This is a genomic window from Sulfitobacter dubius (genome assembly GCF_900113435.1).
In the GTDB taxonomy this organism is placed as follows: domain Bacteria; phylum Pseudomonadota; class Alphaproteobacteria; order Rhodobacterales; family Rhodobacteraceae; genus Sulfitobacter; species Sulfitobacter dubius.
The window spans coordinates 732,422-790,092 of record NZ_FOPG01000001.1 but is presented as its reverse complement, the minus strand read 5'-3'; the positions used below and the strand labels follow the sequence as shown (position 1 = coordinate 790,092).

At 59.4% G+C, this 57,671-nt stretch carries 50 protein-coding genes and 1 tRNA gene (2 of these 51 running past the window's edge); 26 read left to right on the top strand and 25 right to left on the bottom strand.

The genetic code is table 11. The annotated features are described in order from the left end of the window. A protein-coding gene (locus BM229_RS03880; protein WP_093926349.1) for a penicillin acylase family protein crosses the window boundary here: on the bottom strand, positions 1-605 show its 5' portion. 1,864 nt of this gene lie to the left of the window's left edge; only the first 605 of its 2,469 coding nucleotides appear in the window; its start codon is at positions 603-605; its stop codon lies off the left edge, out of view. A gap of 96 nt (positions 606-701) precedes the next feature. On the opposite strand from BM229_RS03880, the gene BM229_RS03875 reads away from it, so the two are divergent. Further along, a complete protein-coding gene (locus BM229_RS03875; RefSeq protein ID WP_093926348.1) occupies positions 702-1,574 on the top strand; it encodes an NAD(P)-dependent oxidoreductase in 873 nt (290 codons plus the stop codon). 76 nt (positions 1,575-1,650) lie between these two features. Here BM229_RS03875 and BM229_RS03870 read toward each other — a convergent pair whose 3' ends face one another. After that, a complete protein-coding gene (locus BM229_RS03870) occupies positions 1,651-2,217 on the bottom strand; it encodes a lipid-binding SYLF domain-containing protein (RefSeq protein WP_093927205.1) in 567 nt (188 codons plus the stop codon). A gap of 124 nt (positions 2,218-2,341) precedes the next feature. Further along, positions 2,342-3,346: a porphobilinogen synthase gene (hemB, locus tag BM229_RS03865; protein ID WP_093926347.1), complete on the bottom strand. Its 1,005-nt coding sequence runs from the start codon at positions 3,344-3,346 to the stop codon at positions 2,342-2,344. A gap of 119 nt (positions 3,347-3,465) precedes the next feature. Between hemB and BM229_RS03860 the strand changes: the two genes are divergently transcribed. Both BM229_RS03860 and mfd read left to right on the top strand, forming a co-directional pair. Continuing rightward, positions 3,466-3,993, top strand: coding sequence for a component of SufBCD complex (locus BM229_RS03860; RefSeq protein ID WP_093927204.1), 528 nt, complete (start codon positions 3,466-3,468; stop codon positions 3,991-3,993). A gap of 31 nt (positions 3,994-4,024) precedes the next feature. After that, a complete protein-coding gene (gene mfd, locus BM229_RS03855; RefSeq protein ID WP_093926346.1) occupies positions 4,025-7,495 on the top strand; it encodes a transcription-repair coupling factor in 3,471 nt (1,156 codons plus the stop codon). Positions 7,496-7,512: 17 nt separating this feature from the next. Here mfd and BM229_RS03850 read toward each other — a convergent pair whose 3' ends face one another. Next, the gene (locus BM229_RS03850; protein ID WP_093927203.1) at positions 7,513-8,718 is read right to left on the bottom strand and encodes a multidrug effflux MFS transporter; all 1,206 of its coding nucleotides are present in this window, start codon (positions 8,716-8,718) and stop codon (positions 7,513-7,515) included. A 146-nt stretch (positions 8,719-8,864) separates the two neighbouring features. Further along, a complete protein-coding gene (locus BM229_RS03845; protein ID WP_093926345.1) occupies positions 8,865-9,509 on the bottom strand; it encodes a DsbA family oxidoreductase in 645 nt (214 codons plus the stop codon). Between the two features lie 102 nt (positions 9,510-9,611). Here BM229_RS03845 and BM229_RS03840 point away from each other — a divergent pair, with 102 nt between their 5' ends. Continuing rightward, positions 9,612-10,235, top strand: a complete 624-nt coding sequence (locus BM229_RS03840) for a helix-turn-helix domain-containing protein (protein WP_093927201.1) — start codon at positions 9,612-9,614, stop codon at positions 10,233-10,235. Here the strand turns inward: BM229_RS03840 and BM229_RS03835 are convergent. Then, positions 10,224-11,954: an extracellular solute-binding protein gene (locus BM229_RS03835; RefSeq protein ID WP_093927202.1), complete on the bottom strand. Its 1,731-nt coding sequence runs from the start codon at positions 11,952-11,954 to the stop codon at positions 10,224-10,226. The genes BM229_RS03840 and BM229_RS03835 overlap by 12 nt on opposite strands. Positions 11,955-12,355: 401 nt before the next feature. Here BM229_RS03835 and BM229_RS03830 point away from each other — a divergent pair, with 401 nt between their 5' ends. Further along, positions 12,356-13,141, top strand: a complete 786-nt coding sequence (locus tag BM229_RS03830) for a 3-hydroxybutyrate dehydrogenase (protein WP_093926344.1) — start codon at positions 12,356-12,358, stop codon at positions 13,139-13,141. 5 nt (positions 13,142-13,146) lie between these two features. Beyond that, complete coding sequence (locus BM229_RS03825) at positions 13,147-14,181, top strand: patatin-like phospholipase family protein (RefSeq protein ID WP_093926343.1); 1,035 nt, start codon at positions 13,147-13,149, stop codon at positions 14,179-14,181. Here the strand turns inward: BM229_RS03825 and BM229_RS03820 are convergent. The 4 genes from BM229_RS03820 to BM229_RS03805 form a co-directional block, all read right to left on the bottom strand. Further along, the gene (locus BM229_RS03820) at positions 14,161-14,913 is read right to left on the bottom strand and encodes a DUF502 domain-containing protein (RefSeq protein WP_093926342.1); all 753 of its coding nucleotides are present in this window, start codon (positions 14,911-14,913) and stop codon (positions 14,161-14,163) included. The genes BM229_RS03825 and BM229_RS03820 overlap by 21 nt on opposite strands. Before the next feature lie 84 nt (positions 14,914-14,997). Next, the gene (locus BM229_RS03815) at positions 14,998-15,930 is read right to left on the bottom strand and encodes a pseudouridine-5'-phosphate glycosidase (RefSeq protein ID WP_093926341.1); all 933 of its coding nucleotides are present in this window, start codon (positions 15,928-15,930) and stop codon (positions 14,998-15,000) included. Beyond that, on the bottom strand, positions 15,927-16,811 hold the full coding sequence (locus BM229_RS03810) for a PfkB family carbohydrate kinase (RefSeq protein WP_093926340.1): 885 nt from the start codon (positions 16,809-16,811) through the stop codon (positions 15,927-15,929). The genes BM229_RS03815 and BM229_RS03810 overlap by 4 nt, the downstream gene beginning before the upstream one ends. Positions 16,812-16,853: 42 nt before the next feature. Beyond that, positions 16,854-17,675, bottom strand: a complete 822-nt coding sequence (locus BM229_RS03805) for a DUF4198 domain-containing protein (protein ID WP_093927200.1) — start codon at positions 17,673-17,675, stop codon at positions 16,854-16,856. 4 nt (positions 17,676-17,679) lie between these two features. Between BM229_RS03805 and BM229_RS03800 the strand changes: the two genes are divergently transcribed. Further along, positions 17,680-18,825 carry a HupE/UreJ family protein gene (locus tag BM229_RS03800; RefSeq protein WP_093926339.1) on the top strand — a complete coding sequence of 382 codons (1,146 nt, stop codon included), beginning with the start codon at positions 17,680-17,682 and terminating at the stop codon, positions 18,823-18,825. A 40-nt stretch (positions 18,826-18,865) separates the two neighbouring features. Here the strand turns inward: BM229_RS03800 and BM229_RS03795 are convergent, their stop codons facing one another. Next, entirely contained in the window at positions 18,866-19,489 is a 624-nt protein-coding gene (locus tag BM229_RS03795) for a thiamine phosphate synthase (protein WP_093926338.1), read from the bottom strand. Between the two features lie 122 nt (positions 19,490-19,611). Here BM229_RS03795 and BM229_RS03790 point away from each other — a divergent pair, with 122 nt between their 5' ends. From BM229_RS03790 to BM229_RS18045, 4 genes are all read left to right on the top strand, one after another. Next, the gene (locus BM229_RS03790; protein ID WP_093926337.1) at positions 19,612-20,376 is read left to right on the top strand and encodes an RNA methyltransferase; all 765 of its coding nucleotides are present in this window, start codon (positions 19,612-19,614) and stop codon (positions 20,374-20,376) included. A gap of 122 nt (positions 20,377-20,498) precedes the next feature. Next, positions 20,499-21,644: a heme A synthase gene (ctaA, locus tag BM229_RS03785; RefSeq protein WP_093926336.1), complete on the top strand. Its 1,146-nt coding sequence runs from the start codon at positions 20,499-20,501 to the stop codon at positions 21,642-21,644. A 3-nt stretch (positions 21,645-21,647) separates the two neighbouring features. Next, complete coding sequence (locus tag BM229_RS03780; protein WP_093926335.1) at positions 21,648-23,129, top strand: carboxypeptidase M32; 1,482 nt, start codon at positions 21,648-21,650, stop codon at positions 23,127-23,129. Positions 23,130-23,294: 165 nt separating this feature from the next. Continuing rightward, positions 23,295-23,627 (top strand): hypothetical protein, encoded by a 333-nt coding sequence (locus BM229_RS18045; protein WP_139226259.1) that lies wholly within the window; start codon positions 23,295-23,297, stop codon positions 23,625-23,627. 129 nt (positions 23,628-23,756) lie between these two features. On the opposite strand, the gene gyrA is transcribed toward BM229_RS18045, so the two are convergent. After that, positions 23,757-26,507, bottom strand: a complete 2,751-nt coding sequence (gene gyrA / locus BM229_RS03770; protein WP_093926333.1) for a DNA gyrase subunit A — start codon at positions 26,505-26,507, stop codon at positions 23,757-23,759. Positions 26,508-26,696: 189 nt separating this feature from the next. On the opposite strand from gyrA, the gene BM229_RS03765 reads away from it, so the two are divergent. Next, a complete protein-coding gene (locus BM229_RS03765; protein WP_093926332.1) occupies positions 26,697-26,966 on the top strand; it encodes an usg protein in 270 nt (89 codons plus the stop codon). Positions 26,967-26,984: 18 nt separating this feature from the next. Here BM229_RS03765 and BM229_RS03760 read toward each other — a convergent pair whose 3' ends face one another. Then, on the bottom strand, positions 26,985-27,932 hold the full coding sequence (locus tag BM229_RS03760; RefSeq protein WP_093926331.1) for a radical SAM protein: 948 nt from the start codon (positions 27,930-27,932) through the stop codon (positions 26,985-26,987). A gap of 160 nt (positions 27,933-28,092) precedes the next feature. On the opposite strand from BM229_RS03760, the gene zwf reads away from it, so the two are divergent. From zwf to BM229_RS03740, 4 genes are all read left to right on the top strand, one after another. After that, positions 28,093-29,556, top strand: a complete 1,464-nt coding sequence (gene zwf, locus BM229_RS03755; RefSeq protein ID WP_093926330.1) for a glucose-6-phosphate dehydrogenase — start codon at positions 28,093-28,095, stop codon at positions 29,554-29,556. Continuing rightward, positions 29,553-30,224 (top strand): 6-phosphogluconolactonase, encoded by a 672-nt coding sequence (gene pgl, locus BM229_RS03750; protein WP_093927199.1) that lies wholly within the window; start codon positions 29,553-29,555, stop codon positions 30,222-30,224. The genes zwf and pgl overlap by 4 nt, the downstream gene beginning before the upstream one ends. Next, a complete protein-coding gene (gene pgi / locus BM229_RS03745) occupies positions 30,221-31,813 on the top strand; it encodes a glucose-6-phosphate isomerase (RefSeq protein ID WP_420855239.1) in 1,593 nt (530 codons plus the stop codon). The genes pgl and pgi overlap by 4 nt, the downstream gene beginning before the upstream one ends. A 161-nt stretch (positions 31,814-31,974) precedes the next feature. Continuing rightward, entirely contained in the window at positions 31,975-33,597 is a 1,623-nt protein-coding gene (locus BM229_RS03740; protein ID WP_093926328.1) for a long-chain fatty acid--CoA ligase, read from the top strand. Between the two features lie 61 nt (positions 33,598-33,658). Here the strand turns inward: BM229_RS03740 and BM229_RS03735 are convergent, their stop codons facing one another. The 4 genes from BM229_RS03735 to BM229_RS03720 form a co-directional block, all read right to left on the bottom strand. Beyond that, entirely contained in the window at positions 33,659-35,710 is a 2,052-nt protein-coding gene (locus BM229_RS03735; RefSeq protein WP_093926327.1) for an ATP-binding protein, read from the bottom strand. 198 nt (positions 35,711-35,908) lie between these two features. Next, positions 35,909-35,982 (bottom strand) — tRNA-Gly (locus tag BM229_RS03730). A 41-nt stretch (positions 35,983-36,023) separates the two neighbouring features. Further along, a complete protein-coding gene (locus tag BM229_RS03725) occupies positions 36,024-36,869 on the bottom strand; it encodes a class I SAM-dependent methyltransferase (RefSeq protein ID WP_093926326.1) in 846 nt (281 codons plus the stop codon). Beyond that, positions 36,869-38,929 carry an ASKHA domain-containing protein gene (locus BM229_RS03720; protein WP_093926325.1) on the bottom strand — a complete coding sequence of 687 codons (2,061 nt, stop codon included), beginning with the start codon at positions 38,927-38,929 and terminating at the stop codon, positions 36,869-36,871. Before BM229_RS03720 ends, BM229_RS03725 begins: the two co-directional genes overlap by 1 nt. Before the next feature lie 190 nt (positions 38,930-39,119). Here BM229_RS03720 and guaB point away from each other — a divergent pair, with 190 nt between their 5' ends. The 3 genes from guaB (at position 39,120) to BM229_RS03700 (ending at position 44,186) form a co-directional block, all read left to right on the top strand. Continuing rightward, the gene (gene guaB, locus BM229_RS03715; protein WP_093926324.1) at positions 39,120-40,568 is read left to right on the top strand and encodes an IMP dehydrogenase; all 1,449 of its coding nucleotides are present in this window, start codon (positions 39,120-39,122) and stop codon (positions 40,566-40,568) included. A gap of 47 nt (positions 40,569-40,615) precedes the next feature. Next, positions 40,616-41,776 carry an RsmB/NOP family class I SAM-dependent RNA methyltransferase gene (locus BM229_RS03710; protein ID WP_093926323.1) on the top strand — a complete coding sequence of 387 codons (1,161 nt, stop codon included), beginning with the start codon at positions 40,616-40,618 and terminating at the stop codon, positions 41,774-41,776. Positions 41,777-42,437: 661 nt separating this feature from the next. Continuing rightward, positions 42,438-44,186: an ATP-binding protein gene (locus BM229_RS03700; protein ID WP_420855247.1), complete on the top strand. Its 1,749-nt coding sequence runs from the start codon at positions 42,438-42,440 to the stop codon at positions 44,184-44,186. A 33-nt stretch (positions 44,187-44,219) separates the two neighbouring features. Here the strand turns inward: BM229_RS03700 and BM229_RS03695 are convergent, their stop codons facing one another. Beyond that, positions 44,220-44,813: a gamma-glutamyl kinase gene (locus BM229_RS03695; RefSeq protein ID WP_093926321.1), complete on the bottom strand. Its 594-nt coding sequence runs from the start codon at positions 44,811-44,813 to the stop codon at positions 44,220-44,222. 210 nt (positions 44,814-45,023) lie between these two features. Here BM229_RS03695 and recA point away from each other — a divergent pair, with 210 nt between their 5' ends. From recA to BM229_RS03675, 4 genes are all read left to right on the top strand, one after another. Beyond that, positions 45,024-46,088 carry a recombinase RecA gene (gene recA, locus BM229_RS03690; protein WP_208604017.1) on the top strand — a complete coding sequence of 355 codons (1,065 nt, stop codon included), beginning with the start codon at positions 45,024-45,026 and terminating at the stop codon, positions 46,086-46,088. A 139-nt stretch (positions 46,089-46,227) separates the two neighbouring features. Further along, on the top strand, positions 46,228-48,885 hold the full coding sequence (gene alaS / locus BM229_RS03685; protein ID WP_093926319.1) for an alanine--tRNA ligase: 2,658 nt from the start codon (positions 46,228-46,230) through the stop codon (positions 48,883-48,885). A 5-nt stretch (positions 48,886-48,890) separates the two neighbouring features. Beyond that, positions 48,891-49,178 carry a DUF1330 domain-containing protein gene (locus BM229_RS03680; protein WP_093926318.1) on the top strand — a complete coding sequence of 96 codons (288 nt, stop codon included), beginning with the start codon at positions 48,891-48,893 and terminating at the stop codon, positions 49,176-49,178. A gap of 83 nt (positions 49,179-49,261) precedes the next feature. Continuing rightward, positions 49,262-49,987, top strand: coding sequence for a phosphatase PAP2 family protein (locus tag BM229_RS03675; RefSeq protein ID WP_093926317.1), 726 nt, complete (start codon positions 49,262-49,264; stop codon positions 49,985-49,987). Positions 49,988-50,071: 84 nt separating this feature from the next. Here BM229_RS03675 and typA read toward each other — a convergent pair whose 3' ends face one another. From typA to BM229_RS03660, 3 genes are all read right to left on the bottom strand, one after another. Beyond that, positions 50,072-51,889 (bottom strand): translational GTPase TypA, encoded by a 1,818-nt coding sequence (gene typA, locus BM229_RS03670; RefSeq protein ID WP_093926316.1) that lies wholly within the window; start codon positions 51,887-51,889, stop codon positions 50,072-50,074. Between the two features lie 146 nt (positions 51,890-52,035). Next, positions 52,036-52,365 carry a DMT family transporter gene (locus tag BM229_RS03665; protein WP_093926315.1) on the bottom strand — a complete coding sequence of 110 codons (330 nt, stop codon included), beginning with the start codon at positions 52,363-52,365 and terminating at the stop codon, positions 52,036-52,038. A gap of 15 nt (positions 52,366-52,380) precedes the next feature. Next, positions 52,381-52,839, bottom strand: a complete 459-nt coding sequence (locus BM229_RS03660; RefSeq protein ID WP_093926314.1) for an Lrp/AsnC family transcriptional regulator — start codon at positions 52,837-52,839, stop codon at positions 52,381-52,383. Positions 52,840-52,954: 115 nt separating this feature from the next. Between BM229_RS03660 and BM229_RS03655 the strand changes: the two genes are divergently transcribed. Continuing rightward, positions 52,955-53,161: a DUF6356 family protein gene (locus BM229_RS03655; protein ID WP_093926313.1), complete on the top strand. Its 207-nt coding sequence runs from the start codon at positions 52,955-52,957 to the stop codon at positions 53,159-53,161. Positions 53,162-53,286: 125 nt separating this feature from the next. Here the strand turns inward: BM229_RS03655 and BM229_RS03650 are convergent, their stop codons facing one another. From BM229_RS03650 to BM229_RS03635, 4 genes are all read right to left on the bottom strand, one after another. After that, positions 53,287-54,501, bottom strand: a complete 1,215-nt coding sequence (locus BM229_RS03650) for an NADP-dependent isocitrate dehydrogenase (protein WP_093926312.1) — start codon at positions 54,499-54,501, stop codon at positions 53,287-53,289. 96 nt (positions 54,502-54,597) lie between these two features. Further along, positions 54,598-55,182 carry an HD domain-containing protein gene (locus tag BM229_RS03645; RefSeq protein ID WP_093926311.1) on the bottom strand — a complete coding sequence of 195 codons (585 nt, stop codon included), beginning with the start codon at positions 55,180-55,182 and terminating at the stop codon, positions 54,598-54,600. Next, positions 55,179-55,415, bottom strand: coding sequence for a hypothetical protein (locus BM229_RS03640; protein WP_093926310.1), 237 nt, complete (start codon positions 55,413-55,415; stop codon positions 55,179-55,181). Before BM229_RS03640 ends, BM229_RS03645 begins: the two co-directional genes overlap by 4 nt. Further along, entirely contained in the window at positions 55,415-56,068 is a 654-nt protein-coding gene (locus BM229_RS03635) for an alpha/beta hydrolase (RefSeq protein WP_093926309.1), read from the bottom strand. Before BM229_RS03635 ends, BM229_RS03640 begins: the two co-directional genes overlap by 1 nt. Before the next feature lie 173 nt (positions 56,069-56,241). Here BM229_RS03635 and iscR point away from each other — a divergent pair, with 173 nt between their 5' ends. Together iscR and BM229_RS03625 are read left to right on the top strand one after the other, a co-directional pair. Further along, on the top strand, positions 56,242-56,703 hold the full coding sequence (gene iscR / locus BM229_RS03630) for a Fe-S cluster assembly transcriptional regulator IscR (RefSeq protein WP_093926308.1): 462 nt from the start codon (positions 56,242-56,244) through the stop codon (positions 56,701-56,703). Continuing rightward, positions 56,700-57,671, top strand: partial view of a cysteine desulfurase family protein gene (locus BM229_RS03625; RefSeq protein WP_093926307.1) — the 5' portion only. The gene runs 123 nt beyond the window's last position; only the first 972 of its 1,095 coding nucleotides appear in the window; its start codon is at positions 56,700-56,702; its stop codon lies off the right edge, out of view. Before iscR ends, BM229_RS03625 begins: the two co-directional genes overlap by 4 nt.

Here is a 57,671-nt window from a genome sequence, read left to right as displayed (position 1 = left end):
GACACCCGTGCGCGCAGCACTTCGGCCTCCAGATGGCCCGACATTTGCAGGCCCATCAATTTGGTGATCGCCAGTGAATCCGCAGGCCGCCACGGGGCCATGGGCGCATTGAACAGCCACATCTCGGGCGCGCCACGGCCCAAGGCTTCGGTGTTGATCTGATCTAGGCGGGCGTTGATCCCGGCTGAATAGGCTTCAAGCGCTGATTTAGTTTCGGGGTCAAGCTTATCCGCAGAGGCCACGGCGAGCCGATAGATATCATAGCGGCGCATCAGTTTGTCGGTGGTCACGGTGGCGGTGCCGAAAACCTCAGACAGCCGCCCCTGCGCGGTGCGACGCAGGGTGATCAACTGCCAGAGGCGGTCTTGGGCGTGGGCAAAACCGAGGCCGAAAAACACATCCGCGTCCGTCTCACCAAAAATATGCGGCACATTGGCATTGTCGCGCACGACCTCCACAGGGGCAGTGACGCCGCGCACCTCAACCGTATCGTCATAGTCGGGTAGGGACCGCGCGGCGAACCAATAGACCAGCAGCAAAACTACGACGCTCAACGTGACCAGAAACACCGCCAATCGGATAAGCCAGCGAAACATCAATGCCATCGGGAGATCCTCAGCTGGCGCGCAGATTGACCGGAGCGCGCAGGGTGGTAGGTGTTGTGACAGGGAATAACGCAACTGAATGATAAGGAAAAGCACATGGCAAAGCTCGCGTTTTTGGGACTGGGGGTCATGGGGGCTCCGATGGCGGGGCATCTGCAAAAAGCCGGCCACGAAGTGACCGTCTATAACCGCACCGAAGCCAAGGCCGAAGACTGGGTGAAAACCTATGGCGGCGCCATGGCCAAGACCCCGCACGCGGCGGCAAAGGATGCGGATTTCGTGATTGCCTGCGTTGGCAATGACGATGACCTGCGCTCGGTCTGTCTGGGAGAGGACGGGGCCTTTGGCGGCATGACGGCGGGGGCGATCTTTGTCGATCACACGACCGTTTCAGCGGCGGTCACGCGCGAACTTTATGCCGCTGCCGATGACGCGCAGGTGAGCTTTGTCGACGCGCCGATTTCGGGCGGTCAGGCAGGAGCGGAAAACGGCCAATTGTCGATCATGTGTGGCGGAGATGAGGGCGCCTTTGACCGGGCGCTGCCGATCATGGAGGTCTATTCCAAGATTTGCCGCCGCATTGGTGACAGCGGCGCGGGACAGATGACCAAGATGTGCAACCAGATCGCCATCGCCGGGCTGGTGCAGGGCCTCTCTGAGGCACTGCATTTCGCCGAGAAAGCGGGCCTCGATGGCCGCGCGGTGGTTGAGGTCATCAGCCAAGGTGCCGCTGGGTCATGGCAGATGGCGAACCGCTATGAGACCATGCTGGACGATGAGTTCAATCACGGTTTCGCGGTGGATTGGATGCGCAAGGATCTGGGTATCTGTCTGGACACGGCGGATGAGACGGGGGCGAGCCTTCCGGTCACGGCACTCGTCGATCAGTTCTATAAAGACGTGCAAAAGCAAGGCGGGGGGCGTTGGGATACGTCAAGCCTGATCAAACGCCTGCGCGCTATGGGCTAAGCCAAACGGCAAAAGAGAAAGGGCAGCGCCGGGTAAAACTGGCGCTGCCCTTCAAAGACCATCGGTCGACCCTGCGTTAGGGAATGATCCGCGTGTATTTCGTACCTTCCAGCGTGGCGCCAAGGCGCAGGCCCGCGCGGCCAAAGACCGCCGCCAGCACTGGGGCCATGACGGTTGTGGTATCGGCGCTTACGCTGTCGCCCTTATCGGAAATCACATATTCCAAACCGGCGCCAGCGGCCCAACCCGGCGAGCTGCGGAATTCGCGCAAAGCAGGCTCGGTCATAAAGAACAGCACATGCGCATATTGCTGGGCGCCGATCTGCAAACCGCCCGAAGCTTTGGTCACCGAATAGTAGTCCACTGTCACGTCGTTGACGCGCAGCGCGCCGCGCCCGTAGGCACCGCCAAAGCCTAGGCCCGCTTCGGTGACCAGCGGCATGACCAGCATGCCATTGGCCTTTTCGGCCAGCTGTCGTGTGTTGGGATAGCCGCGGTACATTTCGGCCAGTGTTGCGTCGACGCGCGCGTCGATCATGGCGCTGCCACGCCCGCCCACGCCATTGCCGCATGCCGCCGTCACGCCAAGCGCCGAAAGGGCGCCCAAGGTCACAATGCGCCGATTGTATGTTCGATTGCTCATGTTATCTGCCTGTATATTAAGATCGTTTGCCTGCTGCCGGTTTTCCCGACTTGAGCGGAGATTACGCATAATCACGCGCTTTGTCATGTTGATTGGTCCCTTTGCGCAGATTTACGCCCTTAGGTCACGCGCTTTTGGCCAATAGCCGGGCAACATCGGGGGCAAAGTAGGTCAGCACCCCATCACAGCCCGCGCGTTTGAAGGCCAGAAGGCTCTCCATCATTGCGCGTTCGCCGTCGATCCACCCTTGGTCAGCCGCGCCCCGGATCATGCTGTATTCGCCCGAGACCTGATAGGCGAAGGTCGGTGCGCCAAAGGCGTCTTTCACACGGCGGCATATGTCCAGATAAGGCATGCCGGGTTTGACCATGACCATATCCGCGCCTTCCGAGAGGTCGCGTGCCACTAGGCGGAGCGCTTCGTCGCTGTTGGCGGGATCCATCTGATAGGTTTTCTTATCGCCTGTGAGTGCCGAGGAGGCACCCACGGCATCGCGGAACGGGCCGTAAAAGGCGCTGGCGTATTTGGCAGCATAGCTCAGGATCATCACATCGTGATGCCCGGCGGCCTCAAGAGCGTCGCGGATCGCGCCGATGCGACCATCCATCATATCCGACGGTCCGATGATATCCGCCCCCGCTTCGGCTTGCGCCAAGGCCATCTTGACCAGCGCCTCAACCGTGCGGTCATTCACGATGATGCCGTCTTCGACAAAACCGTCGTGGCCGTTGATGTTATAGGTGTCCAGCGCCACATCGGTCATCACCACCATCTGCGGCACCGCCTCTTTGATCGCCGTGATGGCGCGGTTGGTGGCGTTTTGCGGATCCCATGCGCGGGCGCAGTCTTCGGTCCTGTCTTCGGGGCCGGTATAGGGAAAGACGCAGACCGTGCCGATGCCCAGTTCCGCCGCCTCGCGCACCGCCGCGACCAGCTTGTCGACCGAGCGGCGCATGACCCCGGGCATGGAGGGGATCGGCTCTTCCACGCCGTCGCCTTCGCGCACGAAAACCGGCCAGATCAGATCGCCCAGTTGCAGGTCATTCTCGCGCACCAACGCGCGGATACCGGCGTTGGCGCGGGTGCGGCGCAGGCGCGTGGCGGGGAAGGGGGCGTGGACGGGTTGCATCAAAATTACCTCAGAATGGCTTGGCAGGGGCTTGCCATGTATTTTTGAACGTCTCAACCCTATGAATCGCCGCGCCGGACAGCTAAGAGATGCGAACTTTAATTTCGGACGAGCACGCCTTGGACTGGTATCAGACCCTTTTCGAAATGATCGACATGCGCTCTTTCTCGAACCTTTGGTTCTGGATCGCTCTGGCGGTGATGTGGTCGACCGCAAGTCATTGGGTGCTGGGCGTGCCCTTTGACATGGTGCTGCGCGCCCGACGTTATGGGGGCGAGGCGCAGGCCGACCTTGAAGACATGGTGCGGATCAATGTGAACCGTTTGCTCTATATCTCCCAAGTTTCAGGGCTTTGGATGCTGGGGCTGGGGTTCTTTGTGCTGACCACCTTGGTCCTTTTGGGCTTTGTCTATGACATCGAATTTGCGCAGGCCTTGCTTCTGCTGGGTTTTCCCATGTCTTTGGTTGGGCTGCTGAGCTTGTCGACCGCGCGGCTGATACGCATGGAAGGGTCCAGCGGCGACGTGTTGCAGCGACGTCTGATGCGTCACCGCCTCTATACCCAGATCATCGGCATGGTCGCGATCTTTGTGACCGCGCTTTGGGGAATGTATCAAAATCTAAACCTTGGCCCGCTCGCGGGTTGACAGGCCACGCCGCAGGCCCAATTGAGACCCGATGAACGATCCGCGCAATATCACCCTCTCCGGCGTTCCCGAAGGCTTTGATGCCCGCGCCATCCTTGATGAAATCGCTAAGGGCGGCCAGCCGGTGGCCCATGTGGCGCGCGATGACAAGCGTATGGCCGCGATGCAGGCCGCGCTGCGCTTTTATGCGCCTGATATGCCGGTGTTCACCTTCCCAAGCTGGGATTGCCTGCCCTATGACCGTGTGTCGCCCAATGCGGATATCTCTGCGCAGCGCATGGCGACCTTGGCGGCGCTGGTGCATGGGATGCCGGATCAGTTTGTTTTGCTGACCACGCTGAACGCAGCCAGCCAACGCATCCCCGCGCGGGACACCCTGCGCGATGCCGCCTTCGCGGCACGTGTCGGCAGCCGGATTGACGAAAAAGCGTTGCGCGAATTTTTGGTGCGTATGGGATTCGTGCAAAGCCCGACGGTGATGGAGCCGGGCGATTACGCGGTGCGGGGCGGGATCATCGACATCTACCCGCCAGGCGATCTTGGCCCGGTGCGGCTCGATCTCTTTGGGGATGTGCTGGACGGCGCGCGGCGGTTTGACCCGGCGACGCAGCGCACCACGGAAAAGCTTGATCTGGTGGAGCTGGCCCCGGTCAGCGAGGTCATTCTCGACGAGGCGGCGATTACCCGTTTCCGGCAGAACTACCGCATTGAGTTCGGCGCGGCGGGCACCGATGATCCACTTTATGAGGCGATCAGTGCGGGCCGCAAACATCAAGGCGCGGAACATTGGTTGTCGTTTTTCCACGACAATCTCGAAACGCTCTTTGCATATCTGCCGAAGGCCACGATAACGCTGGACGATCAACTGACGCCCATGCGCCTCGCGCGGTGGGATACGATTGCCGACCAATATGAGACGCGTCAACTGGCGATGAAAACGCGCTCCAAAATGGACAGCGTTTATAAACCCGCGCCGCCCGAAGGACTATATCTAACCGACGACGCTTGGAACGAGGCGTTGATTGGGAAACGGGTAATCCAGTTCAACCCGTTGCCGCAGCCCACTGGGCCGGGCGTGTTGGACGCAGGTGCGCGGATCGGGCGCAACTTTTCGCCCGAACGTCAGCAGGAATCGGTCAGCCTTTTCGGTGCTTTGGCTGCGCATATTAAAGCAAATCTTGAAGTGGGGCCGGTGCTGGTCGCCAGCTATTCCGAAGGCGCACGCGAACGCCTGACGGGGCTGATAGAAGACGAAGGGTTGGCCGAAGCGATCCCGGTCACTGATGCCACGCGGATCGGTAAACGCGGGCTGCATCTGGCCGTTTGGGCGTTGGAGCACGGCTTTGAAGCGCCGGGGATGACGGTGATTTCCGAGCAGGACGTGCTGGGCGACCGATTGATCCGTGCGCCGAAACGCAAGCGCCGGGCCGAGAATTTCCTGACCGAGGCGCAAAGCCTCAGCCCCGGCGATCTGGTGGTTCATGTGGACCACGGCATCGGGCGCTATCACGGGATGGAGGTGGTGACCGCCGCCGGTGCTGCGCATGAATGCCTCGTTCTGGAATATGCCGAGCAATCAAAGCTTTATCTGCCCGTTGAGAATATCGAACTGCTGTCGCGTTATGGCCACGACGAAGGTCTGCTGGATAAGCTCGGCGGTGGCGCGTGGCAGTCTAAGAAAGCCAAGCTCAAAGAGCGCATCCGCGAGATGGCAGATAAGCTGATCCGTATCGCTGCCGAACGCGCGCTGCGCAAAGCGCCGGTGCTCGATCCGCCGCCCGGCATGTGGGACGCATTCTCGGCCCGGTTCCCTTATACAGAGACCGACGATCAGCTGCGCGCCATTGGCGACGTGGTGGATGATCTGACCTCTGGAAATCCGATGGACCGTCTGGTTTGCGGCGATGTCGGCTTTGGTAAGACCGAAGTCGCCATGCGGGCGGCTTTTGTTGCGGCGATGTCGGGTGTTCAGGTCGCGGTGATCGCGCCGACAACGCTGTTGGCGCGGCAGCACTACAAAAGCTTTGCGGAACGTTTTCGCGGTTTCCCGATAGAAGTGCGCCAACTGAGCCGCTTCGTCTCGGCCAAAGAGGCCGCGGCGACGCGCGATGGGATGGCCAAGGGCACGGTCGATATTGTCATCGGTACGCATGCTCTACTGGCCAAGGGCATCCGGTTCAAAGACCTCGGCCTGCTGGTGATCGACGAAGAGCAACATTTCGGCGTGACCCACAAGGAACGGCTGAAATCACTGCGGACCGATATCCATGTGCTGACACTGACGGCCACGCCGATCCCGCGCACGCTGCAATTGTCCCTGACCGGGGTGCGTGATCTGTCGGTAATCGGCACACCGCCCGTCGACCGCCTTTCGATCCGCACCTACGTCAGCGAGTTTGACGCGGTGACGATCCGCGAGGCGCTGCTGCGCGAGCATTACCGGGGCGGGCAGAGTTTCTATGTGGTGCCCCGCCTGAGCGATCTGCGCGAGATAGAGGATTTCTTGCAGGCCCAACTGCCCGAACTTTCCTATGTGGTCGCCCATGGGCAGATGGCACCGGGCGAGTTGGATGATCGGATGAACGCCTTTTACGATGGCAAGTTCGACATTCTTCTAGCAACGACGATTGTTGAATCCGGCCTCGATATTCCCACTGCCAACACGATGATCGTGCACCGGGCCGACATGTTTGGCCTCGCACAGCTATACCAGATCAGGGGCCGCGTGGGCCGCTCGAAGACCCGCGCCTATGCGTATCTCACCACCAAGCCGCGCGCAAAACTGACGGATACCGCGCAGAAACGCCTGCGGGTCCTGGGCAGTCTTGATACGCTTGGCGCGGGCTTCACATTGGCCAGCCAAGACCTTGATATTCGTGGGGCAGGCAACCTGCTGGGCGAAGAGCAATCCGGCCAGATGCGCGATGTGGGGTTCGAGCTTTACCAATCGATGCTGGAAGAGGCGATTGCCAAGATCAAAGCGGGCGAGATGGAGGGCCTCAGTGAGGCCGACGAGCAATGGGCGCCGCAGATCAACCTTGGCGTGCCGGTGCTGATCCCCGAAGATTATGTGCCTGATCTGGATGTGCGTTTGGGCCTCTACCGCCGCCTTAGCGAATTGTCGACCAAGGTGGAACTTGAAGGTTTTGCCGCCGAGTTGATCGACCGTTTCGGCAAGCTGCCGAAAGAGGTCAACACGCTGATGCTCGTCGTGCGGATCAAGGCGATGTGCAAACGCGCCGGGATTGCAAAGCTTGACGGCGGGCCCAAAGGGGCGACGATCCAGTTCCACAATGACAAATTCGCTTCACCCGAAGGGCTGGTGCAATTTATTCAGGACCAGCGTGGGCTTGCCAAGGTCAAGGACAACAAGATCGTCGTGCGCCGCGATTGGAAATCGGATGCCGATAAGATCAAAGGTGCCTTTGCCATCGCGCGTGACCTTGCCGAACATGTGATCGCCAAGGAAAAGCTTGCGAAGAAGGCAAAAGCCAAGGGCTAAACCCGATGGGGCGGCGGTTATTCCGCCGCTGCCGGCTGCCGATTTTCCACCCGCCCCATGTAGAGCATCAGCGCATAAGCGACGATTGCCATAAACAGCATCGCCAACGCCAGCGGCTTGGTCGTCCCGTCAAACATCAGCCCCACGGGGGAGGCAATGAGGGCGGCCAGCACCGTGGAAATTGCCCCCACGATGGAGGCCGCCATACCCGCGATATGGCCCATCGGCTCCATCGCGATGGCGTTCAGGTTGCCCAGCGTCAGGCCCGCCTGGAAAAACAAGCAGGTTTGGAAAAAGACAAAGGCGGCAAAGCCGTAAGGGTCGGGCAGGGCCCCGAGATTTGCAAAATACATGACCCCCGACAGGATGATCTGCGCGCCCAGTGCGATGGTCACAAGCCGCCGCATGCCATAGCGCACGACCAGCAGCGCGTTGATCAGGCTGGCGCTGGCGGCCACGACGGCGATGCCACCGAACCACAGCGGAAAGCTATCGCCGCGCCCATAGACGCTGTCATAGATTGGTTGCACCAGCATCAGCATCGAAAACAGCATCGCCAAGGCCAGCGATTGCACGAGGATCGACAAACGCACCGTAGGGTGGGTCAACAATTCGCGCACGGCGCTCATCATCAGCCTCACCCGCAGCGGACGGCGGTTTTCCCGCGGCAGGGTTTCGGGCAGGCGCAGCCCCATCCAGATCACAGAAATGATTGAGAATGCCATGAAGGCGATAAAGATCGCGCGCCAACCTGCGGCAAAGATGATCCCCGCGCCCAGCATCGGTGCAAGGGCAGGCACGAGCGCAAATACCATCATTACAACCGACATGATCCGGGCCATCTCACGTCCCTCGTAAAGGTCGCGGATGATCGCCACAGCTACCACGCGGGGGCCAGATGCACCGAGCCCTTGGAACACCCGCGCCACCAGCATGACTTCGAGCGAGTTGCTCATCCATGCTACAAAGGCCGACAGCGAATAGAGTGCCGCACCGCCAAAGACCACGTTGCGGCGGCCAAAGGCGTCGGACAATGGCCCGCTAAAGAAAGTGCCAAGCCCCATGCCCAGTACAAAGGCCGTCAAGATCAGCGGTGCGCGATGAGCGAGCTCTGGAGAGAGTTCTGCGGCGATCTCTGGCAGGGCGGGCAGCATCGCGTCGATGGAAAAAGCGATCGTGGCGAACATCATCGCGATAAGGCCGATGAATTCGATCCGGCCCATGGCGAATTTTGGGTTTTCAGTGGTCACGCGGCGCTCCGGCGGTTGACCCTCGCGGACAGGTCAACGCGGGGGAGCTTCAGGGAATAACTTTTGGTTGCGTTCTCGATAGTCGAGAACGCTTAACTTCGCAATGATTGCGCGCTTGTTTAGCCCTGTTGCTTTGTAAGGTCGGCAATGACCTGCGCCCATAGCTCGGGCGGCTGAGCACCGGGTACGGCATGGGCATTGGCGATGATGAAAGTGGGGACCGAGTTCACCCCCATCTTGCGGCTATGGGCATCGCGGTCGCGGATGTCTTGGGTGTCGACATCGGACTTTAGCAGCCGGGTGACCACGGCGGCGTCCATTTCGATGCTGTCGGCGATGTCGGCCAGCACTTCGGCATCGCCGATGTCGCGGGCGTCAACGAAATAGGCTTTGAACAACGCGGCGACAGCGGCGGTTTGGCGACCTTCGATCCCGGCCCAATGGATCAGGCGGTGGGCATCCAACGTGTTCGGCGTGCGTTGCATGGCTTCGAAGTTGATGTTCAGCCCGGCTTTTTCAGCGTGTTCCACGACCGGCGCATAGGCTTTCACCGCGCCTTCTTTGCCGCCGAATTTGCCTTCGAGATACGCACGGCGGTCCATCCCTTCGCGCGGCATCTCGGGGTTCAGCTGGAACGGATGCCATTCGATGGCGAAAGGATGATTGGGATGGTCCTGCAACGCGCGGTCCAGATGCGCCTTACCGATATAGCACCACGGGCAGATCGGGTCTGACATGATATCGAGTTTGATCGCTTCGGCCATGGTGCGCCCCATCTATTGCTGCGCAATGGACATAGCGGGGTGCGGCCGGTATCGCAAGCGGGCAGCGTTGCAAGCGCCTTTGGGCGCGGCTATAGCAGGTCCATGACAGAGACGCCGCACCGTTCCATGATCCAGATCGCCCGCGAAAGCGGCGCGAGCGAGACTGCGCCGCCGGTTGATCTTGGCGCACGGGTGCGTGAGCTGCGCAAGGCACGCAATTGGACGTTGGAGCAGGCGGCGCGGCAGGCCGGGCTGGCGCGCTCCACGCTTAGCAAGATCGAGAACGGGCTGATGTCGCCCACCTATGACGCGCTGAAAAAGCTCGCCGTGGGGTTGGAGATCACGGTGCCGCAGTTGTTCACCCCGCCTGCGGGGGAAAAGATCACTGGCCGCATGGCCGTGACCCGCGCCGAAGAGGGCGCGGCCAAGGCGACTGGCACCTATGAACATGTTCTTTTAGCCGATGCCCTGCGTAAGAAACAAATGCTGCCCTACCGCGCCCGCATCCGCGCGCGGCGGATGGAGGAATTCGACGGCTGGGTGCGCCACGACGGGGAGGAATTCCTCTATGTGCTGACCGGCATGGTGCGGCTCTTTACCGAGTTCTACGAGCCTGTCGACATGCGCCGCGGTGACAGCGCCTATTACGACGCCACCATGGGGCACAATGTCGTCTCGCTCAGCGATGAGGATGCGACGATCCTTTGGGTAACCTCACTGGTCTGAACCCTCTGCCGGTTGCCACCACCAAACCTCGGGCATGAAGTTCGGCCCGTCGCCGTAAAGCGGGATCGTGTCAGGGTATGCCATGCGCGCGTCATGGGCGATCAGCCCCTCGTCGAACTGCCAGAAGGGAATGACATAGCGCCCAGCGGTGAGGATACGGTCCAGCGCACGGGTGGCGGCGACGAAATCCGCCGTTTCGCGGGCCTGCAACATTCGGTCAATCATCGCATCCACCGCCGGAGAGCGCACGCCCATGAGGTTGCGCGTGCCGGGCAGATCAGCGGCCTCTGACCCCCAATAGAAACGCTGCTCCGTGCCGGGGCTGAGCGATAGGGCGCGGCGGAAGAAGGTCATGTCGAAGTCATATTCGTTCTGCCGCGCCACGAACTGCGCATCATCAACTGTTTCAATCTGCGCCGTGATTCCAAGCCGCTTTAGCGCCTGCGTGTAAAGCTCTGCAATCGCTAGATTTTCACGGCTGCCTTTGGACAGAAGAATGGTGAATGTCAGCGGCGTGCCATCCGCGCGGCGCATGACGCCGCCCTCAGCTTCATAACCCGCAGCGCTGAGTTGCTGCATCGCCGCGCGAATGCCTGATCGGTTGCGGGCAGAGCCGTCGGCCACGGGCAGCGTATAGCCGTCCACCGTGCCCGGCGGCAGGGTGTCGGCGTAGTCAGCCAGCAAATCGAAGACGCGGCCTGTCGCCGGTCCATCGCGCATGGCAAGGTCGGAGTTGGAGAAATATGAGGTGATCCGGGGCAGGGCGCCGCCGGTCAGCGTTTCGTTAATATACTCGAAGTTGAAGGCGGAGATCAGCGCGTCGCGCACCCGCCAATCGTCAAACGGCGCGCGGCGTGAATTCATGACAAAGCCAGTCATGCCCGAGGGTTTGCTATGCGGAAAACTGGATTTCACGACCTCGCCCCGGCTGATCGCCGGGAAGTCATATTGCGTGGCCCAAGTCTCGGCATTGAATTCACGCACGGCGGAGATTTGGCCCGCCTTGAACGCCTCGAACAACACATTGGCATCGCCGTAGAAGTCGATTCTGACCTCATCGTAATTATGCGTGCCGCGGCGGAAGGGCACCTCGGCCCCCCAGTAGTCAGGATTGCGCGTCAGCGTCACGTGGCGGCCCGCTTGATAGTCGGTTATGACGTAAGGGCCAGTTCCTAAAGGGATTTCGTTCAAAGAGGCATTGGCGAAGTCCTGACCTTCCCATTGCGCTTTGCTGAGAATGGGGCGCATCCCAGCCAGCAAGGCAAGCTCACGGTTGTCGCTGTCAAAGGTCATCCGCAGGCTGCGCGGGCCGGTTTGTTCGATGCTTTCGATCTGTTGGCGCAGCCCGTGGTAGCGCGGGTGGCCCTCGCTGCCCAGAAGGTCGAACGAGAAGATCACATCTTCGACGGTGACCGGGCTGCCATCGGAAAACCGTGCCTCCTCACGCAGGGTGAACTCTACCCATGAACGGTCGTCTGGCACCTCAATGCTTTCAGCCAGCAAGCCATAAAGAGCGAAAGGTTCGTCCCATGAGCGGCCCATCAAGGTCTCATGGGTGAAATGCGGCAACTGCCAAGGCGCGGTGCCCTTGCGCACGAAGGGGTTAAGGCTGTCGAATCCCCCGGTATTGCCCAAAACGATCTCGCCCCCCTTCGGTGCCTCGGGATTTACATAAGGCAGGGCGGCAAAATCGGCAGGCAGTTCAGGCTCACCGTACATGGCGATTCCATGTTGAGGGGCCGCCCCAGCCGCGCCAGAGAGCAGAATCAGTGAAGAAAGCGCCGCAACGCCCCGTCCTGTCGAGAAAAAATCCCAGCTCATTTTTGAAACAATCACGATCTGCCCTTATTTTATTGGAGTTAATCCATACCCGCGGATTCCCGCCTTATCAAACTTTTAGCTTGGATTGTGACCGTAGTAGGCGTATACAGAGGTCACTGCTCGATAGGTTTCTTGCCTGTATGAAACCTGCCTCAATAACTTACGCCCGCCTCGTGCGGGCGTTTTTTTTGGCCTATCGCTCGCCAGTTTCCTCCCTTGGCGGTTTCGCGCGCAAACCCTTTCCCTTTGCCGCCGTCGCAGTACATGATGCAGTCGCAGCATGAACAAGGAGACGCGCCATGGCTTTCACCATCGACCTGTCCGGCAAGACAGCCGTCATCACCGGATCGAATTCTGGAATCGGACTGGGCATCGCCTGGGAACTGGCGCGGGCCGGGGCCGATATCGTGTTGAACTCTTTTACCGATGACGAGGCGGATCATGCGTTGGCGCAGAAGATGGCCGAGGAATGCAACGTAACCGCCCGGTACATCAAGGCCGATATGTCCAAGGGGGCGGAGTGTCGGCGTTTGATCGCCGAAGCCGGATCTTGCGACATTCTGGTGAATAACGCAGGCATCCAACATGTCGCCCCGATCCCTGATTTTCCGACTGAGAAATGGGATGCGATTATCGCAATCAACCTTTCGTCGGCCTTTCACACCACCGCCGAAGCGCTGCCGATGATGCGCAAAGCGGGCTGGGGCCGGGTAATCAACATCGCTTCGGCACATGGCCTGACGGCTTCGCCCTATAAATCCGCCTATATCGCCGCGAAACATGGGATTGTTGGCCTCAGCAAGACGACCGCGCTGGAAACGGCGAAGGAGCCAATCACCTGCAACGCGATTTGCCCGGGCTATGTGCTGACCCCAATCGTCGAAAAGCAGATCCCCGACACGATGAAAGAATACGACATGAGCCGCGAAGAGGTGATCGAACAGGTCATGCTCACGCGCCAGCCTTCGCGGGAGTTCGCCACCGTCGAGCAGATGGGGGGCACGGCAACGTTTCTGTGCTCTGACGCGGCGGCCCAGATCACCGGCACGACCATCAGCGTCGATGGCGGCTGGACAGCGTTGTAAGCGCCGTGGCGGTCAAAAAACGCATTAACCTCGCCCTCCAAGGGGGCGGCGCGCATGGCGCTTTCACTTGGGGGGTGTTGGATCGGCTGTTGCAACAGGACGATCTGGAAATCTGCGGCATCTCCGGCACCTCTGCCGGGGCGCTGAATGGCGCGGCGCAGAAATCAGGCATGATCTCGGGCGGGCGCGAGGGCGCGCGAGAGAACCTTGATTGGCTCTGGACGCAGGTGTCGGGCATTTCCGACCTGCGGCTGTCGCATTGGCTGGCGCCTTTTGGGTTGGATAAGCTCAGTCAGGCGATGGAATATTCCCTGCCCATGGCGATCTCAGACTCGCTGACGCGGGTCGTGTCGCCCTATGCCTATGGGCCGTTCTATCGCAATCCACTCGAAGATGTCGTGGCGCGGTTCGACTATGGCAAAGTGGGGGCGCAGAAACCGCTGTTCTTCTTTGTCTGCGCCACGCGGGTGCGCAACGGCAAGATCAGGGTGTTTGAGGGGGACGAGATCGGCCCCGATGCGTTGCTGGCCTCGGCCTGTCTGCCGACGATTTTTAAGGCGGTTGAGATTGACGACGCTCAAACCGGCCAGCGCGAAGCCTTTTGGGACGGTGGCTATACCGGCAATCCGGCGCTGTTTCCGCTGTTTCGCGACGACTTGCCGGAGGACATCGTGGTGGTGAACATCAACCCGCTAGAGCGTGAAGATCTGCCGACGACGCCCCAGCAGATCCAGAACCGGATCAATGAGATCAGCTTTAACTCCAGCCTCTTGCGGGAGATGCGCGCGATTGATTTCGTGCAGCGCCTGATTGCGGATGGCACCCTGCCAGAGGGGCGGATGAAGCGGGTCCACATGCATATGATCGCCAATGACGCGCTCATGGCGCAGCTGTCTGTGGCAACCAAGATGTTGCCCAATCCGGCGGTGATACGAGCGCTGCATGAAGCGGGTGTCGCGGCGGCGGATCAATTCCTAGCGGATCACTTTGACGACCTGAACCAGCGCAGCAGCGTCGATCTACCCGCGATGTTCGGCTGAGTCTTCGGGGTCCGACAGGGCTAGCGCCTCGGGCAGATCAGCGCCGGGGCGTGGCGGATAGACCAGCCCGGCAGAGATCACCAGTTTCGCCGCGTCCTCGACGCTCATGTCGAGTTCGATGACATCGGCACGGGGGACGAACAGCAAGAACCCCGAGGTGGGGTTGGGTGTGGTCGGCAGAAAGACAGAAAGCATTTCGCCATTGGCACCGGTGCGTTTGAGCACTTCGCCTTTCGCCTCGGTGGAGATAAACCCAAGCGCCCAGATCCCGCGCCGGGGATATTCGATCAGGCAGGCGGTCTCGAAACTCCGCTCGGACTGGGCAAAGATCGTCTCGGAAATCTGCTTGATGCCGGAATAGATCGTGCGCACCACGGGGGTACGCTCCACCAGACTTTCGGCAAAGCGGATCATCGAGCGGCCAATAAGACCCTTCGCGGCCCAACCAACCATGATCGTAAAGATCAAAAAGATCACCACGCCAAGGCCGCGCACGTTAAACTGCAACGATGGGTCAAGGCCGAGGAAATCTTGGAGCAGGCGGTCAGGGTGGTAGGCTTTGGGCACCAGCGGCAGTACAAAACCGTCGATCCAGCCGATCACACTCCAGATCAGCCAAATGGTTAGTCCAACAGGCGCAATCACAACCAACCCGGTCAGGAAGGACGCCCGCAGTCTTGCAACAAGGCTGCGCCGGACCTGCGTCGGGTCGGGATCGAAAGGTGTGTTCATCTGCGCCGTTTTCCGAAGAGTTAATCGCAACATAGCTAAGGCGTCTGCCCCGGCCCGGCAATGGCTCGACGGTGTTTTTCGCCTTTAACGCGGCAGGTTGACGAGGTTTGCGGCGATCTTGGCCCCTAGCCGGGCATTGTTGCGCACCAATGCGATATTGGCGGTGAGCGAACGGCCCTCGGTCAGTTCAAAGATGCGCTGGAGCAGGAACGGGGTCACGCCCTTGCCGTGCACGCCTTGGGCGTCAGCGTCAGATTGTGCTTGGGCGATGATCGGAGCCAGTTCGGCGGCGGGGATTTCTTCATCCGCCGGGATCGGATTGGCCACGAGTTGACCGCCGGGGAGACCCATGGCAGCGCGGGTGCGGTGGGCTTTGGCAATCGCGCCCGCGTCATCGAGACGCAGCGGCGACTGCAATTCGGATCCCGCGCTCCAGAAGGCGGGAAAGCTGTCTTGGCCCACGGTGATGACCGGCACGCCTTGGGTTTCCAACACTTCCAGCGTTTTCGGCACGTCGAGGATCGCCTTGGCGCCAGCGGCAATGACGGTGACGGGGGTCTGTGCCAGTTCCATCAGGTCGGCGGAGATGTCAAAGCTCTCCTCCGCGCCTTTGTGCACGCCGCCGATGCCGCCGGTGGCGAAGACTTCGATGCCTGCAAGATTAGCGGCGATCATGGTGGCGGCGACGGTGGTGGCCCCTGTGCCGCCCGACGCGATGCAGACGGCCATATCGGCGCGCGAAAGTTTCGCCACATCTTTGGCCTGCGCCAGATCGCTAAGCTGGTCGTCGTCCAAACCGATGTGCAACGCGCCACGGATCACGGCGATGGTGGCGGGCACGGCCCCGGCATCGCGGATGTCCTGCTCAACCTGCCGCGCCACTTCGAGGTTTTGCGGATAGGGCATGCCATGGGTGATGATGGTGCTTTCCAGCGCCACGATCGCGGCACCGCTTTCGCGGGCCTTGGCCACTTCGGCGCTGAAGGTGAGGGGCAGGGCGGAAGGGGCGGTTGTCATATCTTGGTCTCTCCGGAAACGTAAAGGGCAGCAGCGTCGAGTGCGGCCTTGAGGGCGGGTTGCGCGACGGCCCCGCCAAGTTCGGCAGCCACATGGGCGGCCATGAATGTGTCGCCTGCGCCCGTGACACGGGCCACATGGACCGAGGGCGGGGTGAGGGTGATGATATCATCCCCTTGCCCCACGGTGGCGGGGTTGCCGCCATCTGTCACTACAGCACGGCGCGCGCCACGGGCCAGCAGGGCGCGGGCGGCGGTGGGGGAATCGTCAAAGCTGGCCTGACAGAGCAGCCCGGCCTCTTCGAGGTTCACATAAAGCGTGCCGCGACCGGCCTTCAGGAAGGGCGTCAGCCGCAGCGCTTTGCCGGGCGAGGCGGGGGCGACGCGCAGGTCGGCCTCAGCCAGTAGCGGGCTTTGCGCCATGCGGGCGAGTAATTCGACCGTGAGGTTGCCATCCAGCGCCACGGCGCCTTTATAGGGCGCAGGCAGGCTGCCATCTTCGAGCGGGCGCAGAATTTTATCCCCCGCAGCCTCTAGCGAATGGGCATCGGCAATCGCGGCAATCAACCCGTTCGAGCCTTCGACGGCCATATAGCGGTCCGTCGGCAGATCGTCGGAGCGGTAAACGTGATCGGTGATCAGACCGCGCAACGTACAGGCGGCGATTAATTCATCCCCCTCCGCGTCGCGACCAACGGCGGACAACAGCGCGGGCGTCAGCCCAAAGCGCGCCAATGCCATGCCGATGTTCAGCGCCACGCCGCCCGGCAAACGCGTGATGCGCCCCGGCATGTCAGAGCCTTGGCGCATGGCGTTTTCAGAGCGGCCGATCACGTCCCAAAGGACGGAGCCAATGCACAGGATATCAGGTGTTCTGGTCATGCGGCGCTTCTAGCCGCCAAGCGTTACCGCGCGCAAGCGGCCTTATTGTGGCACCGCAAATGTCAGCGCGGCCCAGAGTGTTTCCCAAGCGGGTTGGTCGAGGTCATAGCCTTCGCCTGTTTTGGCATTCTCTGCCGGGCGTAGAACCACTGCATCAAAGAGATACTCATGGTCCGGCGTTACCGGAATCACTGCTTTGCCGTTTTCATCGGTGCGGTGCATTGAAATGGTGACACTGTCATCCGGGGCGCGGTCAAAAACTTCGATCTGGGCATTGGCGCGCGGCGCATCTCGATAGAGCAGCGCGACTTTCATCTGATTGTCAAAATCAACCTCATAGGGATTCGTCAGGGCAACAAATTCGGTGGCCATGCCGGTAGCGGCGTCTTGTCCGTTGCCCGACCCTGTGGCGATCAGGGTTTTGACGTGGCGCGTGTAACTCTCGATGATTTTGTCCTGCGACCAGCCGTTGGCGATGTGATCTGCTTCGGCTTGGGGGAAATCCTTATGCTCGGCAAAGGAGAGGAACTTCTCCCATTCGGTGTAGGTCACTCTGGAGGGGGTGGTTTCGGCCACCGCGACCACCAGCGCATCGCGATCCGGCGCGGGAAGCTGCAAGGCCGGATTGTCACCTGCACGGGGGGAGAGGTCATAGGGCTGCCCCTCTACCAAAAGCTCAAAGCGTGTGAGGCGGTTGGGCAGATAAGGAAAGGTTGAGCCAACAAACTCTTCGCCATTGCGAAAATGCGCCGCGATGTTTTCGCCGCTTTCCACTTGATAGTTCAGCGGCGACAGCCAGTATTCATGTGCAAAGATCGGCTTTGCCGATAAGATACTGAAAATAATGACAGACGACAGGGACATTTTCATGCAAAGAACTTTCTTTTGGCTAAGATCCAAGCTGGCGTTGCTATGGGTTTTGTCAAGCGCGATCCTTTTCTCGGCGGGTGCTGCGGTGCAGGCCCATGAGGTCAAACCCACGATTGCAGATTTGACGGTCGCCGAGGGCCGCGCCGTGCTGGAGTTTCAGATTAACCTAGAGGCACTGCTGGCAGAGATCGATCTGGACAGTGTCGAGGACACAGATAATGCTGAAAACGCCGGGGATTATGACGCCCTGCGCAGCCAGCCTGTGGCGGATATCGCGGCCCTTGCGCCAGATCTTTTGCCAACTTGGAACAGCCTGCCGCTGCTCAGCGTGGACGGTGAGGCGATCGCGCTTGAGAGCGTGGCGGTCGACGTGCCTGATGGGGTTGATCCTGAACTGCCGCGCGACAGCCTGTGGCGATTAGAGGCGCCGGTGCCTGGCGGAGCAGAGCGTATCCAAGTCACTTGGCCCGAAGGCGCAGGCGCGTTGGTACTGCGGCAACAGGACGTCGAGGTGCCTTACACCGGCTATCTGTCTGGTGGTGAGGTTAGCCCCGAGATCGACCTTGCGGGCGGTGATGCGCAAAGTGGGTTGCAGGCGTTTGTCAGCTATATCCCGGTTGGGTTCGACCACATTCTGCCCAAGGGGTTGGATCATATCCTCTTTGTTTTGGGGCTTTTCTTCCTATCGACCCGGCTGCGGCCGTTGATCTGGCAAGTTTCGGCCTTTACCTTGGCGCATACGGTGACATTGGCGCTTGGTGCGATGGGCTGGGTTAACGTGTCCGGTGCGATTGTCGAGCCGCTGATCGCTGCGTCAATTACCTATGTCGCGGTCGAGAATATCTTCCACTCTGGTTTGAACCGCTGGCGACCGTTGGTGATCTTTGGCTTTGGCCTCTTGCACGGGCTTGGGTTTGCCTCGGTGCTGGGCGACTTTGGGCTGCCTGCAGGGCAGTTTGTGCCCGCGCTGATCGGCTTTAACATCGGTGTGGAATTGGGCCAGCTTGCGGTGATCGCGATTGCATTTGTGCTGGTTGGCTGGGCGATGAAGCGAGATTGGTATCGCCGCGCCATCGCGGTGCCCGCCTCCTGCGTGATCGCGGCGGTTGGGGCCTATTGGTTCATTGAGCGGGTGTTTCTGTAAGCGAGTGGGCAGCCCTTAACCGGGCTGCCCAAAGGGCCGATCAGCCCTGCATGGCGGCGATCAGGGTGGCAAGTTCGGCCACCGGATCGTCCTTGTCCCAAATCTCGGCTCCGATGCCGAAGAAATCTGTGCGTGGGGCCAGTTTGCGGATCATGTCGATGTCGAGCGCACCTTCGGCGACGACGGGCACTTCGATCACCTCGGACCACCACTGGAACAGATCGGCTTCGGCAAAGCTGCCATCGCCAAGCGCGCTGGCCTGCGTGGGGCCAAAGCTGACATAATCCGCCCCCGCTTCGCCTGCTGCCATGCCTTCGTGCCGCGAGGTGCCGCAATAGCTGCCGACAATCGCGTCCTCACCCAATTCCTTGCGGGCATGGCGCACGGTGCGGGCCGCGTCGCTCAGATGTACGCCGTCTAGGCCAAGGCGTTCGACCATCAATAGGTGATCCGAGATCACCAAGGCCACATCGCGCGCATGGGTCACCTCGCGCAGCGCGTCACCGGCGCGCGACAGGCGGTCTTCGTCGCGGGTTGACAGGGCCATCCGCACACAGGCGACCGGATGCGCGTCCAGTACGGCGGCCAGTTGCGCGGGGAATTGGCTCAGCTCAACTTCGGGCGGGGTGATAAGGTAAATCTGCGGCTGTTCTGGCGCGTCCATGGTCACTGTCCTTGCTCGGGTCTGGGGGTCTGAGTAGCGCAAGGCGTTGCAAAAGAAAACGGATATGCGTGTGCTGCGCGGGCTTTCTTGCGGTGCGAACGCGCAGGAGCTATGAGGCGCCTATGACCCAGACATCATCTTCCCCCGTCCTTCCCGCGCCAATCCCGGCGATTGTGCTTGTGCGTCCGCAAATGGGCGAGAACATTGGCGCGGCGGCGCGTGCGATGTGGAACTTTGGCCTTGATCATATGCGGGTCGTCGCGCCGCGTGACGGCTGGCCGAGCCAATCTGCCGTGGCCATGGCCTCGGGCGCGGGGCGGTTGTTGGATGAGGCACAGCATTGTGCGGACCTGCCAAGCGCCTTGGGCGATTGCGATTTCACCTTTGCCACCACGGCGCGGGGCCGCGACCTGACCAAACCGGTCTATAGCCCCGAAGCTGCGATGAAGCTGGCGGCAGAGAAAATCTCGGCAGGACAACGGGTTGCGGTGCTTTTCGGACCAGAGCGGGCAGGGCTGGAGAATGAGGATATCGCGCAGGCCAATGCGATTGTCTCGGTTCCGGTGAACCCCAAGTTCGCCTCGCTCAACCTCGCGCAATGCGTGCTCTTGATGTCCTACGAATGGATGCGGGCGCAGGGTGATGTGACGCATGAGGTGACCGAGATGGCCGGCACCGATTGGGCAAAGGGGGCCGAGGTCGACCATCTGGCGCGGCATTACGAGGAACGGTTGGAAGAGGCGGGGTTCTTCTATCCCGAACATAAAACGACCTCTATGAAGCTGAACCTGCGCAACATGTGGTCGCGGATGCCGATGACACGGGCGGATGTGCAGATGCTGCATGGGATCCTGCGGCAAATGGTCCGTTGGAAAGAGAAGGGCTGAGGGAAGCCACCGCCCGGAATCAAGCCGTTGGCCCTCGGCACATGCGGCAACATAACTCACCCCGCTAGACCTTTCCCCGCCCATGGCATACCACTCTATCCAAACGGAAAATGAGGCGCGCCATGGCGGAAAAACGCAAACTTTTCGAAGAGGTCGGGACCGACCAACCCAGCCGTGCCCCGGTGCAAACCGGGGGCATCGACAAGGGCCGTGGCGGCGCGCGTGGCGCGATCCGTATTTGGCTGATGATCCTCTTTGCGCTGGTCTTTGTTATGATCGCCGTCGGCGGACTGACACGTCTGACTGACAGCGGGCTTAGCATCACGGAATGGCGTCCCGTTACCGGGGCCTTGCCGCCAATGAGTGAGGCCGATTGGCAGGCGGAATTCGACAAATACAAGCAGATCGACGAGTTTCAGGTCCAGAACGCTTGGATGGAACTTTCTGATTTTAAAAGCATCTACTGGTGGGAATGGGGCCACCGGCAACTTGGCCGAGTGATTGGCCTCGTCTGGGCTTTGGGCTTTCTTTACTTTCTCGTTCGACGTCAAATTCCAGTGGGCTGGAACAAACGTCTGCTCTTTATCGGCGCACTTGGCGGCGCGCAGGGCGCGATTGGCTGGTGGATGGTCGCCTCAGGCGTGACCAGCGGGCAGGGGGTGACGGATGTGGCCTCTTACCGTTTGGCGACCCATCTCGGCCTCGCCTTTGTCATCCTCGGTTTTATCACATGGTATGTGCTCTTGCTGGGCCGCAGCGAACGCGACCTGATTCAGGCCCGCCGCGCCAAGGAGGCCAAGCAGTTCGGCATGGCCACCGGCTTGTTGCATTTCGCAGCGTTGCAGATCCTGCTGGGCGCGCTGGTCGCTGGGATTGACGCAGGCCGCTACTTCGTCGACTGGCCGCTGATGCAGGGGCAGTTCTTCCCACCCGACGCGTTTAGCATCACGCCCACATGGCGCAACTTCTTTGAAAATCCCGGGCTGGTGCAATTCATGCACCGGGTGGCGGGCTATCTGCTGTTTGCTTTCGGCGTAGTCGTCTGGCTGCGCGGCCGCCGCTCGGCCCATGCGCGGACGCGCTTTGCGTTTAATGCGGTGATGGCGGCGCTGGCCTTTCAGGTGGTTCTGGGCATCACCACGGTGCTCTATGCCGCCCCGGTGCATCTGGCGCTGGCGCACCAGGCGTTGGCCGTTCTGCTCTGGGTGTTGATCCTGCGGGCGCGTTTTCTTGCGGCCTATCCCGTCGCCACATCGCTGAGAGGCTGAGACATGACTGCATACGACGATTTGATGGCCTTTCAGCGCGAGACCGAAGCGCTGGCACAGGTCGCGGGGCGGCTCGGCTGGGACCAAGAAACGGTCATGCCCCGCGGCGCCGCGCCCCAGCGGGGCGAGGAGATGGCGGCGATGGAAAGCGTGCTGCACTCCCGCCGCATCGATCCGCGTATTGCCGATTGGCTGGGCCGTATCGAAACGGCGGGTCTGGACGCGGTGGGGCAGGCCAACCTGCGCCACATCAAACGCGATTTTGACCGTGCCACCCGTGTTCCCGCCGATCTGGCGGCACGGATCGCCCGTGTCACCTCCGCCGCGCAGGGTACGTGGGCCGAGGCCCGCGCCGCCGATGATTTCGCCGCCTTTGCCCCGACCTTGAAAGAGGTGATTGCTCTCAAACGTGAAGAGGGGGCTGCCTTGGCCGAGGGGCGCGATATTGATATCTACGATGCGATGCTGGAGGATTATGAGCCCGGCACTACAGCGGCAGACCTAGAGGCAATGTTCGGGGCGCTGCGCCCTAAGCTAACAGAACTACGCGCTGCCGTGCGCGCTGCCGAAGCACCGCCAGTTTTGGAAGGCGTGTTCGATGAAGCCTCTCAGATGGAACTGACAGCTAAACTTGCCCGGCATTTTGGGTATGACCTCTCCACCGGACGGATCGATAAGGCAGTGCATCCTTTCTCATCCGGCTCGGGCTTGGATGTTAGAATTACCACGCGCACCAACGCGCTTGACCCTTTCAATTGTTTTTATTCCACGGTGCATGAAGTCGGCCACGCTGCCTATGAGCAAGGGATCAACAACGCTTATCTGCTCACCCCGTTGGGGCGCGGCGTGTCGATGGGGGTGCATGAAAGCCAGAGCCGTATCTATGAAAATCAGATTGGCCGCAGCCGCCCCTTCACCGGCTGGTTGTTCGGTGAAATGACGGCTGCTTATGGTGACTTCGGTGTGCCGGATGCCGAGACATTCTACAAAATCGTCAATCGTGTGTCGGACGGCTTCATCCGTACCGAGGCTGACGAACTGCAATATAACCTCCACGTCCTGCTGCGGTTTGATTTGGAACGTGCACTGATGGCAGGGGACTTGCAGGTTAATGAGCTAGAGACCGCATGGAATGATCGGTTTGTGGCTGATTTCGGGTATCCGGTTGACCGCCCCTCGAACGGTGTCTTGCAGGACGTACACTGGTCGGTTGGTCTGCTGGGGTATTTTCCGACCTACAGCCTTGGGAACGTCTATGCTGGCTGCCTCAATGATGCGATGCGCGCGGCGGTGCCTGATTTGGACGAATCTCTTGGGCGGGGCGATACAAGTGCTGCAACAGGTTGGCTGCGTGAAAACGTCCAACAACACGGTGGGCTTTTTGAACCACGAGAGGTCATAACACGCGCTTGCGGAAAGCCGCCGACCGAGGAGCCATTGCTGAACTACCTAGAAAACAAGTTTAAAGATCTATATGGGATTTAAATAGAAAAAACTGGGAACAATAGGCCATCTGGCGGTGTTGCTCAAACAACAGGCACCACGTGAATTCTTAACTGAGCTTTAACAATTCGTCTTTGCGCTGAGCATGATAATATGCGATGGTCCGGTGAGTTTTGATTTTTGACGAGATATAGGAGTACCGAGACAATGAAAATTCTTGCAACGGTTGCGGCGACAATCGCCCTTACGGGTGCTGCATTTGCCCAAACAACAACACAGGCGGCGGTTCTTGGGGCGTCTGACGACTCCGTTTATTCGCTTCAGGTTCAAGGCGCGAATGGCGTGATCTACAACTGCAAGCCAGACCCGGTTACAGTTGATGGCGACACAGCCCGCGTTTGCGTACGCGCTGATGATGCTGGCCTCTTCGCAGCTGGTGCTGGCCTTGGTGGCGGCGCAGCAGCGGCAGGCGCGGCTCTGGTTCTTGTGGCGATTGCAGCGGGCTCTTCGTCCTCTACTACCACAACTACTACTCAATAACTTCTTTACAGAAGCTTAAGATTAGAAAATCCCCCGTGCCGATGGCGCGGGGGATTTTTTGTTGTTTGATATTTGGCTGATAAAGCAACCGCCCCGAAGCTTTCACTACGGGGCGGGGTACAGTGTAAGTTATTCTGTGGTGCTGTCATCTTCGACAGCTTCATCCTCGTCGTTGCCCTGATCGGCGATCCAAGCCACGCTGACGACCTCTTCGTTCTTGCCCGTGCTAAAGACCTTTACACCACCCGCACTGCGCGACCGGAAAGAAATCCCTTCTACGGGAACGCGGATCGATTGCCCTTTGGATGTCGCCAACATGACTTGGTCCGACATCTCGACCGGGAAGCAGGCAACGATGGGACCATGTGCCATTGCCTTGGTCCAAGCCGTCACACCCATGCCACCACGGCCACGCACCGGATAGTCATGTGCCGAAGACACTTTGCCCGCGCCCTTGGCCGTGATCGTCAAAATCAAATCCTCTGCCGCAGACATCTCTGCATAGCGCTCGGTGCTGAGTTGCCCGGCTTGCACTTGCTCTTCTTCGTCATCGTTGCTGTCATCATCGGTCAGCCCGGCCATGAGGCGGCGTTGCTTGAGATAGGCGACACGCTCTTCCGAGGCAGCCTCAAAGTGGCGGATCACGGACATCGATACGACGGTGTCTTTTTCGCCCAAACGAATGCCCCGCACACCGACAGAGTTGCGCGAATTGAACACCCGCACATCGGTCGCCGGGAAGCGGATCGCGCGGCCAGCGTCGGTCACCAGCATCACGTCATCATCATGCGACGCGATGCGTGCGTTGATTAGTGTGGTGCTTTCGTGTTCGCCTTCGAACTTCATGGCGATCTTGCCGTTGGCTTTTACATTGGTGAAATCCGACAGCTTGTTTCGCCGCACGGTGCCGGCAGAAGTAGCAAAGACCACCTGTAGATCATCCCAGTCCTTTTCATCCCGATCGACCGGCATAATCGCTGCAATGGAAACGCCGGTGGGAATAGGTAGGATGTTGACGATGGCCTTGCCTTTGGCAGTGCGCGCACCCTGTGGCAGGCGCCAAGTCTTAAGTTTGTAGACCATCCCATCAGTGGTGAAGAACAAAAGCTGCGTATGGGTATTGGCGACGAAGAGGTTGGTCACGACATCCTCTTCTTTCGTCTGCATGCCCGAGACGCCCTTGCCGCCCCGGCGCTGCGCACGGAAATCGGCGAGGGGGGTACGTTTGATGTAACCGCCAGATGTCACGGTCACGACCATGTCTTCGCGGGCGATCAGGTCTTCGTCGTCCATGTCGCCGGACCAGTCGACAATCTCGGTGCGGCGCGGCACGGCAAAGAGTTCACGCACTTCGCGCAGCTCGTCCGAGATGATGCCAAGGATGCGTTCGCGTGAACCGAGAATTTCAAGGTATTCTTTGATCTTGCCAGCCAGTTCCTCCAGCTCATCGGTGACTTCTTTGACGCCGATCTGGGTCAGACGCTGCAGACGCAGTTCCAAAATTGCGCGGGCCTGAGCCTCTGACAGGTTGTAAGTGCCATCTTCATTCGCGGTATGGGTCGGATCGTCGATCAGCGCAATATAGGGCAGGATGTCTTCTGCGGGCCAGCGGCGCGTCATCAGCTTTTCGCGTGCCTGAGAGGCATCGGCGGAGGAGCGGATGGTGGCGACGACTTCGTCGATGTTGGTGACGGCAACCGCCAGACCACAGAGGATATGGCTCCGCTCACGCGCCTTGCGCAGCAGATAGGCGGTGCGGCGGGCGACAACATCTTCGCGAAAATCGATGAAGTAACTGAGGAACTTGCGCAAAGTCAGCTGTTCAGGCCGGCCGCCGTTCAGCGCCAGCATGTTGCAGCCGAAATAGGTTTGCATGGGCGTGAAGCGGTACAGTTGGTTCATCACGACTTCGGCGGTCGCATCGCGTTTGAGTTCGACCACCACGCGCACGCCGTTACGGTCGCTTTCGTCCTGAACGTGGGAAATGCCTTCGATCTTTTTATCGCGGACTTGTTCGGCGATCTTTTCGATCATCGAGGCTTTGTTAACCTGATAGGGGATTTCATCAATGACAATGGCCCAGCGATCTTTGCGGATCTCTTCGACCCGCGTCTTGGCACGGATCACGACACTGCCGCGCCCCTCAAGGTACGCTTTGCGCGCGCCGGAACGGCCAAGCATGATCCCGCCCGTTGGAAAATCGGGGCCGGGGACATAATCGATCAGTTGCTCAGAAGTCAGGTCAGGGTCGTCGATCAGCGCGAGGCATGCGTCGACAACCTCGCCAAGGTTATGTGGCGGAATGTTGGTGGCCATGCCGACGGCAATGCCGCCTGCGCCGTTGACCAGCATATTGGGGAAGCGCGCAGGCAGAACCGTAGGTTCTTTCTGTTTGCCGTCATAGTTGTCTTGATAATCGACTGTGTCTTTGTCGATGTCTGCCAGCAGATAGGCCGCTGGCTTGTCCATCCGCACCTCGGTATAGCGCATCGCCGCAGGGTTATCGCCGTCCATTGAGCCGAAGTTGCCCTGACCATCAAGCAGCGGCAGCGACATCGAAAAATCCTGCGCCATACGCACCAAAGCGTCATAGATCGCAGAGTCACCATGCGGGTGATACTGGCCCATCACGTCACCCACGGGGCGGGCGGATTTGCGGTAGGATTTGTCGTGGGTGTTTCCGGTCTCATGCATGGCAAAAAGGATGCGGCGGTGCACCGGTTTGAGCCCATCGCGCAGGTCGGGGATCGCCCGGCTGACGATCACCGACATCGCGTAGTCCAGATAGGACGTGCGCATCTCGTGTTCGATTGTCACCGACGGCCCGTGGAAAATAGGCTTTTTGTCTGCGTTCTCAGGGGTTTCCGGCGTATCGGTCACGTATCTTGCCCACCATTTTATGGTTCTATATCTTGGGGTTTTCTATAGCAGACGGGGCATATCAGGTGCAATGGCTGTGGCCGAAACGCACTGGCAGCACTCTGGCTCAAGTGCCAACATGCTGTTTTCATTGAAAAGTAATTCTCACCGCGCAAACTTGTCATACAGAGGCAGCAAAGGAGGCGCAACATGCCCCGCAGTGAAACCGAAATGATGCTGAAAGGTTACGGGCTGACCACGGCAGAGTTCTTTTATCATATGCCCGACTATAGCCATGTGCTGAACAGCTATATCTGGCAGGATTACGACATCGCGCCAGACCATCCGCGCCTGTTCGAATTCGTCGAATTTTGGCGTGCTGAACTGGATGGGCCGCTGCATTCGGTCCGTTTCACGCATCGGAAACTAATCGGTCCCAGTGAGTGGCAGAACCAAGTGGGCGAGTTCACGCTGCATTGAAGCAAAAGGGCAGGGGCGTCAGGCCGAGCAACTCGCCCCGCCCAGCACGCAGAACTTAGCGCAATGCGGATGGTTCAACGACACGTCACGCTCTGCCTCGGCCAAGGTTGTGCCAAGTTCGAACTCGGGGTCGTAGGGCAATAGGGTACAGGCCAGCACGGCGGGTTTCTCGGCACCCTTGCGTTTGACCACCATGCGAGAGGAGGAGCACATTACCGCGTCAGGCGATACATCCAGAATGCTCCAGCAGGCGGTGGTGATCTCAGGCACTTCGACCGCTTCGTCCATCTCGGGGAAAAGCACCGTCATACCGGGATCGTTTGCGTCGATGTCAAACCCGTGTTCGGCATAGAACGCAGCATAGCCCGCGCGGCTGTCGGCATCACTGTCGGCAAAGATCGACCGTCCCGCGACCGCCATGCGAAAATCATTATCCCGCAGCCATTCCATACCGATAAGGGTCTTATCAAAGGCACCTGCACCCCGCTCTGCGTCATGTAGATCGCGACGGTAGTGGTCGACCGAGATGCGGAAAGTCATCTTGCCCGGATAGGCGTCGCGCAGCCGCAGCAGCCCGGTTTGCACAGATTTGCGCATCATCGGACGCATGGCATTTGTCAGGATCAATACTTCATAGCCACGCTCCAGCGAGGCTTCGGTGATCTCGACCATCTGCGGGTTCATAAAGGGCTCGCCGCCGGTAAAGGCGATCTCGCGTACGGGCCAGTCACGCTCGACGATTTGATCAAGGTAATCGCGCACTTCATCGGCGGTGATATAGACCAACGCGTCATTCTTGGGGCTTGAGGCAATATAGCAGTTCACGCATTCGATATTGCACAGGGTGCCAGTGTTGAACCACAGCGTCTCCGCGCCGCGCAGGGCTACGGTGGCGCGTGGTTCCCCCTTGGCGGTCACCGCCGGGTTTTGGAACTTGCCCTCGTTTGCTTGCGCGATATCTTTCATGATTGGTCCTTGCGTGATCCCATTTGTTCCTGTCCTGTTGTGGTAAGCTATTGCGGCCCTGCCTAAAAGTCCAAGGTGCGGGGTGCACAGTCTTGTGAAGTAGGTAAAAATAGGTATGTTTGCGCTAACTCTGCCAATCTACCCGGACAAGGAATAATTAATGGTTTCGCGCGTTATCCCTGTCGACCCTTTCGATTTGGTTATTTTTGGCGGCACCGGCGATCTGGCTCGGCGCAAGATACTGCCCGGCCTTTACCGGCGGTATTGCGCAGGCCAGATGCCCGAAGAGGCGCGGATTATCGGCGCCGCGCGGACCGAGATGGACAGCGCGGGCTACCGCGAAATGGTGTCAGAGGCGATCAGTGAGTTCGGCGGCAAGGATGCATGCGATAACCTTGACGCATTTCTTGCCAAGCTTGATTACGTAGCGATCGACGCGCGGGGCGAAACCGGCTGGGCCGAATTGCAGCAGATGATGGCAGGCAAGGATCGGATCGAGGTTTACTACTTCTCTGTCGCGCCGGGGTTGTTCGGTGATTTGGCAGAACGTTTGCAACAATGGGGCATGGCGGGCGAAGACAGCCGTATCGTCGTAGAGAAGCCGTTTGGCCGTGATCTGGCAAGCGCGCGGGCGTTGAACGCCACGCTGGCGACCTATTTCAAAGAACAGCAGATCTACCGGATCGACCACTACCTTGGCAAAGAGACGGTGCAAAACCTCATGGCCGTGCGCTTTGGCAATATGCTGTTCGAGCCGCTGTGGAACCGGCAGTATGTCGATCACATCCAGATTACCGTGGCCGAAACGGTGGGTGTCGGCGGGCGTGGGGAATACTACGACAAATCCGGTGCCATGCGGGACATGGTGCAAAACCACCTGATGCAGCTCTTGTGCCTGATCGCGATGGAGCCGCCCGCGCGTTTCGACCCCGATGCGGTGCGCGATGAAAAACTCAAGGTGATCCGTGCGCTTGACCCGGTGTTGCCACATCACCTGGTACGTGGCCAGTATGAGGCCGAAGAGGGCAATGAGGAAGAGGCGCCCAGCTATCGTGATGCCGTCGACAATCCACGCTCGCGGACCGAGAGTTTCGTGGCGTTGAAGGCCCATATCAGTAATTGGCGCTGGCATGGCACACCGTTCTACCTGCGCACCGGCAAACGCATGGTGGCCCGGTCGAGCGAAATCACCGTGGTGTTCAAAGACACGCCGCATTCGATCTTTGCCGAGGACGCGGGCCGGCACCGCAATGTGCTGTCAATCCGTCTGCAACCCAATGAAGGCATCACCCTTGGCGTGACGATCAAGGAACCGGGGCCGGGGGGCATGCGTCTTGTCGATGTGCCGCTTGATATGACATTCGCCGAGGCGCTCGGCCCCGATGGGGGCGATCAGGTTGATGCATATGAACGGCTGATTATGGACGTGATCCGGGGCAACCAGACATTGTTCATGCGCGACGATGAGGTCGAGGCCGCTTGGGCTTGGACCGATCCGATCATCCAAGGCTGGGAGGCGCGCAATGATGTGCCAAAGCCCTATGACAGCGGCTCTGCGGGGCCCACGGATGCAGGTGAAATGATGCGGCGCGATGGCCGTGAATGGCGAAAGGTATCCCCATGAACATCATCGAATATGCAGACCGCGAAATGCTGGTCATGAATGTCGCCAACAAACTGGCGGGCAAACTGAAATCGGCGCTTTCGGGTAATGACCGCGTATCATTTGCCGTACCAGGTGGGTCTACCCCCGGTCCGATTTTCGAAATGCTCAGCGCGACCGATCTGGATTGGGACCGCGTAGATGTCATGCTGACCGATGAGCGATGGGTGGATGAAAACGATCCCCTGTCCAACGCACGGCTGGTACGAGAGCACCTTCTGAACGACCGCGCTGCCAATGCGCAGTTCATCCCATTTTTCCGCGCAGGATTGTCGCCGGGCGAGGGGGCAGAGACTGTAGCACCCAGTTTGGCGCGCCATATGCCGATTTCGGTGCTGCTGTTGGGCATGGGCGACGACATGCATACCGCCTCGCTCTTTCCCGGAGACCCAAGCTTGAACAATGCGCTTGTGTCTGACGCGCCGCTGTTGTGTCCGGTTTACCCCGAGGGCCAGCCAACGGCGCGGGTGACACTTCCGGCGCATGTGCTGGATGGGGCGCTAAACAAACATTTGGTGATTTTCGGCGACGAAAAACGCGCAGCACTTGAACGCGCGGAGAAACTCTCACCCGAAGAGGCGCCCATCGCGGCGGTACTCGATGAAATAGAAGTCTACTGGGCAGCATGATGGACATTTGGCAAGACTTGCAAGAACAGCAACGTGCAACGGCAGATCGCAAGATCACATCGCTGTTTGAAGATCCCAAACGGGCCGAAGAATTTTCTTTGCGGACGCAGCACATGCTGTTCGATTACGCCAAGACGAATATTGACGCAGAGGCGCGTGCAGCCCTGCTGCGGTTGATCGACGCCGCTAAGGTGACCCACCGCCGTGATGCGATGTTTGCAGGCGAGCCGATTAATGAAACCGAAGGCCGTGCGGTGCTCCATACCGCCCTGCGCAATCTTGATGGCGGGCCGGTTGAGGTCGAGGGCGCGGATGTCATGCCGCAGATCCGCGACACGCTGGCGCGGATGCGTGAATTTGCCGACCAAATGCGGTCGGGTGCGATTACCGATGTGGTTAATATCGGAATCGGCGGCTCTGACCTTGGCCCAGCGATGGCAGTCCGTGCGCTGACGACCTATCACGATGGGCCGCGGTGTCATTTCGTCTCTAACGTCGATGGCGCGCATATTGCCGATACGCTGCGCGGGCTGGATGCCAAGACGACCTTGGTGATCGTTGCCTCGAAAACCTTTACCACCATCGAGACCATGACCAACGCGCGCACCGCGCGGGCGTGGATGCAGGACCATGGCGGTGACCCGGCTGCGCAATTCGCGGCCCTCAGCACCGCTGATGACAAGACCGCCGAGTTTGGAATCGACCCCGCGCGGGTCTTCGGGTTCGAGGATTGGGTCGGCGGGCGTTATTCCGTCTGGGGGCCCATTGGCCTCTCGCTGATGATTGCCATTGGCCCCAAGGCTTTTGACAGCTTCCTGCGCGGCGCGCAGGAGATGGACCGCCATTTCTGCGCCGCCGATCCGGTGGAGAATATGCCGATCCTTCTGGCGCTGGTGGGCATCTGGCACAACCAAATCTGCGGACATGCCACCCGCGCGGTGCTGCCCTATGACCAACGGCTTGAGATGCTGCCCGACTACCTGCAGCAGCTTGAGATGGAATCGAATGGCAAGGGCGTGCAGATGGACGGCTCTGACAGCCCGCGCCACACCGGTCCGGTGGTCTGGGGGGCGGCGGGCACCAATGGTCAGCACGCTTTCTATCAGTTGATCCACCAAGGTACCCGTGTGATCCCGTGCGAGTTTCTGGTCGCGGCCAAAGGGCATGAGTCGGAATTGCAGCATCACCATGGCTTGCTGATCGCCAATTGCCTCGCCCAATCTGAAGCGCTGATGCGCGGGCGGTCTTTGGACGAAGCGCGGGCGATCATGCGCGATGCCGGGCTGTCGGGCGATGAGCTTGAGCGCCAAGCGCGTCACCGCGTTTTCCCCGGCAACCGGCCCTCAACCACGCTGGCTTATGAAACACTTGATCCTTTCACGCTCGGCCAGATCATCGCGCTTTATGAACACCGCGTCTTTGTCGAAGGGGTGATCCTCGGCATCAACTCGTTCGATCAATGGGGCGTGGAACTTGGCAAGGAAATGGCCAAATCACTCCAGCCGCTGGTCGAAGGAGAGGTTTCTCCCGAGGGCAAGGATGGCTCTACCGCCGGGTTAATCGGCTATATCCACCAGCATCGCGGCTAGGGACTACATCCAAAATTGATTGAAAAACCGCGCAGGCGAACCCCGCCTGCGCGGGCCATTCTGCTGCCTATCGTTGCCGATTTCGACTTGCCGGAGGGGAAGGCTTGCAACTGCCCTGACCTTTGGACAGTCTCGACGCAAATGATTGGAGGATCCCCATTATGCTTGGCCAGATGATGACGCAGCCGCTACTGATCTCAAGCCTGATCGCTCATGCCGAACGCTATCACCCCGAAGGCGAGATCATCTCGGTTTCAACCACAGGCGGGGTCGAGGAAACCAACTGGGGCAAGGTGGCCGAGAACGCGCGGCGCTTGGGCGCGGCCTTGACCTATCTGGGGCTCTCGCCGCAGGCCCGCTGCGGGACCATCGCATGGAACAACCGTCGGCATTTGGAGATTTACTTCGGCACCTCCGGCGCGGGCTTTGTTTGCCATACGATCAACCCCCGGCTCTTTGCCGATCAACTGGTCTATATCCTTAATCACGCGGCAGATGAGGTGCTGTTCATCGACAAGACCTTCGTGCCGCTGGTCGCCGCGATCCGCGACAAGCTGGAGCATCTCAAGCATCTCGTACTGATGTCCGGCCCTGATGCCGAAGCCGCCGAGGCACTGCCGGGGCTGGTCTTCTACGACGAATTGGTCGCCTCAGGTGACGCCGGTTTCGACTGGCCCGATCTGGATGAGAATACGGCGTCGAGCCTGTGCTACACCTCCGGCACGACGGGCAACCCCAAGGGCGTGCTCTATTCTCACCGCTCGACCGTGCTGCATTCTTTCGGCATCAACATGGCCGACAGCATTGCGATCTCTGCGCGGGATATCGTTATGGCCGTGGTGCCGATGTTCCATGTCAACGCTTGGGGCTGCCCCTATGCCAGCGCCATGACCGGCGCGCGGATGGTGCTGCCGGGGCCGAACCTCGATGGGGCGTCGCTGGTTGGGCTGATCGACAGGTACAACGTGTCACTTGCACTTGGCGTGCCGACGATCTGGCAGGGGCTCTTGGCGGCGGCCAAGAAGTCGGGCAGTGAGCTCACCAGCCTTGAGCGCACCGTGGTTGGCGGCTCGGCCTGTCCGCCGTCTATGATTGCGACGTTCCGCGAAGACTATGGGGTGGAGACCATCCACGCTTGGGGCATGACCGAGATGTCGCCCGTGGGCAGCGTCAATAAACCCTTGGCGAAGCACGGCGAATTGCCCGAGGCCCAGCAGCATAAACTGCGCGAGAACCAAGGCCGCCCGGTCTTTGGCGTCGAGCTTGAGATCTGGGACGACGCAGGCAAGCCGCTGCCGCATGACGGAGAGACCCAAGGCGCGCTGGTCACGCGCGGGCACTGGATCTTGGACGCTTATTACCGGTCCGACCGCGACAGCACTCTGCGAGACGGTTGGTTCGACACTGGCGATATCGCGACGATGGACAAAGACGGCTACATCACTATCCGTGACCGTGCCAAAGACATCATCAAATCGGGCGGGGAATGGATCAGTTCGGTCGAGTTGGAGAATATCGCCATCGCCCATCCCGATCTGGCCGACGCCGCCGTGATTGGCGCGACGCACCCAAAATGGGATGAACGCCCGGTTCTGATCGCGGTAAAGGCCGAAGGGGCCGATCCGTCAGAGGCGGATATTCTTAAGGTCTTTGAAGATCAAGTTGCGAAATGGCAGGTGCCCGACCGCGTGGTCTTTGCCGAGGAACTGCCGCGTAATGCGACAGGTAAAGTTCTAAAACGTGATCTGCGTGAGCGTTTTGGCGACGTACTGATGCAAGGCTAGAGCTAAGAAAAAAGCGCCCCGGTCCAGCTAGGGCCGGGGCCTTCGCACCCTAAACTGCCGTTCAGGCCGAGCGGCGCTGGTCACTGTCGGTCAGCGGACGCGGCAGGGTAAGCCTGAAGGTGCTTCCCACATCGATGGTGCTTTCCAGAGCAAGCCCACCGCCGTGCAGCGTGGCGAGCTGTTCGGCAATCGCAAGCCCCAGTCCCAAGCCGCCGTTCTCCCGCGACATGGACCCATCAACCTGTTGGAAACGCAGAAAAACCCGTTCAAGGTTTTCTTCGGAGATGCCACAGCCGGTATCTGTCACTGAGAAGCTGATATCTCCGGCAGTTTGATGCACTTGGAGGTGAATATTCCCGCTGCGCGTAAATTTGACAGCATTTGAAATCAGATTGTAGAGGATCTGCCGCAAGCGCACCGGATCGGCGTTGGCTGTGGCAGTGCCGTTGTCTTCATAGGTAAGGGTGAGCCCCTTGGCCTCGGCGTCCGGACGCAGGTCATCGGCGACCGAGCGGGCGATATCGCTGGTCTCAATCTCTTGCAGGTCAAGTTCCATCTTGCCACGGGCGACCTTGGTCCAATCCAACAGGTCTTCGACAAGGCGCAGCATATGTTTGGACGATCCTGCAATGCCGCCCGCTTGGTTAGAGACAAAATTCTGGAACTCATCCACGCTGTTGCGGATTTCGGGCGTGGCGTTGGGGCTATTGGTCAATGCGGTGTGCAAACGGCGTGCCTGTGGCAGTTTCTCGGCGTGCTGCAAAAAGGTCGCCCGGCCAGAGATTACGGTGAGTGGGGTACGCAACTCATGGCTGACGTTGTTGAGGAACTCGGTCTTTTCCCGGTCTGCAGCCTTGGCCGCGTCTAGCGCGCGCTTTTCGGTGGTCACGTCGGTCCAGATTCCCACGGTGTATCCGTGCGGCGTGCGCGATTCCGTGACCTTGAGCCAGAAATTGTCCGAGACTTCGAGGTTAAAGGCGCCGCTTGGGTTGCGAAAACGGGCGAGGCGCTTCGCGATCCATGCCTCGCGCTCTTCGACATTCTCGGGATGCTGATTGCGGGCCACCCAATGGCGTAGTAATTCTTCGATAGTCTTGCCGGGGACCAGAAGATCGACAATCTCAGGGTGATACTCGAGAAATTTGCTGTTTACGGTGACCAACCGTTCCTTTTCATCAAAAGCGATAAAGCCTTCTTGGATCGAGCCGATGCCCTCTGCCAAAAGGGCGTGGGCCTCTTGCTTTTTCAACGTAACTCGGCGGAACGCCCAGAGCCCGGCCATCAGTGCGATGGTCGCAAACAGCGCGAAGGCCACAAGGTAGGGGCTTTGCGGGGCATAGGGCGGCAGACCGTTAACCGGGCGTGCCGTGGCTTCCCATGTCTTGCCCAATAGCTCAAACCGGGTGCGCACCGGATCACCATCGTCCAGCGCCGAAGGCTCTATTTCTGGCGGGATCGCGCCTGTTGGGAAAGCGCGTAGGCTATAGGTATAGTCGGCGGCTTGATGGGGATTCTGATGCGGTTCAAACAGACGGTCAGGCTGGAAAACGATCGATATCACGCCCCAAAAGCGCGGTGCACCAAGGCCGGTGGGCCGTTCAAAGACCGGATAATGCATGATGTAGCCCCTACCGCCCTGTACAAGCGTCAGCGGACCTTCGATGGTTGGGCTTTGGCGGCGATAGGCGTTTGCAACGCCTGATAGCTGTGCGGGAATGTTTTTGTACGCCATGCCGATGGTCGGCCCATTCGGCTGTTTGGGATAGCTTTGGGTGATGGTCAGATCAGGGGCGAGGGCAAAGGCCCTTATGCCGGGGTTCCGCTCCCTCAATTCCTTAACCAACAATTCAATCTTTTTGTCTTTAAACGACTCACCCGAGAGCAGAATATTCTCGATGTTTTTGGTGACTAAGATCGTTTCCTGAAACTGGTGCTGCACCTGATTGCTGAGTTCGTGCAGCGCTTGGCGCGCGTCCTGACGCATGCTGGCGATATGCTGCTCATAATCCAGTTTGACGATCGAATAGCTGATGCCAGCCACGCAGCACAGCACGATGAAATTGACGATGATATACGCCTTGGATGTCGCGTAGTCCCGAAACGTGTTGCCCACGTTTTATCCTTTGCCTCCGGGCGCATTTGACATCGTTGGGCCATCTGCGCGTAGTTTACATCCTGCTGGCCGCTACCATTGATAGAAATCATGGCAAAATTCGGGCATCTTCAAGCTATTCAAGTGATTGATCTGCGAGAAACCAGCGGGTTTCAAAAGGGCAGATGCCGCGCCTCACTAGGGCAGCGGTAATCAGCGTGGAGCGGGTAACGAGAATCGAACTCGTAACTAAAGCTTGGGAAGCTGCCGTGATACCTTTTCACCATACCCGCGCGCTGAGGGTGGGATAATCGGCGTGCAGGAGAAGGTCAAGTCAGGGTTTGATGGCGGTGACGAAATTGATCTCGGCGGGCAGGCGCAGAGGGCCGTTTTGCGCGTAGGGCCGCAGGGCATCGGCGATTGTTTGGCGCAATTCGGCCACCTGTGCTGGGGATGCCTTAAAGTGAGTAATCGTACCGTTTGCAGGACCGATATCACACATCTGTTGGGCCAAATCTTCCACCGAGCCTGCGGGCGTTAGATCAAGCTTCATCACCTCACATTTGATGTCGGCAAAGCCTGCCTGCGTGAGGGTCGCGTCCACCCGTTGGGGATCGCGAAAGGCGAAGGGGCCGGGGGCGTCGGGGTCGGTTTTGGGCATGGCACCGATGATCGCGCGGGCAGCACGGGCCGGTAGGGTGAAAAAGGGGTTTTCAGGGATTTGACCCCAAGCGGCAAAACTGATCCGCGCGCCGGAGCGAAGCTGCGCGGCCATGCGGGTAAAACTGAGAACTGGGTCGGAAAAGAACATCACCCCAAAGCGTGAGATCAGGCGATCATAGGGCGGATCGAGGCGCAGTGCGGTGGCGTCGCCGTGGTGAAAGGTGATTTGGGGCAGGGCGGCCGCTCGCTGCCGCGCCAGATCAAGCAGCGGCTCCGAAACGTCAACGCCCAGCACCGCGCCCCTGTCACCCAACGCTTGCGCGGCAGCGAGGCAGCCCGCGCCCGCGCCGCAACCGATGTCCAGCACGCGTAAGCCCAGGCGCAGGTCCGCCCGTTTCAGCACACCGTCGAGCACCGGCTGCATGAGGGTATCTAACTCTGCCTGTCGCGCGACCCATTTATGGCCAGCAGCACTGCTCCAGAAGTCGATCTGATCGCTGTTGCCTTGATCGCTCATTACGATGTCTTCCGTCTTCTGCGCCGTCCGCCACGCGCGCCCTCTGCGCCGCCAGCACCACCGCCGCCCGTGTTGAAAGTAACATCCGGCAGGGCCACGAGGCTGTTGAGGATCGGGAAGGGCTCGACCGCGTTGGGAATGGCAGAAGCATTGACGAAATGCTCTTGAAAGCGTGGTTCGACGGCGGTCTCGATCTTGTGGATGGCGCGCACCGTGGCCTCGATCTCGGCCCGGGCGTCGGTGTTGAGCAGGGCAATCCGCGCCCCCGTGCCTGCCGCATTACCCGCGCTGGTCACTTTGTCGAGCGGCGCGTCGGGGATCATGCCCAGCACCATCGCATGACGCGGGCTGATATGTGCGCCGAAGGCACCAGCGAGCACCACACGGTCCACTTTATCTACGCCGAATTTGTCCATCAGCAGACGCGCGCCGGAATAGAGCGCGGCCTTGGCCATTTGGATTTCACGGATGTCGCGGTTGGTCACCGTGATCTTTGGTCCGCCTTTTTCGGTGCCGTCGTACACCAGATAGCTGTTGGTGCGCCCATCGGCGAAAACCGACGCCGAGCCGGTCTGCTCTGCGCTGCCGATCAGCCCCGGCGCATCGACGATGCCATGAATGCGCATCTCTGCGACCATCTCGATGATGCCCGAGCCGCAGATGCCGGTGATCCCGGTGCTGGCCACGGCCTCCTCAAAGCCTTCCTCATCGGACCAGAGGTCACAGCCGATCACTTTGAACCGCGCCACTTTGGTTTCGGGGTCAATCTCGACCCGCTCAATTGCGCCGGGGGCCGCGCGCTGTCCCGAGCTGATCTGCGCACCTTCAAACGCAGGGCCGGTGGGAGAAGAACATGCCAGCACCTTTTCCTTGTTGCCCAGCAGGATCTCCGCATTGGTGCCCACATCCACCACCAGCATCAGATCATCCGATTTCTCCGGTGCCTCTGATAGGGCAACGGCGGCGGCGTCGGCCCCCACATGACCCGCAATACAAGGCAGCAGATAGACCCGCGCAGAGGGGTGGATATTGAGGTCCAGATCCTCGGCCCGTAAACGCAGCGCACCCGAGGTTGCGAGCGCGAACGGCGCTTGGCCCAGCTCAAACGGGTCAATGCCCAGCAGCAGATGGTGCATCACCGGGTTGCAGACAAAGACCGCATCAACGATCAGGTTTGGCTCTATAGCGCCTTCTTCGGCGATCTGGGCGAAGAGCGCGTTCATCCCGTCGCGCACCGCACGGGTCATCTCTTGGGCGCCCTCGGGGTTCATCATCGAATAGCTAACACGGCTCATCAGGTCTTCGCCAAAGCGGATCTGCGGGTTCATCACGCCAGAGGAGGCCACGACCTCGCCAGTTTGCAGGTCGCACAGATGCGCCGCGATGGTGGTAGAGCCAAGATCGACCGCCAGCCCGTAGACCGTTCCTTCGTAGTATCCCGGCCAGATGTTCATGATCCGGGCCGCGTTCTCTTGATCGCCCAGATGCACAGCGACGGTCACCTTCCACGCGCCCTTGCGCAGGACCGGCTGCATCATCTGGAGGATGTGCAGATCGGCGGTGACCTTCTCCAGCTCCCATTGCTCGGCCAGCGCGGTGCGCAGCCGCTCCAGATCCCCAGAGGGTTCATGCATGTCGGGCTCTGTCACCTCGACGTAGAACAGTTTGACCGACGGGTTCAGCACGATCTCCCGCGCCTCGGCGCGTTTGCGCACGACCTGTTTATGCATTTGGCTCTCTGGTGGCACGTCAATCACCACGTCGCCCTGCACCGTGGCCTGGCAGCCCAGACGGCGGCCTTCTTTCAGGCCGCGTTTCTCGTCATAGCGCTCCTCAACCGCGTTCCAGTCGCTTAGCGCATCAGGGGCGACGGTTACGCCATGTTTGGAAAACTGCCCATAGCCCGGCGAGACCTGACATTTCGAACAGATGCCGCGCCCGCCACAGACCGAGTCCAGATCAACGCCCAACTGCCGTGCGGCGGTGAGCACCGGTGTGCCTTTGGGAAAGCGCCCTCTCTTGCCGGAGGGCGTGAAAATCACGAGGGGATCACTGCTCATCGGGGCCGTCCTTTGCTTCTTTGCGCCACCATAGCGTTCCGCGCGGCAGGGGAAAGGCACTGCGCGTCAATTCGTGTGGCGCGCACGTCATTCCAGCCTTGGGACTTACGCTGGGGAATAGGTCTTTCCAATCCGGGCCATCCGTGAAATAGGAAACCGCCAAATGAACCCATCCAGACCGAGGTGTTAAATGGAGATTCGTGAGGCCCTGACCTTTGATGACGTACTGCTGGTTCCCGCGGCGTCCTCTGTGTTGCCGTCTACCGCAGATACAAGAACCCGCGTCACGCAGAGCATCGCGCTCAATATCCCGCTGCTAAGCTCGGCCATGGATACGGTGACCGAAAGCCGCATGGCGATTGCGCTGGCGCAGGCCGGTGGGATGGGTGTTGTGCACCGCAACCTGACGGTGGAAGAGCAGGCCCGCGAAGTGCGCCGGGTCAAGCGGTTTGAATCCGGCATAGTTTACAACCCGATTACCCTGCGGCCTGAGCAGACATTGGCAGATGCCAAAGCTTTGCAAGAACGCTACCGCGTGACGGGTTTCCCGGTGGTGGATGAAAGCGGTCGTGTGCTGGGCATCGTGACAAACCGTGACATGCGCTTTGCCTCTGACGATCGTACACCGGTTTCGGTGATGATGACCTCTGACCGGCTGGCGATCCTGCAAGAACCTGCCGACCGCGACGAGGCAATCAGCCTGATGAAATCCCGCCGGATCGAAAAACTGCTGGTCACCGATGCCAAGGGCAAGCTGACCGGGCTTCTGACTCTGCGCGACACCGAACAGGCCGTGCTGAACCCAACCGCCTGCAAGGATGATCTGGGCCGTCTGCGCGTCGCTGCTGCCACCACGGTAGGGGATGCGGGCTTTGAACGCTCCGAAGCATTGGTCGACGCGGGCGTCGATATGATCGTGATAGACACAGCGCATGGCCATTCTGAAGGCGTGGCTCTTGCGGTGACACGGGCCAAAAAGCAATTCGGCGACGTTCAAGTTGTCGCGGGCAATGTCGCCACCGGCGCTGCCACCCGCGCGCTGATCGACGCAGGCGCCGATGCGGTCAAGGTTGGCATCGGTCCCGGCTCCATCTGCACTACGCGGATGGTCGCGGGCGTCGGCGTGCCGCAGTTGACCGCGATCATGGATTGCGTGGCCGCCGCCGGTGACGTGCCGATCATCGCTGACGGTGGCATCAAGTTTTCGGGCGATTTCGCCAAGGCGATCGCGGCAGGGGCCTCCTGCGCAATGGTCGGCAGCATGATCGCGGGCACCGATGAAAGCCCCGGTGAAGTGGTTCTTTATCAAGGCCGTAGCTTCAAAAGCTACCGTGGCATGGGCAGCATGGGCGCCATGGCGCGCGGCTCGGCGGATCGCTATTTCCAGAAAGACGCCGCCTCAGACAAGCTGGTGCCTGAAGGGATCGAAGGTCAGGTGCCCTATAAAGGCAGTGCGAACAACGTCTTGCACCAACTGGTAGGCGGGCTACGCGCCGCGATGGGCTATACCGGTTGCGCGACCGTCGACGAGATGCGCAGCAACTGTAGTTTTGTGAAGATCACGGGTGCGGGACTGAAAGAAAGCCACGTGCATGACGTGCAAATCACCCGTGAGAGCCCGAACTACCGTATCGGGTAAAAGCAAAGAGAACGGCCTGCGGGCCCTTCGTGAAAAAGGAAGATGCCATGACCCCGGGCGCGCGCGTATCAGCTGCGATAGAAGTTTTGGACGCGATCGCCGGGGGGCTGGCCGCCGAACAGGCGCTAACCCGTTGGGCGCGGCAAAGCCGTTTTGCCGGTTCCAAGGATCGGGCTGCTGTGCGGGATCATGTATTTGATGTGCTACGCCAAAAACGAACTGCGGCCCATTATGGGGGCAGTGAGGCGGGCCGGGCGTTAATGATTGGTATGCTGCACGGGCAGAAGGCTGATCTTGACGCGTTGTTCACAGGCGAAGGGCACGCGCCTATGCCGTTGAGTGAGGAGGAGCGCCGGTTCCCGCAAACACCCGAAGACCGCGCGACGAACCTTAACTTGCCCGACTGGTTGCTACCCCTGTTTGATACCGCACTTGGTGAGAAAGCAGATGCCGCCGCCTTAGCGCTGCAGGAACGTGGGCCGATTTGCCTGCGCGTCAACACAGCGCGGATCGAAGTGGCCGCCGCGCAAGAGCTACTGGCCGAAGATGGCGTTCAAACCCGAGCCAACCCTTTGACCGCTGCTGCACTGACAGTCACCGAAGGCCCGCGCCGGATACGAAATTCACGGGCATTTATTGATGGTTATGTCGAATTGCAGGATGCAGCCAGCCAAGCGGTTGTCGCTGGTTTGCCTTTGGGTGGACGGGTGCTCGATTATTGCGCCGGGGGCGGAGGCAAGGCGTTGGCTTTGGCGATGGACCCGTCACGGCAAATCACCGCCCATGACATCGACCCGCGGCGGATGAGCGATCTGCCGGTCCGCGCTGAACGCGCTGGCGTGGAGATTTCGATTGCAGACCGCGAACAGGTCGTGGCTGACGGCCCCTATGATCTTGTCCTGTGCGATGCGCCTTGTTCGGGCTCTGGCGCATGGCGGCGCGCGGCGGAAGGAAAATGGACCCTTACCCCCGATCGCCTGACCGAATTGACCGGCATTCAGGATCAAATTCTTGATGCTGCAGCGACACTTACAACGGCACAGGGCGTATTGGCCTATGCGACATGCTCTTTGTTCCGAGAAGAAAACGAAGCACGGGTAGACGCTTTTCTGACCCGCCATCCGGAGTGGAAAGCGACGCGAATGGACCGCTTTGACATCACTTCCGAGGGCGACGGCTTCTTCGTAGCACAGTTGACGCGCGATTAAATACCTCCATAATCAACCAATGCGTGCAAAGCGGTCAGAGTTAAAGCCTGCTTAACCTCTGTCGCACGTAATAGTCATATGATTCGGTTGTTGGGGGAATTGCGTGCGGCAGGACGTTCGTCATTCAGCGGTTGGGGGCCACGCAGGTCAGGGGCGGCTATGGTTGCTTGGGCTACTGTCTACGGCCGCAGCCGGTCTTGCGCTGCGCAGCACAGAGGTTGCGATAGCAATCGGCTTTACAGTATCCGCTATTACGTTTGGTTTGATATTGTTAGGCTATTTAGGTCTGGACCTACGCACCAAAGCCCGGGATCAGGCGCGCTCTGCGGGGGTGACAGATTTCATCGCTGACGACGCCACGCCCAGCTTCATTGTAGCGACGGACAGGCAGATTCTGTATCGCAATCAGGCGTCTGAAGTGCAGTTTGGCGGTCAGCAGGAAGAAACCCTTGCGGGGGTCCTGCAGACCCATTTTTCCAATCCTGTTGGTCTTCTCTATCGCCTTCAATCGCGGGCGGCCGTTAGTGGCACTGCGCGAGAGGAAGTGATTACCCGCAAGGGCCCGGTTCGGATATCTGCCCACCAGCTTTCTGTTGAGCGTTTCTTGTGGCGGATTGATCCCGTTCCCGCCCGCGACGGCGTGCGCAGCGCTCAGGAAAGCATGGCACTACCGATGGTGATGGTCGGTCGTAGTGGGGCTATCCTTTTTATGAATGACGCAGCACGCACCGTTGTCGGGGACCGGGTGAAATCCTTGGACCGGTTGTTTATCTCGCTCCCCATAACGCCCGGGACCGTTACTGAAATCACAACTGCCGCAGGCAATCGGCAAGTTCTGGTAGGCGAGATTGAGGCAGGTGCCAATCGCCGCGCAATCTATCTCTTGCCGCCGCCCGAAGGGGCTAACCCCGCGCCTGACTTGGGCTGGGAATCTTTCCAAGACCTCCCCGTACCCCTGATTAAGCTTGGCCCTGATGGAACTGTCCTGGCCTTCAACCGTATGGCGGCTAAGCTGCTTGGCGTATCGTTGCGACGGAAAGCACATCTTTCGCAGTTAATGGAAGGCTTGGGCCGCTCTATCTCGGATTGGTTGGATGACAGTCTGGCGGGGCGATTGGTGCAGAAATCCGAATTTCTTAGGCTAACCCGTACGGATCAAGAGATCTTTGTGCAGGTCTCGCTCAACCGGATATCGGACGGAGAAGAACCGGCTTTGATCGCAGTACTGCAAGACGCGACTGAATTGAAATCCCTTGAGGCGCAATTTGTGCAGAGCCAGAAAATGCAGGCCATCGGCCAGTTGGCGGGGGGCGTGGCGCATGACTTTAACAATCTTCTCACCGCTATTTCGGGCCATTGCGATCTGCTCTTGTTGCGCCATGATCAAGGCGATCCCGATTTCAGCGATTTGGTTCAGATCAACCAGAACGCCAATCGGGTCGCTGCCCTCGTCGGTCAGTTGCTAGCCTTCTCTCGCAAGCAAACTTTGCGCCCTGAAACGCTTAACATGCGCGATACGCTGGCCGATCTAACCCATCTGCTCAACCGTTTGGTCGGGGAAAAGGTAACACTTACGCTAAGCCATGATCCGGTGTTGGCCCCCATTCGCGCAGACAAGCGTCAATTGGAGCAGGTGTTGATGAACCTCGTTGTAAATGCGCGGGACGCAATGCCGGCCGGAGGGGAGATCCGTATCGTGACGGAGGTGAGCACTCTCGAGCAGCCGCTTGAGCGGGACCGGGTCAGCGTGCCCGCCGGACGCTATGTAACTGTCCAAGTGAATGATGATGGTACCGGGATCCCGCGGGATAGACTGCAAAAGGTATTTGAGCCGTTTTTCACCACCAAACGGACGGGTGAAGGCACGGGCCTAGGTCTCTCAACCGCCTATGGCATCGTCAAACAAACGGGCGGGTTTATCTTTGTCGACAGCGAGGTGGGGCGGGGTACATCTTTCATCTTGTATTTCCCCGTGCTCGAAGGGCAGCCCACGACGGTTTCTCGGGCCTCTGTGTCTCAACCGGAAGAGGGACTGCCGCAGCGTTCGGATGGTGTGATCTTGTTGGTAGAAGATGAAGCGCCAGTACGGGCCTTTGCCAGCCGCGCTTTGCGCCTGCGCGGGTATACTGTCCTAGAGGCGGAATCCGCGGAAGCTGCATTGAAAACTCTCGAAGACAAAGAACTTGTTATCGACGTTTTTGTGACAGACGTCGTGATGCCCGGAATGGACGGCCCAAGCTGGGTGCGTCAGGCACTTAAACAGCGACCCGATGTACGTGTCGTCTTCGTTTCGGGCTATGCGGAGGATAACTTTGGCGAGGAGCAGTCAAAAATTCCAAACTCGGTCTTTCTGCCTAAGCCTTTTTCACTGACTGATCTGACCAATACGGTACATAACCAATTGCACTAAACACTATGCCCCAAACATTTAAATAAGTTCCAGTTAGGGAATCGACTCGTAAAGCTCAAATTCTGCCGCGAATTTTCGACGAAAGCGCTTCTCGACGGTTGGCGAAAGTTCGATCGCCATCTTAGGCGAGACATTCTCTCGGCCAAGTGACAGGCTCATTTCTAGTCGTTCCTCCAAGAAGCTGCGTAGCCGCTGCTGATCTTCATAGCGAAAGTGGTGGGTGATGCCGGTGCCGTTTGGCTGGGTCTCCATGAACTTTGACTGACTTCCCACATCTGCGAAACCCGGCTTGTTTCCCTTCATATAGGCGAGCACAAATTCATCGAATGTGATCCCGAATGTGTTGTTGGGTTTGCCCTCCATGAAGGGACGCTGGCGATAGCGATACCAACTGCCCAACCATGATATGGGCTCACGCATCACCGCCATAAGCTCAAGCTCTGCATCACAGACATTAAGGAACATCGGCCGGATGAAGCGGTTGTAGCGGTAAACCGGAGCGTGCTTCAGCATGGGCGGCTCAGAAATCAACATGTCCGCACGCGGCGCGAGGGCTTTCTCATAGGCAGTGGTTCCGGTTTTCGGCACGGACAGAAAAGCCAACCGTTCTTTAAAGAAAACAATCACGCCTGCCTTAACTCCTTGCTGCGAATGACCCCATATTTGCGGGGTAAACCATTTCTTTACCATTCCAGATAAAACTTAAAGCGCAAACAAAATGATTGAAATGTTCTCCGTTTGCCCTCATATGGAACATTAGAAGAACATGTGCAGCGCAGCGCGCGGGCGATTGCCGCCGGGGCGCCACTGTGACACTAAGGGAAGAACCTAATGGCAATGGCAGATCTTTTGACAATGGACAGCAAGAAAACCGCGGAAAAGCAAAAGGCGCTCGACAGCGCGCTGGCCCAGATCGAACGTCAGTTCGGCAAAGGCTCGATCATGAAATTGGGCGCCGAAGGGGCGATCCAAGACATCAAGGCCAGCTCAACAGGCTCGCTTGGCCTCGATATCGCGCTTGGCATTGGCGGTTTGCCGATGGGGCGTATCATCGAGATTTACGGCCCGGAATCTTCGGGTAAAACCACGCTGACCCTGCACTGCGTGGCGGAACAGCAAAAAGCTGGCGGCGTTTGCGCCTTCGTCGATGCGGAGCACGCGCTTGACCCACAATATGCGAAAAAGCTTGGCGTGGATATTGATGAACTGCTGATTTCGCAGCCTGACACAGGCGAACAGGCGTTGGAGATTACTGATACGCTCGTGCGCTCGGGTGCGGTGAATATGGTTATCGTCGACTCGGTGGCGGCTTTGACACCAAAATCCGAACTCGAAGGCGAAATGGGTGACAGCAGCGTCGGCGTGCAGGCACGACTGATGAGCCAAGCCATGCGGAAGCTCACCGGTTCGATTAGCCGCTCCAATTGTATGGTGATCTTCATCAACCAGATCAGGATGAAGATCGGCGTCATGTTCGGCTCGCCCGAGACGACGACCGGCGGTAATGCGTTGAAATTCTATTCGTCTGTCCGGCTCGACATTCGCCGCATCGGCGCATTGAAGGACCGCGATGAAGTTGTCGGCAATGCGACGAAGGTTAAGGTCGTCAAGAACAAGGTTGCGCCGCCCTTCAAACAGGTCGAGTTCGACATCATGTATGGCGAAGGTATTTCGAAAATGGGCGAATTGCTTGATCTTGGGGTCAAGGCTGGCGTGGTCGATAAGTCAGGATCATGGTTCAGCTACGGTGATGAGCGGATCGGGCAGGGGCGTGAGAACGCTAAGAACTTCCTGAAAGAAAATACCGCCATGGCCTCCGAGATCGAAGACAAGATCCGCGCGGCACATGGGTTGGATTTTGATGGATCCGGTGGTGACGACGCGGATATCCTTGAAGCGTAAAGCCTTCGGGTCGGACCTGATATTTCGAAGGGGGCGTGGCCATGGGCTGCGCCCCCTTTTTCATGGGCAGGAACGGTAGACAGCGCCGGGGCTGAGGGGTATTTGGGACCGACCCAATCTGCCCCGGAAGGCCTCGCCCATGAAGACGCTGAATGAAATTCGCTCAACTTTTCTGAATTATTTCGATGCGCAGGGGCATCAGATCGTGCCCTCCAGCCCATTGGTGCCGCGCAATGACCCGACGTTGATGTTCACGGCTGCCGGTATGGTGCAGTTCAAGAATCTCTTTACCGGGGTCGAAACCCGCGATTATAGCCGCGCCACGTCGGCCCAGAAATGTGTGCGCGCGGGCGGGAAACATAACGATCTCGACAATGTGGGTTATACTGCACGGCACCACACGTTCTTCGAGATGTTGGGCAACTTCAGTTTCGGGGATTACTTTAAATCCGAAGCGATCCCCTTTGCCTGGGACCTGCTGACCAAGGAATTCGGCATTGACCCGAACCGCCTGCTGGTCACGGTTTACCATACGGATGAAGAAGCGGTGAAAATCTGGAAAGCCCACACCGGCCTGCCGGATGACCGCATTATCCGCATCGCCACAGACGATAATTTCTGGTCGGCTGGCCCAACCGGCCCCTGTGGGCCCTGTACTGAAATCTTCTACGACCACGGCGACCATATTTGGGGTGGCCCCCCCGGATCACCGGAGGAAGATGGTGACCGTTTTGTCGAGATCTGGAACCTTGTTTTCATGCAATACGAGCAGTTCGAGGACGGCACGCGCCAGCCGTTGCCGAACCAGTCGATTGACACCGGCATGGGGATCGAGCGGGTCGCGGCGTTGCTGCAGGGCACGAATGACAACTACGCCACCGATCTGATGCGCAGCCTGATTGAGGCCAGTGCGCATGCGTCTTCGACCGATCCCGACGGGCCGGGCAAGACCCACCACCGGGTGATTGCGGACCACCTGCGTTCGACCTCCTTCCTTATTGCCGACGGGGTTATGCCCTCGAACGAGGGCCGCGGCTATGTATTGCGCCGGATCATGCGTCGCGCCATGCGGCACGCACACTTGCTGGGCGTTAAGGACCCGTTAATGCATCAACTGGTACCGTCGCTGGTGCAGCAGATGGGTGCGGCTTACCCTGAATTGGGGCAGGCCCAATCGCTCATTCGTGAGACGTTGTTGCTGGAGGAAACCCGTTTCCGCCAAACGCTCGACCGGGGTTTGAAGCTGTTGGACGATGAGTTGAGCTCTCTCCCAGAGGGGGCGACCCTGCCGGGGGAGGCCGCGTTTAAGCTTTATGATACCTACGGGTTCCCACTTGACCTTACGCAGGACGCGTTGCGGGAAAAGGGACGTGCGGTTGACACCGATGGGTTCGACACTGCGATGCAGGCACAAAAGGCCAAAGCCCGCGCCGCTTGGGCCGGGTCGGGCGAAGCGGCGGATGCGACTGTCTGGTTTGACGTAGCTGACAAGAGCGGCACCACTGAATTCTTGGGCTATGACACTGAAAGCGCGGAAGGTCAGATCGTTGCCTTGGTACAGGGCAGTGACAAAGTCGATTCTGCAGCCGTTGGCAGCGACGTGCAAGTCGCGCTGAACCAGACACCTTTCTACGCTGAAAGCGGCGGGCAGGTTGGCGATACTGGCGTGATCCGCACCCAAAGCGGCATCGTCAATGTTACGGACACGCGTAAATCTGCGGGCGTTTTCGTGCATTTCGGCCATGTCGTCGAAGGCGAAGTGAAACCCGGCCAGACGGCGGTTCTTAATGTCGACCCGGCGCGGCGTACCGCGATCCGTGCCAATCACTCGGCCACGCACCTGTTGCATGAGGCGTTGCGCAACGCACTTGGAGACCATGTTTCGCAGCGTGGATCGTTGAATGCGCACGACCGGCTGCGGTTCGATTTTTCGCATGCCAAGGGCTTAACGCAGGAAGAGCTGAGCCAGGTCGAGCGCGAGGTGAATGATTATATCCGCCAAAACACGCCGGTTGAGACGCGGATCATGACCCCGGATGATGCCCGTCGCATGGGCGCACAGGCGCTTTTCGGTGAGAAATACGGCGATGAAGTGCGGGTTGTCTCAATGGGACAGCTTGAAGGCTCGGGTAAGGGCAGCGATAAATCAACCTATTCGCTTGAGCTTTGCGGCGGCACCCATGTGCGGCAGACAGGCGATATCGGCGCTTTTGTTCTACTGGGCGATAGTGCCAGCAGTGCGGGCGTCCGCCGGATTGAAGCGCTGACTGGTACAGAAGCATTGGCTTGGTTGCGTGAGCAAGAGGCCGCCTTGAGCCGCGTCGCAGCGGAGTTGAAAACCTCGACAAGCGATGTGCCTGATCGTGTCCGCGCGCTTCTTGACGAACGCCGCAGCCTCTCCAACGAAGTGGCCCAGTTGCGCCGCGAATTGGCGATGTCTGGTGGCGGCGCGGCAGCACCCGAAGCACGCGAAGTGAATGGTGTGAGGTTCGTCGGCCAAGTGTTGAGCGGCGTGACGGGCAAAGACTTGCCGGGTCTGGTGGACGAACATAAGGCCAAACTGGGTTCAGGCGCGGTGCTGTTGATTGCCGATACGGGCGGCAAAGCAGCGGTTGCAGGCGGCGTTACCAAAGATTTGACAGATCGCCTTTCGGCGGTCGATATGGTGAAGGCCGCGGTGGCTGAACTGGGCGGTAAAGGCGGCGGTGGCCGTCCTGATATGGCACAGGGCGGCGGTGCTTCGGCAGAGAATGCAGAGGCCGCGATCGCTGCCGCTGAAAATATCTTGAAAGGATAAGACTCATGGGCGCACTTTGGATTGCACATGTCACCGTCTCTGACGAAGAGGCGTATAAGAAATACGCGGTCGGTGCGACCGAAGCGATTGCTGCCTACGGCGGTAAGTTTATCGCACGCGGCGGACGTTTTGTGCAGCTTGAAGGCAAAGAGCGGCCTCGCAATGTCGTGGCCCGTTTCCCCGATGTCGAAACGGCGGAAAAATGTTACCATTCAGATGCTTATCAAGCGGCTTTGAGCCATGCACGCGGTGCATCTGAGCGGGAGCTGATGATCGTCGAAACTGACGAGTGATCTAGAGCAGCTCCGCCTTGGTGAAAGGCGGGGCGCTTTGCCGCCGATTGGGGAACCTTCCACCGGAACTGAGGTTGATCCACATGAACCTCACCCGAATATCCGCCTTAGCCCGCTGGTGTCGCCGCCACGTGGAACTGACCACGCTGGCGTTGATGAGCCTTTCCATCGGGGCGGTTTGGATTTTAGCGGAGCTTACCGAGGAAGTTGTCGAGGGCAGTACCAGCAACCTCGACCGCGACATTCTATTGTTCCTGCGCCCACCCGGAGACCTTTCAGATCCCATTGGCCCGTGGTGGGTCGAAGAGATCGGCCGCGACCTGACGGCGTTGGGCGGGGTGGCCGTCCTTGTGCTGACTACAGTCGTGGTGTCGCTGTTCTTTTTGTTACATCGGCGTTGGTCGACGGTGGTCTATATCCTTGCCACCGTGGGCGGTGGAATCTTGCTAAGCAGTATCGCCAAAGAATTCTTCGACCGCCCTCGACCTGATCTCGTTCCGCATGGATCTTTGGTGCATACAGCGAGTTTTCCTTCGGGCCATTCGATGATGGCGGCGGTGGCGTATCTGACCCTCGGGGCGATGGTGGCGCGGGCGCAAAAGCGATGGGCGCTTAAAGTCTATACGTTGTCCGTCGCCGTTTTACTGACGCTTCTGGTCGGGATGAGCCGGATTTATATGGGGGTGCATTGGCCGACGGATGTGGCGGCCGGCTGGCTCGCGGGCGGGGCTTGGGCGGTGCTGTGCCTGCTTATCGCGCGGAGTTTGGCAAAGCGGGGGCATATCGAACAGGAAGCGAGTGACGCATAGCTCAGGTTCCGATCTAGGGCTTGGAAACAAAAAGGGGCAGCGCATCACTAAGATGCGCTGCCCCTTCCAAATTATGGCAATGGCTTAGCTGGCTTTGGCCATCCGCTTACGCTCATGCGGGTCAAGGTAGCGCTTGCGCAGGCGAACGGCGTTTGGCGTCACTTCGACCAGCTCATCATCATCAATATAAGCAATGGCTTCTTCGAGGCTCAGCGTCATGGGTGTGGTCAGGCGAACCGCTTCGTCGGTGCCCGAAGCACGCACGTTGGTCAGCTTCTTGCCCTTTAGCGGGTTCACTTCGAGGTCATTCTCTCGGCTGTGCTCACCGATGATCATGCCGGTGTAAACGTCAGCTTGCGCGCCGATCATCATCTTGCCGCGCTCTTCGAGGTTCCACAGAGCGAAAGCGACCGAGGTGCCGTTTTCCATGGAGATCAGAACGCCAGCGCGGCGGCCCGGAATCGGGCCCTTATGCGGTGCCCAAGAGTGGAAGACCCGGTTGATAACGCCTGTGCCGCGCGTGTCGGTCAGGAATTCACCGTGGTACCCGATCAAACCGCGCGATGGGACATGCGCGATGATGCGGGTTTTGCCCGCACCGGCTGGTTTCATCTCGACCAGTTCCCCCTTGCGGGTGCCGGTGATCTTTTCGATGACCGCGCCGGAGTATTCGTCATCCACATCGATGGTGGCTTCTTCGATGGGCTCATGGCGGACGCCGTCGATCTCTTGGAAGAGAACCTGCGGGCGAGAGATCGAAAGCTCAAAACCCTCACGGCGCATGTTCTCGATCAGAACGCCCATCTGCAATTCGCCACGACCGGCCACTTCGAACGCGTCGCCGCCCGGTGTGTCGGAGATTTTGATCGCGACGTTGGATTCGGCTTCTTTCATCAGGCGCTCGCGGATCACGCGGGACTGGACTTTCTTGCCGTCACGACCAGCCAGCGGGCTATCGTTGATGCCGAAGGTCACGGTGATGGTGGGCGGATCGATCGGCTGGGCCGGGATCGCTTCATTGACCGATGCATCGGCCAGCGTGTCGGCCACGGTCGCCTTGGTCATCCCGGCGATGGAGACGATGTCACCGGCTTCGGCCAGTTCGATGGCGGTCTGCTCCAGCCCGCGGAAGGCGAGGATTTTGGTGCAGCGGAAGTTCTCGATCAGCTTGCCGTCACGGGACATGGCTTTGATTGTCTGGCCCGCCTTCAGCGTGCCGGTCTCAACACGACCGGTCAGCAGGCGGCCCAGGAACGGATCACCGCCAAGGGTGGTGGCCAGCATGGTGAAGGGCTTATCGGCGTTCTCGATCTGCTTGGGGGCAGGGACGTGCGTCAGGATCAGATCAAACAGCGCGTTCAGGTCTTTGCGCGGACCATCAAGCTCGGCATCAGCCCAGCCGGAACGGCCAGAGGCGTACATATGCGGGAATTCAAGCTGCTCGTCCGTGGCGTCGAGGCTGGCGAAAAGGTCAAAGCATTCGTCAAGCGCGCGGTCGGGCTCGGCATCTGGCTTGTCGACCTTGTTCAGCACGACGATCGGGCGCAGGCCCAGCTTCAGCGCTTTGGAGGTCACGAATTTGGTTTGTGGCATCGGGCCTTCGGCGGCGTCGACCAGCAGGACCACACCGTCGACCATCGACAAGATACGCTCGACTTCGCCGCCAAAGTCGGCGTGGCCGGGGGTGTCGACGATGTTGATGCGGGTGTTGTTCCAGACGACCGAGGTCGGCTTGGCGAAGATGGTAATGCCGCGCTCGCGCTCAAGATCGTTGCTGTCCATGGCGCGTTCGGTGGTCGCCTGGTTTTCACGATATGTGCCGGATTGTTTCAGAAGCTCGTCCACCAGCGTCGTTTTGCCGTGGTCGACGTGAGCGATAATTGCGATGTTGCGCAGGTCCATTAAGTCAGCCTTTGGATAGGGGAGTGGCGCGCCAGCCTCAGGCTGCGCGAATAATTGCGCCGCCCATACCGCGCCCCGGCTGCAATTGCTAGCCCTAATGCCCGATGGATGCCGCTTGCGCGGTCCATCGCTGCGCGCCTGCCACTTTAATGGGTGGTCGTGCCGGAAAAGAGATGAATTATCAGAATGCCGGTGATGATGAAGCTCAGCCCGAGCAGGGCCGGACCATCAAGCCGTTGGTCAAAAAGTAAGTAGCCAATCGCCGCGATACAGACGATGCCAAGGCCCGACCAAATGGCATAGACGATCCCAACCGGCATGACCTTTAGCGCCAGCGCCATGAAATAGAACGACACGAGATAGAACACGACCACCGCCACCGAGGGCCAAAGCCGGGTAAACTGCTGCGAGGCTTGCAGCGCGGTCGTGCCGATGGTTTCCGCGATGATCGCGATGAACAGCCACAGGTAATGCATGGGGGCGCGCCTTTATCAAAGGGGGAGTTGCGTGGTTTCCTTGATCTCTTCCATCACGAAACTGGCCGAGACATCCGAGAGCGGCACCCGGCGAATGAGATCTTGATACAATTGATCGTAACCCGCCATATCCGCAACCCGCGCCCGGATCAAATAGTCCAGATCCCCGGTCATGCGGTAGACGCCAAGGATTTCAGGCATGGATTGCGTGGCTTTGGAGAATTTCTCAAGCCAGTCGGGCGCATGGGCGTTGGTGCGCACTTGGATGAAGACACTAAGGCCAAGGCCAAGTTTTACGGCGTCCAAGAGGGTCACGCGGCCTCTAATAATGCCGGCCTTTTCCAACGTACGAATGCGCCGCCAGCAGGCGTTACGGGATAGATTCACCGCCGCGCCAAGCGCTTCGAGTGATTGGGCCGCGTCACGTTGCAGTTCGACCAATATGCGACGGTCAATTTCATCAAGTGTTGTCATTCAGGCAATCTGGCGGGAAGTTTTCCCATAGGCAAGGGCTTCTCTGCACAGATTTGAGAAAATGTCACAGGGCTGTTGGTCTATTCTGATGCAAAGCCAGTTACAGGAGTTTTCCATGATCGCACGCATCTTCCTCGACCATCCCGCCAAGGTGGATGAGACATTTTTTGAACATATGGCCTTCGCGCTGAAGTTCTCGGGCCTGCTTTTTGCAGCGGCGGGTGCGGCACTGGTGCATGCGCTTATCCCGTGTCTGTTCGAGAAGACCGCCAGCGGGATCATCGCCAAGCTCTATGCCCGGACGCATAATCGCGGGCAGTAGGGGATTGAGGGCCAGCGGCTGCCCGCGGGGCGGCGATCAGATGGTGCCTGTGGCTTGATCCCAACGGGCCCACGAAAAAGGGGCCGCATCGCTGAGACCCCCCTGTCATCTAGCACCCGGTCAACTCAGCCCGCCAGCGCCTTGTTGAGGTTCTCGTCCACCTTCTCCAAGAACCCCATGGTCGTCAGCCAGCCTTGATCGGGGCCAACCAACAGCGCGAGGTCTTTGGTCATGAACCCCGCCTCGACCGTGTCCACCACGACCTTCTCTAGCGTCTCGGCGAAGTTGATCAGCGCCGTGTTATCGTCCAGCTTGCCGCGGTGCTTCAGCCCGCCGGTCCAGGCGTAGATTGACGCAATGGAGTTGGTCGAGGTTTCCTCTCCCTTCTGGTGCTGGCGGTAATGACGCGTCACGGTGCCGTGCGCGGCCTCGGCCTCCACGATCTTCCCATCGGGGGTCATTAGCTGGCTGGTCATCAGACCGAGCGAGCCAAAGCCCTGCGCCACGGTATCGGACTGCACGTCGCCGTCGTAGTTCTTGCAGGCCCAGACATAGCCGCCCGACCATTTCATAGCCGAAGCGACCATGTCGTCGATCAGACGGTGTTCGTACCAGATGTTTTTCTTTTTGAAATCCTCGGCGAATTCTGCGTCAAAGATCTCTTGGAACAGGTCCTTGAAACGCCCGTCATAGGCTTTCAGGATCGTGTTCTTGGTCGACAGATACACCGGCCAGCCGCGGTTCAGACCGTAGTTGAAGGATGCGCGCGCGAAATCTCGGATCGAATCGTCGAGGTTGTACATCGCCATGGTGACGCCAGCGGAGGGCGCGTCGAAGACCTCTTTCTCGATGGTCTCGCCATCGTCGCCAACGAACTTGATCGTCAGCTTGCCCTTGCCGGGGAAACGGAAATCGGTGGCGCGGTATTGGTCGCCAAAGGCATGACGGCCGACGACGATTGGCTGAGTCCAGCCCGGCACAAGGCGCGGCACGTTGCGGCAAATGATCGGCTCCCGGAAGATGACGCCGCCCAGAATATTGCGGATCGTGCCATTGGGGCTGCGGTACATGCGCTTGAGGCCAAATTCCTCAACCCGCGCTTCATCGGGCGTGATGGTCGCGCATTTCACGCCAACACCGTACTTTTGGATCGCATGGGCTGCGTCGACGGTAATCTGATCGTCGGTCTCATCCCGGACTTCCATGCCGAGGTCGTAATACTTCAGGTCAACGTCAAGATAGGGCGTGATCAGCTTTTTCTTGATGAAATCCCAGATGATCCGGGTCATCTCATCGCCGTCGAGTTCGACGATGGGGTTTTCTACCTTAATCTTCGACATGACGAATTCCTTTGGTTGGGGATGCATTTGTCCGTGCTTTAGCCTATCCGGGGCCAAAGAGGAAGATCGTATACCATGGTATGCCGAAGGTCGCGCTTAGGCGTCGGCCCCGGCAAAAAAGCTGCTGATGCGGGCGCGGGCGTAGGCCCAAAGGGCAGGGGCGCCGATGGCGATCTTGCGACCGACCTTCTCTTCGATTTGCGCCTCTGAGACGTTGTAGTCGGTCCAACTGCCACCGCCGGACGCCAGGTTCTGCATCGGTGGCTGGAATCGATCCAGCGATTTGGCAAAGCGGGCCGAGGGGCTTTCGGCGGCTTCAAACTCCTCCCAAATCCCGCGCAGGTCATCGCGCAGATCGGGGGGTAGCAAGCCAAAGATGCGGTCGGCGGCGATTTGTTCCTGCGCTTCCATATCGGCGGCATCGTAGTCGCCGAAGATCGGATTGTCGCCCGCATCGATCTCGACAAGGTCGTGCAGGATCAGCATTTTGATGACGCGGTTGATGTCCACCTCAGGCCCGGCCTTATCGGCCAGCACCAGCGCGTAGAGAGTCAGATGCCATGAGTGTTCGGCAGAATTTTCGGCCCGGCTTGCATCGCACAGAGTGGTGCCGCGCAGGATGGTCTTGAGCTTATCGGCCTCGTTCAGAAAGGCGATCTGCTGGTCGAGCCGCTCGGTCATGCCCCTGCCTTGCCACGATGTTCGCGGAGTTTGCGGGCGAGAAAGCCGCGCGCCTTGTCATTGGCCATCCGCGTACGGATGGCCGTCAAAAAGGCTTCTTCGAGCGTTTGCGACGAGGCGCCAAGCACCTCGCCGACTTCCATAAACAGCCGTTCTTCACCGGTCTCGGCCTGCACGGCGAGGCACTCCTCGGCAAGCTTGTTGGCCAGTTCGATAACGACCGCATCCGCCATCAGCGCGTGGATTCCGTCAGACGGCGTTTCACATAGTCGCTGGTCGAGGTGATCAACGTGTCCATATGTGGCTCTTCAAAGAAGTGTCCTGCGCCTTCGACCTCCTGATGGGTGATCGTGATGCCCTTTTGCTCATGCAGCTTGCTGACCAGATTGGTCGTGTCCGCAGGCGGCGCCACGCGGTCGGCAGTGCCATTGATGACCAGACCAGAGGCCGGGCAGGGCGCGAGGAACGAAAAGTCGTACATATTTGCGGGCGGCGAGACCGAGATGAAGCCGGTGATCTCGGGCCGGCGCATCAGCAGTTGCATGCCGATCCATGCGCCGAAGGAAAAACCAGCAACCCAGCAATGCTTGGAGTTGTTGTTCATCGACTGCAGGTAATCGAGCGCAGAGGCGGCATCGGACAGCTCGCCAATGCCTTGGTCATATTCGCCTTGGCTGCGGCCTACGCCACGGAAGTTAAAGCGCAACACGGTGAAACCCATGTTGTAGAACGCATAGTGCAGGTTATAGACAACCTTGTGATTCATCGTCCCGCCAAACTGCGGGTGCGGATGCAGCACGATGGCAATCGGGGCGTCACGTTCTTTTTGGGGGTGGTAGCGGCCTTCAAGGCGGCCTTCGGGTCCGGGAAAAATAACCTCGGGCATGGGTGTCCCTGTCTGGGGGTTCAAAGATCGCTGCGAATAGTTGACGAATTCGCTATGCCACCTTAGAACGGTTCTAAATCTGGTTCCGCGCAGTGTCGCGTGGATCAGTCTTTGGACTTAGGCATTTAAGCCGCCCACGTCAATCAAATGGCACGGCGAGTGAGGGTAAGACGATGAAGCTATCTACCAAAGGGCGTTATGCCATGGTCGCTTTGGCCGATATTGCGTTGCAGCCCGAAGGGTCGCTTGTGTCGCTGGGTGACATTGCCGAACGGCAGTCAGTGTCTTTGCCCTATCTGGAACAATTGTTCGTCAAACTGCGGCGCGCCGAGCTTGTGACCTCTGTACGCGGCCCCGGCGGGGGATACCGTTTGGCGCGCTCGCCAGTCGATATTCGGGTGGTCGATGTTTTGGCCGCTGTGGATGAGACAGTGGACGCGATGCACAAAGGGGCAGGCGCCTCTGGCGGCTTGTCGGGAAGCCGTGCGCAATCTCTGACCAACCGTCTCTGGCAAGGGTTGAGCGCGCACGTCTATGTTTTCCTGCATCAGACGCGTTTGTCAGATGTGGTTGAGAATGAATTGGCCCCATGCCCTGCGGTGCCAACCCTCTTTGCCGTGGTGGATGAGACGTGAGAGCCTATCTCGACCATAACGCAACCACGCCGCTGCGGGCAGAAGCACGTGCAGCAATGCTCGCGGCAATGGACCTGCCCGGCAACCCGTCTTCGGTCCATGCCGAAGGCCGCGCGGCCAAAGCCATGGTCGAGCGTGCGCGCACGCAGGTGGCCGGGTTGGTGGGCTGCGATCCGGTTGATGTGATCTTTACCTCTGGCGCCACCGAAGCGGCTGCACTTGCCGTCTCTTTGGGCACGCGGGTGGTCACATCGGCGGTAGAGCATGACGCGGTCCTGTCGTGGGGGCAGGCGGATCGACTGGGGGTCGATGCTAAGGGCATCTGGGACGGTGATCTGAGCATTGCCGAGGGGGCCGATGTGGTGGCCCTTCAGGCGGCCAATAGCGAGACGGGTGTGCTGCAGCAGACCATGACGCTGGCGCAACAATGTTGGGCGATGGAAAGCACGCCTTATGTGCTGGTTGATGCGGTGCAGGCGGTGGGGAAAACTTCGTTCAAAATGGCCACTTCCGGCGCTGATTTCATCCTCGTCTCTGCCCATAAGCTGGGCGGGCCGAAAGGCATAGGTGCGCTGATCGTCAAGCGGGGCATCGACGTGGCTGCGCAGTTGCGGGGCGGTGGGCAAGAGATGGGCCGCCGTTCGGGCACCGAGAATATCCCCGGAATAGCAGGCTTTGGCGCGGCAGCAGAAGCGGCGGCGGCAGATGTGGCTGCGGGCCGTTGGGAAGAGGTGGCACAGCTTCGTGATTTGCTGGAAGTGACCCTTGCGGACGCCTCAAAGTTGACTATTTCTGTAGGAAAAGACGCGCCGCGTCTGCCCAACACCTCCTGCCTTATCTCGCCCGGCTGGAAAGGTGAGACGCAGGTCATGCAGATGGATCTTGCAGGTTTTGCCATCTCCGCAGGATCGGCCTGTTCCAGCGGCAAGGTACGCGCCAGTGCCGTATTGCGCGCCATGGGCTTTGAT

Excerpts from the sequence above, each read along its gene's own strand:
- BM229_RS03805 (WP_093927200.1), bottom strand. The coding sequence starts at position 17,675 with ATGTCCCTGTCGTCTGTCATTATTTTCAGTATCTTATCGGCAAAGCCG.
- typA (WP_093926316.1), bottom strand. The coding sequence starts at position 51,889 with ATGGACCTGCGCAACATCGCAATTATCGCTCACGTCGACCACGGCAAA.
- BM229_RS18045 (WP_139226259.1), top strand. The coding sequence starts at position 23,295 with ATGAAAATTCTTGCAACGGTTGCGGCGACAATCGCCCTTACGGGTGCT.
- BM229_RS03800 (WP_093926339.1), top strand. The coding sequence starts at position 17,680 with ATGCAAAGAACTTTCTTTTGGCTAAGATCCAAGCTGGCGTTGCTATGG.
- BM229_RS03655 (WP_093926313.1), top strand. The coding sequence starts at position 52,955 with ATGATCGCACGCATCTTCCTCGACCATCCCGCCAAGGTGGATGAGACA.
- BM229_RS03875 (WP_093926348.1), top strand. The coding sequence starts at position 702 with ATGGCAAAGCTCGCGTTTTTGGGACTGGGGGTCATGGGGGCTCCGATG.
- BM229_RS03765 (WP_093926332.1), top strand. The coding sequence starts at position 26,697 with ATGCCCCGCAGTGAAACCGAAATGATGCTGAAAGGTTACGGGCTGACC.
- BM229_RS03700 (WP_420855247.1), top strand. The coding sequence starts at position 42,438 with ATGGCACTACCGATGGTGATGGTCGGTCGTAGTGGGGCTATCCTTTTT.
- BM229_RS03840 (WP_093927201.1), top strand. The coding sequence starts at position 9,612 with ATGACAGAGACGCCGCACCGTTCCATGATCCAGATCGCCCGCGAAAGC.
- BM229_RS03795 (WP_093926338.1), bottom strand. The coding sequence starts at position 19,489 with ATGGACGCGCCAGAACAGCCGCAGATTTACCTTATCACCCCGCCCGAA.
- BM229_RS03680 (WP_093926318.1), top strand. The coding sequence starts at position 48,891 with ATGGGCGCACTTTGGATTGCACATGTCACCGTCTCTGACGAAGAGGCG.
- BM229_RS03820 (WP_093926342.1), bottom strand. The coding sequence starts at position 14,913 with ATGAACACACCTTTCGATCCCGACCCGACGCAGGTCCGGCGCAGCCTT.
- ctaA (WP_093926336.1), top strand. The coding sequence starts at position 20,499 with ATGGCGGAAAAACGCAAACTTTTCGAAGAGGTCGGGACCGACCAACCC.
- BM229_RS03640 (WP_093926310.1), bottom strand. The coding sequence starts at position 55,415 with ATGGCGGATGCGGTCGTTATCGAACTGGCCAACAAGCTTGCCGAGGAG.
- BM229_RS03810 (WP_093926340.1), bottom strand. The coding sequence starts at position 16,811 with ATGACCAGAACACCTGATATCCTGTGCATTGGCTCCGTCCTTTGGGAC.
- BM229_RS03720 (WP_093926325.1), bottom strand. The coding sequence starts at position 38,929 with ATGAGCAGTGATCCCCTCGTGATTTTCACGCCCTCCGGCAAGAGAGGG.
- recA (WP_208604017.1), top strand. The coding sequence starts at position 45,024 with ATGGCAGATCTTTTGACAATGGACAGCAAGAAAACCGCGGAAAAGCAA.
- BM229_RS03645 (WP_093926311.1), bottom strand. The coding sequence starts at position 55,182 with ATGACCGAGCGGCTCGACCAGCAGATCGCCTTTCTGAACGAGGCCGAT.
- pgi (WP_420855239.1), top strand. The coding sequence starts at position 30,221 with ATGATGGACATTTGGCAAGACTTGCAAGAACAGCAACGTGCAACGGCA.
- BM229_RS03650 (WP_093926312.1), bottom strand. The coding sequence starts at position 54,501 with ATGTCGAAGATTAAGGTAGAAAACCCCATCGTCGAACTCGACGGCGAT.
- BM229_RS03815 (WP_093926341.1), bottom strand. The coding sequence starts at position 15,930 with ATGACAACCGCCCCTTCCGCCCTGCCCCTCACCTTCAGCGCCGAAGTG.
- BM229_RS03760 (WP_093926331.1), bottom strand. The coding sequence starts at position 27,932 with ATGAAAGATATCGCGCAAGCAAACGAGGGCAAGTTCCAAAACCCGGCG.
- BM229_RS03665 (WP_093926315.1), bottom strand. The coding sequence starts at position 52,365 with ATGCATTACCTGTGGCTGTTCATCGCGATCATCGCGGAAACCATCGGC.
- BM229_RS03870 (WP_093927205.1), bottom strand. The coding sequence starts at position 2,217 with ATGAGCAATCGAACATACAATCGGCGCATTGTGACCTTGGGCGCCCTT.
- guaB (WP_093926324.1), top strand. The coding sequence starts at position 39,120 with ATGGAGATTCGTGAGGCCCTGACCTTTGATGACGTACTGCTGGTTCCC.
- BM229_RS03790 (WP_093926337.1), top strand. The coding sequence starts at position 19,612 with ATGACCCAGACATCATCTTCCCCCGTCCTTCCCGCGCCAATCCCGGCG.
- BM229_RS03835 (WP_093927202.1), bottom strand. The coding sequence starts at position 11,954 with ATGTACGGTGAGCCTGAACTGCCTGCCGATTTTGCCGCCCTGCCTTAT.
- BM229_RS03710 (WP_093926323.1), top strand. The coding sequence starts at position 40,616 with ATGACCCCGGGCGCGCGCGTATCAGCTGCGATAGAAGTTTTGGACGCG.
- iscR (WP_093926308.1), top strand. The coding sequence starts at position 56,242 with ATGAAGCTATCTACCAAAGGGCGTTATGCCATGGTCGCTTTGGCCGAT.
- BM229_RS03740 (WP_093926328.1), top strand. The coding sequence starts at position 31,975 with ATGCTTGGCCAGATGATGACGCAGCCGCTACTGATCTCAAGCCTGATC.
- BM229_RS03850 (WP_093927203.1), bottom strand. The coding sequence starts at position 8,718 with ATGGGCCGGATCGAATTCATCGGCCTTATCGCGATGATGTTCGCCACG.
- BM229_RS03675 (WP_093926317.1), top strand. The coding sequence starts at position 49,262 with ATGAACCTCACCCGAATATCCGCCTTAGCCCGCTGGTGTCGCCGCCAC.
- hemB (WP_093926347.1), bottom strand. The coding sequence starts at position 3,346 with ATGCAACCCGTCCACGCCCCCTTCCCCGCCACGCGCCTGCGCCGCACC.
- mfd (WP_093926346.1), top strand. The coding sequence starts at position 4,025 with ATGAACGATCCGCGCAATATCACCCTCTCCGGCGTTCCCGAAGGCTTT.
- alaS (WP_093926319.1), top strand. The coding sequence starts at position 46,228 with ATGAAGACGCTGAATGAAATTCGCTCAACTTTTCTGAATTATTTCGAT.
- BM229_RS03780 (WP_093926335.1), top strand. The coding sequence starts at position 21,648 with ATGACTGCATACGACGATTTGATGGCCTTTCAGCGCGAGACCGAAGCG.
- BM229_RS03660 (WP_093926314.1), bottom strand. The coding sequence starts at position 52,839 with ATGACAACACTTGATGAAATTGACCGTCGCATATTGGTCGAACTGCAA.
- BM229_RS03830 (WP_093926344.1), top strand. The coding sequence starts at position 12,356 with ATGGCTTTCACCATCGACCTGTCCGGCAAGACAGCCGTCATCACCGGA.
- BM229_RS03635 (WP_093926309.1), bottom strand. The coding sequence starts at position 56,068 with ATGCCCGAGGTTATTTTTCCCGGACCCGAAGGCCGCCTTGAAGGCCGC.
- BM229_RS03845 (WP_093926345.1), bottom strand. The coding sequence starts at position 9,509 with ATGGCCGAAGCGATCAAACTCGATATCATGTCAGACCCGATCTGCCCG.
- pgl (WP_093927199.1), top strand. The coding sequence starts at position 29,553 with ATGAACATCATCGAATATGCAGACCGCGAAATGCTGGTCATGAATGTC.
- zwf (WP_093926330.1), top strand. The coding sequence starts at position 28,093 with ATGGTTTCGCGCGTTATCCCTGTCGACCCTTTCGATTTGGTTATTTTT.
- BM229_RS03725 (WP_093926326.1), bottom strand. The coding sequence starts at position 36,869 with ATGAGCGATCAAGGCAACAGCGATCAGATCGACTTCTGGAGCAGTGCT.